This window comes from Lacinutrix cladophorae, from assembly GCF_053604645.1.
In genome coordinates, this window is record NZ_JBSHNR010000073.1 from 1 (window position 1) to 57,671 (window position 57,671).

56 protein-coding genes and 1 tRNA gene (1 of these 57 running past the window's edge) are annotated in these 57,671 nt (G+C 31.0%); 33 read left to right on the forward strand and 24 right to left on the reverse strand.

All coding sequences use genetic code 11. From position 1 onward, the window contains the following. From ACVC3Y_RS02080 to ACVC3Y_RS02090, 3 genes are all read left to right on the forward strand, one after another. Positions 1–1,812, forward strand: a 1,812-nt coding sequence (locus tag ACVC3Y_RS02080) for a T9SS type B sorting domain-containing protein (RefSeq protein WP_452225983.1), incomplete at its 5' end; no start/stop codon positions are given. Positions 1,813–1,874: 62 nt separating this feature from the next. After that, a complete protein-coding gene (locus ACVC3Y_RS02085; RefSeq protein ID WP_303426257.1) occupies positions 1,875–2,810 on the forward strand; it encodes a PorP/SprF family type IX secretion system membrane protein in 936 nt (311 codons plus the stop codon). A 10-nt stretch (positions 2,811–2,820) separates the two neighbouring features. After that, positions 2,821–4,764, forward strand: coding sequence for an OmpA family protein (locus ACVC3Y_RS02090; protein WP_303426258.1), 1,944 nt, complete (start codon positions 2,821–2,823; stop codon positions 4,762–4,764). 112 nt (positions 4,765–4,876) lie between these two features. Here ACVC3Y_RS02090 and ACVC3Y_RS02095 read toward each other — a convergent pair. Continuing rightward, a tRNA-Arg gene (locus ACVC3Y_RS02095) sits at positions 4,877–4,950 on the reverse strand. 240 nt (positions 4,951–5,190) lie between these two features. Next, positions 5,191–5,343: an SsrA-binding protein gene (locus ACVC3Y_RS02100; protein ID WP_452225984.1), complete on the reverse strand. Its 153-nt coding sequence runs from the start codon at positions 5,341–5,343 to the stop codon at positions 5,191–5,193. Between the two features lie 606 nt (positions 5,344–5,949). Between ACVC3Y_RS02100 and ACVC3Y_RS02105 the strand changes: the two genes are divergently transcribed. Then, positions 5,950–7,929 (forward strand): endonuclease, encoded by a 1,980-nt coding sequence (locus ACVC3Y_RS02105; RefSeq protein WP_303426260.1) that lies wholly within the window; start codon positions 5,950–5,952, stop codon positions 7,927–7,929. A gap of 61 nt (positions 7,930–7,990) precedes the next feature. Here the strand turns inward: ACVC3Y_RS02105 and ACVC3Y_RS02110 are convergent, their stop codons facing one another. Both ACVC3Y_RS02110 and ACVC3Y_RS02115 read right to left on the reverse strand, forming a co-directional pair. Next, positions 7,991–9,646: a M56 family metallopeptidase gene (locus ACVC3Y_RS02110; protein ID WP_452225985.1), complete on the reverse strand. Its 1,656-nt coding sequence runs from the start codon at positions 9,644–9,646 to the stop codon at positions 7,991–7,993. 2 nt (positions 9,647–9,648) lie between these two features. Further along, the gene (locus ACVC3Y_RS02115) at positions 9,649–10,008 is read right to left on the reverse strand and encodes a BlaI/MecI/CopY family transcriptional regulator (RefSeq protein ID WP_303426263.1); all 360 of its coding nucleotides are present in this window, start codon (positions 10,006–10,008) and stop codon (positions 9,649–9,651) included. Between the two features lie 165 nt (positions 10,009–10,173). Here ACVC3Y_RS02115 and ACVC3Y_RS02120 point away from each other — a divergent pair, with 165 nt between their 5' ends. After that, the gene (locus ACVC3Y_RS02120; protein ID WP_303426264.1) at positions 10,174–11,115 is read left to right on the forward strand and encodes a calcium/sodium antiporter; all 942 of its coding nucleotides are present in this window, start codon (positions 10,174–10,176) and stop codon (positions 11,113–11,115) included. A gap of 59 nt (positions 11,116–11,174) precedes the next feature. Here ACVC3Y_RS02120 and ACVC3Y_RS02125 read toward each other — a convergent pair whose 3' ends face one another. Beyond that, the gene (locus tag ACVC3Y_RS02125) at positions 11,175–12,200 is read right to left on the reverse strand and encodes a glutamine synthetase beta-grasp domain-containing protein (protein WP_303426266.1); all 1,026 of its coding nucleotides are present in this window, start codon (positions 12,198–12,200) and stop codon (positions 11,175–11,177) included. A gap of 179 nt (positions 12,201–12,379) precedes the next feature. On the opposite strand from ACVC3Y_RS02125, the gene ACVC3Y_RS02130 reads away from it, so the two are divergent. The 5 genes from ACVC3Y_RS02130 (at position 12,380) to ACVC3Y_RS02150 (ending at position 18,775) form a co-directional block, all read left to right on the forward strand. Continuing rightward, positions 12,380–14,566 carry a glutamine synthetase III family protein gene (locus ACVC3Y_RS02130; protein ID WP_452225986.1) on the forward strand — a complete coding sequence of 729 codons (2,187 nt, stop codon included), beginning with the start codon at positions 12,380–12,382 and terminating at the stop codon, positions 14,564–14,566. 461 nt (positions 14,567–15,027) lie between these two features. Continuing rightward, positions 15,028–15,699: a Curli production assembly/transport component CsgG gene (locus ACVC3Y_RS02135; RefSeq protein WP_452225987.1), complete on the forward strand. Its 672-nt coding sequence runs from the start codon at positions 15,028–15,030 to the stop codon at positions 15,697–15,699. Between the two features lie 41 nt (positions 15,700–15,740). After that, complete coding sequence (locus tag ACVC3Y_RS02140) at positions 15,741–16,919, forward strand: AIR synthase related protein (RefSeq protein ID WP_303426272.1); 1,179 nt, start codon at positions 15,741–15,743, stop codon at positions 16,917–16,919. A 359-nt stretch (positions 16,920–17,278) separates the two neighbouring features. Next, positions 17,279–17,686, forward strand: coding sequence for a hypothetical protein (locus ACVC3Y_RS02145; RefSeq protein ID WP_452225988.1), 408 nt, complete (start codon positions 17,279–17,281; stop codon positions 17,684–17,686). Positions 17,687–17,809: 123 nt separating this feature from the next. Beyond that, the gene (locus ACVC3Y_RS02150) at positions 17,810–18,775 is read left to right on the forward strand and encodes a DUF3078 domain-containing protein (RefSeq protein WP_452225989.1); all 966 of its coding nucleotides are present in this window, start codon (positions 17,810–17,812) and stop codon (positions 18,773–18,775) included. Here the strand turns inward: ACVC3Y_RS02150 and ACVC3Y_RS02155 are convergent. Continuing rightward, positions 18,772–19,059, reverse strand: coding sequence for a hypothetical protein (locus ACVC3Y_RS02155; RefSeq protein ID WP_452225990.1), 288 nt, complete (start codon positions 19,057–19,059; stop codon positions 18,772–18,774). The genes ACVC3Y_RS02150 and ACVC3Y_RS02155 overlap by 4 nt on opposite strands. A 116-nt stretch (positions 19,060–19,175) precedes the next feature. Between ACVC3Y_RS02155 and prfA the strand changes: the two genes are divergently transcribed. The 3 genes from prfA (at position 19,176) to ACVC3Y_RS02170 (ending at position 22,029) form a co-directional block, all read left to right on the forward strand. Continuing rightward, entirely contained in the window at positions 19,176–20,252 is a 1,077-nt protein-coding gene (prfA, locus tag ACVC3Y_RS02160) for a peptide chain release factor 1 (RefSeq protein ID WP_303426275.1), read from the forward strand. A 128-nt stretch (positions 20,253–20,380) separates the two neighbouring features. After that, positions 20,381–21,199 (forward strand): orotidine-5'-phosphate decarboxylase, encoded by an 819-nt coding sequence (gene pyrF / locus ACVC3Y_RS02165; protein ID WP_452225991.1) that lies wholly within the window; start codon positions 20,381–20,383, stop codon positions 21,197–21,199. 44 nt (positions 21,200–21,243) lie between these two features. Continuing rightward, positions 21,244–22,029, forward strand: a complete 786-nt coding sequence (locus tag ACVC3Y_RS02170) for an ABC transporter substrate-binding protein (protein ID WP_452225992.1) — start codon at positions 21,244–21,246, stop codon at positions 22,027–22,029. Here ACVC3Y_RS02170 and ACVC3Y_RS02175 read toward each other — a convergent pair. The 4 genes from ACVC3Y_RS02175 to purU all read right to left on the reverse strand — a co-directional run bounded on the left by ACVC3Y_RS02175 (position 22,001) and on the right by purU (position 24,365). Further along, positions 22,001–22,147: a hypothetical protein gene (locus tag ACVC3Y_RS02175; RefSeq protein ID WP_303426278.1), complete on the reverse strand. Its 147-nt coding sequence runs from the start codon at positions 22,145–22,147 to the stop codon at positions 22,001–22,003. The two genes, ACVC3Y_RS02170 and ACVC3Y_RS02175, sit on opposite strands and share 29 nt — an antisense overlap. 90 nt (positions 22,148–22,237) lie before the next feature. Continuing rightward, a complete protein-coding gene (locus ACVC3Y_RS02180) occupies positions 22,238–22,435 on the reverse strand; it encodes a Lacal_2735 family protein (protein ID WP_303426279.1) in 198 nt (65 codons plus the stop codon). A gap of 236 nt (positions 22,436–22,671) precedes the next feature. After that, complete coding sequence (locus ACVC3Y_RS02185; RefSeq protein WP_303426281.1) at positions 22,672–23,376, reverse strand: DUF4197 domain-containing protein; 705 nt, start codon at positions 23,374–23,376, stop codon at positions 22,672–22,674. A 134-nt stretch (positions 23,377–23,510) separates the two neighbouring features. Continuing rightward, complete coding sequence (gene purU, locus ACVC3Y_RS02190) at positions 23,511–24,365, reverse strand: formyltetrahydrofolate deformylase (protein WP_303426282.1); 855 nt, start codon at positions 24,363–24,365, stop codon at positions 23,511–23,513. Positions 24,366–24,564: 199 nt separating this feature from the next. Between purU and ACVC3Y_RS02195 the strand changes: the two genes are divergently transcribed. Beyond that, a complete protein-coding gene (locus ACVC3Y_RS02195) occupies positions 24,565–27,978 on the forward strand; it encodes a methylmalonyl-CoA mutase family protein (RefSeq protein WP_452225993.1) in 3,414 nt (1,137 codons plus the stop codon). Between the two features lie 447 nt (positions 27,979–28,425). Here the strand turns inward: ACVC3Y_RS02195 and ACVC3Y_RS02200 are convergent, their stop codons facing one another. The 5 genes from ACVC3Y_RS02200 to ACVC3Y_RS02220 form a co-directional block, all read right to left on the reverse strand. Continuing rightward, positions 28,426–29,166, reverse strand: coding sequence for a T9SS type A sorting domain-containing protein (locus ACVC3Y_RS02200; protein ID WP_452225994.1), 741 nt, complete (start codon positions 29,164–29,166; stop codon positions 28,426–28,428). Positions 29,167–29,232: 66 nt separating this feature from the next. Further along, the gene (locus ACVC3Y_RS02205; RefSeq protein WP_452225995.1) at positions 29,233–30,921 is read right to left on the reverse strand and encodes a T9SS type A sorting domain-containing protein; all 1,689 of its coding nucleotides are present in this window, start codon (positions 30,919–30,921) and stop codon (positions 29,233–29,235) included. A gap of 123 nt (positions 30,922–31,044) precedes the next feature. Next, positions 31,045–32,094: a T9SS type A sorting domain-containing protein gene (locus ACVC3Y_RS02210; RefSeq protein WP_452225996.1), complete on the reverse strand. Its 1,050-nt coding sequence runs from the start codon at positions 32,092–32,094 to the stop codon at positions 31,045–31,047. 318 nt (positions 32,095–32,412) lie between these two features. After that, positions 32,413–33,069 (reverse strand): response regulator, encoded by a 657-nt coding sequence (locus ACVC3Y_RS02215; protein ID WP_452225997.1) that lies wholly within the window; start codon positions 33,067–33,069, stop codon positions 32,413–32,415. Further along, positions 33,053–34,513: a sensor histidine kinase gene (locus tag ACVC3Y_RS02220; RefSeq protein WP_452225998.1), complete on the reverse strand. Its 1,461-nt coding sequence runs from the start codon at positions 34,511–34,513 to the stop codon at positions 33,053–33,055. Before ACVC3Y_RS02220 ends, ACVC3Y_RS02215 begins: the two co-directional genes overlap by 17 nt. 576 nt (positions 34,514–35,089) lie before the next feature. Here ACVC3Y_RS02220 and ACVC3Y_RS02225 point away from each other — a divergent pair. The 5 genes from ACVC3Y_RS02225 to ACVC3Y_RS02245 all read left to right on the forward strand — a co-directional run bounded on the left by ACVC3Y_RS02225 (position 35,090) and on the right by ACVC3Y_RS02245 (position 38,095). Next, a complete protein-coding gene (locus tag ACVC3Y_RS02225) occupies positions 35,090–35,563 on the forward strand; it encodes an OsmC family protein (RefSeq protein WP_452225999.1) in 474 nt (157 codons plus the stop codon). Positions 35,564–35,654: 91 nt separating this feature from the next. Further along, positions 35,655–36,158, forward strand: coding sequence for a type II RES/Xre toxin-antitoxin system antitoxin (gene parS, locus ACVC3Y_RS02230; RefSeq protein ID WP_303426285.1), 504 nt, complete (start codon positions 35,655–35,657; stop codon positions 36,156–36,158). 10 nt (positions 36,159–36,168) lie between these two features. Continuing rightward, a complete protein-coding gene (locus ACVC3Y_RS02235) occupies positions 36,169–36,633 on the forward strand; it encodes an RES family NAD+ phosphorylase (protein WP_303426287.1) in 465 nt (154 codons plus the stop codon). A gap of 245 nt (positions 36,634–36,878) precedes the next feature. Then, complete coding sequence (locus ACVC3Y_RS02240) at positions 36,879–37,418, forward strand: sigma-70 family RNA polymerase sigma factor (protein WP_303426289.1); 540 nt, start codon at positions 36,879–36,881, stop codon at positions 37,416–37,418. Between the two features lie 62 nt (positions 37,419–37,480). Continuing rightward, positions 37,481–38,095: a DEAD/DEAH box helicase gene (locus tag ACVC3Y_RS02245; RefSeq protein ID WP_303426291.1), complete on the forward strand. Its 615-nt coding sequence runs from the start codon at positions 37,481–37,483 to the stop codon at positions 38,093–38,095. On the opposite strand, the gene ACVC3Y_RS02250 is transcribed toward ACVC3Y_RS02245, so the two are convergent. After that, positions 38,096–38,491, reverse strand: a complete 396-nt coding sequence (locus ACVC3Y_RS02250; protein WP_303426293.1) for a hypothetical protein — start codon at positions 38,489–38,491, stop codon at positions 38,096–38,098. A 117-nt stretch (positions 38,492–38,608) separates the two neighbouring features. Here ACVC3Y_RS02250 and ACVC3Y_RS02255 point away from each other — a divergent pair, with 117 nt between their 5' ends. Then, on the forward strand, positions 38,609–39,049 hold the full coding sequence (locus ACVC3Y_RS02255; RefSeq protein WP_303426294.1) for an Lrp/AsnC family transcriptional regulator: 441 nt from the start codon (positions 38,609–38,611) through the stop codon (positions 39,047–39,049). Positions 39,050–39,239: 190 nt separating this feature from the next. Here ACVC3Y_RS02255 and ACVC3Y_RS02260 read toward each other — a convergent pair whose 3' ends face one another. After that, entirely contained in the window at positions 39,240–40,469 is a 1,230-nt protein-coding gene (locus tag ACVC3Y_RS02260) for an MDR family MFS transporter (protein ID WP_452226000.1), read from the reverse strand. Between the two features lie 277 nt (positions 40,470–40,746). Between ACVC3Y_RS02260 and ACVC3Y_RS02265 the strand changes: the two genes are divergently transcribed. Continuing rightward, a complete protein-coding gene (locus ACVC3Y_RS02265) occupies positions 40,747–41,346 on the forward strand; it encodes a DUF1684 domain-containing protein (protein WP_452226001.1) in 600 nt (199 codons plus the stop codon). Between the two features lie 40 nt (positions 41,347–41,386). On the opposite strand, the gene crcB is transcribed toward ACVC3Y_RS02265, so the two are convergent. After that, positions 41,387–41,752 (reverse strand): fluoride efflux transporter CrcB, encoded by a 366-nt coding sequence (crcB, locus tag ACVC3Y_RS02270; protein WP_303426300.1) that lies wholly within the window; start codon positions 41,750–41,752, stop codon positions 41,387–41,389. 69 nt (positions 41,753–41,821) lie between these two features. Then, positions 41,822–42,859 carry an SRPBCC family protein gene (locus ACVC3Y_RS02275; protein WP_452226002.1) on the reverse strand — a complete coding sequence of 346 codons (1,038 nt, stop codon included), beginning with the start codon at positions 42,857–42,859 and terminating at the stop codon, positions 41,822–41,824. Between the two features lie 495 nt (positions 42,860–43,354). Between ACVC3Y_RS02275 and ACVC3Y_RS02280 the strand changes: the two genes are divergently transcribed. Next, a complete protein-coding gene (locus ACVC3Y_RS02280) occupies positions 43,355–43,741 on the forward strand; it encodes a nucleoside triphosphate pyrophosphohydrolase family protein (protein WP_303426305.1) in 387 nt (128 codons plus the stop codon). 49 nt (positions 43,742–43,790) lie between these two features. Here the strand turns inward: ACVC3Y_RS02280 and ACVC3Y_RS02285 are convergent, their stop codons facing one another. Further along, positions 43,791–44,834, reverse strand: a complete 1,044-nt coding sequence (locus ACVC3Y_RS02285; RefSeq protein WP_303426306.1) for a branched-chain amino acid aminotransferase — start codon at positions 44,832–44,834, stop codon at positions 43,791–43,793. Between the two features lie 141 nt (positions 44,835–44,975). On the opposite strand from ACVC3Y_RS02285, the gene ACVC3Y_RS02290 reads away from it, so the two are divergent. Genes ACVC3Y_RS02290 through mnmD form a run of 3 tightly spaced genes read left to right on the forward strand, consistent with a single transcriptional unit; the run spans position 44,976 to position 46,606 of the window. Beyond that, positions 44,976–45,491: a DUF4920 domain-containing protein gene (locus ACVC3Y_RS02290; RefSeq protein ID WP_303426307.1), complete on the forward strand. Its 516-nt coding sequence runs from the start codon at positions 44,976–44,978 to the stop codon at positions 45,489–45,491. Beyond that, positions 45,492–45,923, forward strand: coding sequence for a hypothetical protein (locus ACVC3Y_RS02295; RefSeq protein WP_452226003.1), 432 nt, complete (start codon positions 45,492–45,494; stop codon positions 45,921–45,923). Positions 45,924–45,931: 8 nt separating this feature from the next. Beyond that, positions 45,932–46,606: a tRNA (5-methylaminomethyl-2-thiouridine)(34)-methyltransferase MnmD gene (mnmD, locus tag ACVC3Y_RS02300; protein ID WP_303426310.1), complete on the forward strand. Its 675-nt coding sequence runs from the start codon at positions 45,932–45,934 to the stop codon at positions 46,604–46,606. Here the strand turns inward: mnmD and ACVC3Y_RS02305 are convergent, their stop codons facing one another. After that, the gene (locus ACVC3Y_RS02305; RefSeq protein WP_303426311.1) at positions 46,607–47,041 is read right to left on the reverse strand and encodes a hypothetical protein; all 435 of its coding nucleotides are present in this window, start codon (positions 47,039–47,041) and stop codon (positions 46,607–46,609) included. Positions 47,042–47,270: 229 nt separating this feature from the next. Then, a complete protein-coding gene (locus tag ACVC3Y_RS02310) occupies positions 47,271–47,939 on the reverse strand; it encodes a YceI family protein (protein ID WP_303426313.1) in 669 nt (222 codons plus the stop codon). A gap of 158 nt (positions 47,940–48,097) precedes the next feature. Between ACVC3Y_RS02310 and ACVC3Y_RS02315 the strand changes: the two genes are divergently transcribed. The 6 genes from ACVC3Y_RS02315 (at position 48,098) to ACVC3Y_RS02340 (ending at position 54,348) form a co-directional block, all read left to right on the forward strand. After that, entirely contained in the window at positions 48,098–48,622 is a 525-nt protein-coding gene (locus ACVC3Y_RS02315) for a nucleotide exchange factor GrpE (protein WP_303426314.1), read from the forward strand. 7 nt (positions 48,623–48,629) lie between these two features. Further along, on the forward strand, positions 48,630–49,754 hold the full coding sequence (gene dnaJ / locus ACVC3Y_RS02320) for a molecular chaperone DnaJ (protein ID WP_303426315.1): 1,125 nt from the start codon (positions 48,630–48,632) through the stop codon (positions 49,752–49,754). 350 nt (positions 49,755–50,104) lie between these two features. Further along, a complete protein-coding gene (locus ACVC3Y_RS02325; RefSeq protein ID WP_303426316.1) occupies positions 50,105–51,031 on the forward strand; it encodes an ABC transporter ATP-binding protein in 927 nt (308 codons plus the stop codon). Between the two features lie 4 nt (positions 51,032–51,035). Continuing rightward, a complete protein-coding gene (locus ACVC3Y_RS02330) occupies positions 51,036–52,346 on the forward strand; it encodes an ABC transporter permease (protein ID WP_303426317.1) in 1,311 nt (436 codons plus the stop codon). 1 nt (position 52,347) lies between these two features. After that, positions 52,348–53,172 carry a mechanosensitive ion channel family protein gene (locus ACVC3Y_RS02335; protein WP_303426318.1) on the forward strand — a complete coding sequence of 275 codons (825 nt, stop codon included), beginning with the start codon at positions 52,348–52,350 and terminating at the stop codon, positions 53,170–53,172. Positions 53,173–53,184: 12 nt separating this feature from the next. After that, the gene (locus tag ACVC3Y_RS02340; protein ID WP_452226004.1) at positions 53,185–54,348 is read left to right on the forward strand and encodes a sigma-54-dependent transcriptional regulator; all 1,164 of its coding nucleotides are present in this window, start codon (positions 53,185–53,187) and stop codon (positions 54,346–54,348) included. A 64-nt stretch (positions 54,349–54,412) separates the two neighbouring features. Here ACVC3Y_RS02340 and ACVC3Y_RS02345 read toward each other — a convergent pair whose 3' ends face one another. Both ACVC3Y_RS02345 and ACVC3Y_RS02350 read right to left on the reverse strand, forming a co-directional pair. Continuing rightward, positions 54,413–54,928 (reverse strand): flavodoxin family protein, encoded by a 516-nt coding sequence (locus ACVC3Y_RS02345; RefSeq protein WP_303426322.1) that lies wholly within the window; start codon positions 54,926–54,928, stop codon positions 54,413–54,415. A 127-nt stretch (positions 54,929–55,055) separates the two neighbouring features. After that, the gene (locus ACVC3Y_RS02350) at positions 55,056–56,270 is read right to left on the reverse strand and encodes a hypothetical protein (RefSeq protein WP_452226005.1); all 1,215 of its coding nucleotides are present in this window, start codon (positions 56,268–56,270) and stop codon (positions 55,056–55,058) included. Positions 56,271–56,423: 153 nt separating this feature from the next. On the opposite strand from ACVC3Y_RS02350, the gene ACVC3Y_RS02355 reads away from it, so the two are divergent. Both ACVC3Y_RS02355 and ACVC3Y_RS02360 read left to right on the forward strand, forming a co-directional pair. Next, on the forward strand, positions 56,424–57,302 hold the full coding sequence (locus ACVC3Y_RS02355; protein ID WP_303426325.1) for a PPK2 family polyphosphate kinase: 879 nt from the start codon (positions 56,424–56,426) through the stop codon (positions 57,300–57,302). 11 nt (positions 57,303–57,313) lie between these two features. After that, a protein-coding gene (locus ACVC3Y_RS02360; protein ID WP_452226006.1) for a DUF2200 domain-containing protein crosses the window boundary here: on the forward strand, positions 57,314–57,671 show its 5' portion. The gene runs 8 nt beyond the window's last position; only the first 358 of its 366 coding nucleotides appear in the window; its start codon is at positions 57,314–57,316; the stop codon falls past the right edge of the window.

Genomic DNA, 57,671 nt, shown 5'->3' on the forward strand with positions numbered 1-57,671 from the left:
GAAGATCTTAACGGCGATGGAGTACAAGATCCAGGAGAAGAAGGAATAGAAGGAGTAGAAGTTGTAATTACCGATGTTAACGGAGACGAAACAACAGTAACAACAGGAACGGATGGCTCATGGACAGCAACAGACATTCCAGTAGGAGATGCAGAAATAGATGTTGATGAAACAACATTACCAGCAGATATTACAGATACTTTAACAACAGGAACTTCAGATCCAGAAACAGTAACCGTATTAGAAGGAGTTGAAACAGCAACAACCGATGATGGTTATGCACCAGTAGTTGGAGATTTAAGTGGAGTTGTATTTGAAGATCTTAACGGCGATGGAATACAAGATCCAGGAGAAGAAGGAATAGAAGGAGTAGAAGTTGTAATTACTGATGTTAACGGAGACGAAACAACAGTAACAACAGGAACGGATGGCTCATGGACAGCAACAGACATTCCAGTAGGAGATGCAGAAGTAGATGTTGATGAAACTACATTACCAGCAGATGTAAGTGGTACTTTAACAACAGGAACTTCAGATCCAGAAACAGTAACCGTATTAGAAGGAGTTGAAACAGCAACAACCGATGATGGTTATGCACCAGTAGTTGTTGATCCTTGCCCTTCACCAATAGATACTGATGGTGATGGACTTACAGATTGTGAGGAAACTACAGGAATCGATGATCCTAATACACCATTAGATCCAAATGATTTCGGAGATGGTATTTCAGATCCAACAGATCCATGTGATCCAATCGGAATTGACAGTACAGATACGGATGGTGACGGACTTACAGATTGTGAGGAAACTACAGGAATCGATGATCCAAATACACCATTAGATCCAAATGACTTTGGAGATGGTATTTCAGATCCAACAGATCCATGTGATCCTACAGGTTTATGTGATACCGATGGAGATGGAGTATTAGACGCTACTGAAATCTTAAATGGTACAGATCCAACAGATCCTTGTTCTTATAATGTTGAAGATGTTACAGAACCAATTATAGCAGCAATAGATTGTGATGGTGATGGAGTTATTGATGCTGACGAGATTATAGATGGTACAGATCCAACTAATAGCTGTGATTTCATAATTGATAGCATGACACAAGAACCATCTGCAGCTTGGGCAGCAGGTGATTGTGATAATGATAATGTACTAAATGGAGAAGAGTTAGGTTATGGAGATACTGATGGAGATGGCATGCCAAACTTTAATGATACGGATGATGATAATGATGGTGTATTAACTATTAATGAAGATTATACCGATACAGATGTGTCTGATGGAGAAGTTGATCCGACAGGAGATAATGATCCAACAAACGATGATACTGATGATGATGGTACACCTGATTACTTAGATACGGATGATGATGATGATGCGATCCTAACTAGTGATGAATATCCTGGAGATGGTTTTGGCTTCGATGCATTTGATAGTGATGGTGATGGTTTGCCTGATTACTTAGAAGTAGATAATGGGGTATTAACAGAATCCGATGATGATATTGAAATATTCAATGCTGTAACCCCTAACGGAGATTACGATAATGATGTATTTACAATTGAAAACATTGAGCTATTCCCTGAGAACCAAGTAAGAATCTATAATAGATGGGGAGTATTAGTATATGATGCTTTAGGATATGGACAAAATGGAGAGTATTTTAGCGGTAGATCTAACGGTAGAGTTACTATTAGTGAAGATGAATTATTACCAGCAGGAACTTACTTCTATATTGTAACCTATGTTAAAAATGGGGAAACTAAAGAAAAAGCAGGTTATTTATACATCCATAGATAGAATTAAAAAGGAGGTAGATTAATGTCTACCTCCATTTAAAAAATAAAACATAACAAATTAGAATGAAAAATAAAATCTTACTACTAGTTATTAGTATTAGCACTATTTTTTGCTTTGAAAATTTTGCGCAGCAAGAAGCACAATATACTCAGTACATGTATAATACAATGAGTATAAACCCTGCATATGCTGGATCAAGAGAAGTCTTAAGTATAGTTGGTTTATACCGAACACAATGGGTTGGCTTAGAAGGAGCTCCAAATACACAAACATTAAGTGTTCATTCTCCAATTGGAAGTAGTGAAAAACTAGGTTTAGGATTATCTATTGTTAATGACAATATTGGTCCAACACATGAAACTAATTTTGATATTGATTTATCTTACACCTTGCATACTTCAGATAAAGGAAGATTCTCCTTTGGTTTAAAAGCAGGAGGTCATTTAATGAATATTAATTATGATGAATTAAATCGATACAATGAAGGAGATGCTGTATTGCCAACGGGTTCTATAAGTGAATTTTCCCCAAATGTAGGTGTTGGTTTATATTATCGTCATGCTGATAAATGGTATTTAGGTGTTTCTGCTCCTAACTTATTAGAAACAGAACATTTAGATGAAATAAGCTTATCTACAGCAAAAGAAAGGATTCACTATTACTTAATTGGTGGTTATGTTTTCGATTTAACAGAGAATTTAAAATTCAAACCAGCATTTTTAGGTAAAGCTGTAGAAGGTGCTCCATTACAAGTAGATTTAACCGCAAATTTTTTAATTAACGACAAACTTACTCTAGGAGCTGCATATAGATGGAGTGCTGCAGTTAGTGCTTTGGCTGGTTTTCAAATTACTGAAGGATTAATGATTGGTTTAGCATATGACAGAGAAACTACTGAGCTTGGTAAAACCAAATTTAATGATGGTTCTTATGAAATCATGCTAAGATTTGAATTGTTTAAAAAAGATAGTAAAATTATTTCTCCTAGATTCTTCTAAATAAAAGATTATGAAATTATATAAACTTACATTAATTGCATTTTTTGGTCTCTTTGTATCTTTCGGATATGCCCAAAAAGGAAAAATAAAAAAAGCAAATAAAGATTACGACCAATTCAGCTATGTAAAGACAAGTGAAGTTTTACTAGAAGTAGCAGAAGCAGGTCACAAATCTGTCGATTTATTTCAAAAATTAGGTAACTCATTCTATTTTAATAACAAAATGGAAGAAGCTGCTAAATGGTATGGAGAATTAATGGATTTAAACGAACCTATAGATGCTGAATATTACTTTAGATATGCACAAGCATTAAAATATGGTGAAAACTATGAAGAGTCCGATAAATGGATGCAAAAGTTTAATGATTCTAGATCTAATGATTCTAGAGGAAGAGCTTTTGCTTCTACAGTAGATTATCTTGCTAAAATTGAAAAAGCTAGTAAAGATTTTGAAGTAACCAATATGGACTTTAATTCTGAAGTTTCTGATTTTGGAACTACACAATATAAAAACAAACTAATATTTGCTTCTTCAAGAGGGGATGGTAATATTTATAAATGGAATGATCAACCATTCTTAGATTTATACGCTGTAGAAAAACAAGAAGATGGTTCTTATATTAATGTAGAAAGCTATGATGAAACTGTAAATACTCCTTATCATGAATCTACACCTTCATTTACTCCAGACGATCAAATAATGTTTTTTACACGTAATAATTATACGAATAAAAAACTAAAAAAAGATAGTGAAGATGTTACTAGATTAAAACTATATAGAGCTAGATTACAGGAAGATGAAACATGGGGAGATGTTGAGTCAATTCATTTTAATAGCAATCAGTATAGCGTTGCACATCCAACAGTTAATGTATATGGTACAAAACTATATTTTGCTTCCGATATGCCAGACACACAAGGTGAATCAGACTTATATGTTGTAGATATTAATACAGACGGTACTTTAGGTACACCAAAAAATTTAGGATCTAGAATTAATACAGAAGGACAAGAAACATTTCCTTTTATAAATGAAAAAGGAGATTTATTCTTTTCCTCTAACGGCTATCCTGGTTTAGGAGGATTAGACGTATACGTGATTAGAGATTTTGAAAATAAATACGAAAGCGCTTCTACATTAGTAGTAGAAAATATAGCGAAACCAATTAACAGTCCGCAAGATGATTTTGCATACTATGAAAACTTAGGAACTAATGAGGGATTCTTTTCTTCAAATAGACTAAACGGAAAAGGCGATGATGATATCTATAGTTTTGCAGCTATTGAAAATAAATGCGAACAAATAGTGGAAGGTATTGTTAAAGATAAAAATACAAGAGAATTATTACCAGAGTCTACAGTTATCTTATTTGATAAAGACGGTAAAGAAAAAGAAAGGTTAGTTGTTGGAGAAGACGCTACTTTTGCTTTTAACCTAGCATGTGAAGAAGAATATTTAGTTCGTGCTCAGAAACAAGATTATGCTTCCGATGAAGTACGTTTTACAACACCTAGTACTAAACAAGAATTAGAGTTAGAGCTTAACTTATCTAAAGAAGTTAGAGAAATTAAGGTAGGAACAGATTTAGCTAAAGTATTAGATATTCCAATTATTTATTTCGACTTTGATAAATCTAATATTAGACCAGATGCTGCTTTAGAATTACAAAAAGTAATTGCTGTTATGAAGCAATATCCTAATATGAAAATAGATGTACGTTCTCATACAGATTCTAGAGCTCCTTATGCGTATAACGAAGCCTTATCTAAAAGAAGAAACAAATCTACTATAGCACATATCATTAACGTTGGTTTAATCGATGCTAATCGATTAACAGGTAAAGGATATGGAGAAAGAGTTTTAACGAATAGATGTTCTGATGGTGTACCATGTACAGAAGAAGAACACCAACTTAACAGACGTAGTGAATTTATTGTAGTTTCGATGGACTAATAATAAAAAAATAGTAATAAAAAACCACCAATAAATTGGTGGTTTTTTTATTTAAAATCCATTTTTAATTAAAAAAAAAGCAAGCTTAATTTAAGCTTGCTTTTTTTTGTAGTGACCTCGACAGGATTCAAACCTGTAACCTCTTGAGCCGTAATCAAGTGCGCTATTCAGTTGCGCCACGAGGCCATTTTTGTGGGTGCAAATATATTTCTTTTTAATAGAATCACAAAGCAAAGAGGAAATTTATTTTAAATTTTATTAAAGAGAAAAACTTCTAATTCATAACATGTGTTTTAAAGCATTTATGAAGATAAGGTATTATTATTGTGTTACATTTTATTTCATAGCCTAAAAGCATAAGAAAATAGCTCTAAGAGATGAAATACAAGGTAGAAACTAATGTAAGATGCAGTATATGTATAACGCTTAATCCAAAGCATTTTTAGTCACATAAACTTTCCAACCAAAAATTGCCATTTGTGTTTTTGTAGCTTTACTTAAATCTAAACCTTGTTTTGTGTAACTAGGCAATACTATTTTATTCGCTTTAGCTAACAATTTAAATATTTTCTTTTTCATGACTTAAAAGCAATGTATTAAGTTGTAAACTTATTGCTTTACATGCACTTTGCCAAATATTGATTATAAAGAGTAAAACTCATTCTAGACTAAGTTTTACTTTTGTTACATACTATAAATTAGTAAGTATTAGTTCAATTAATGTTTTAGCAAGAGTTAGCATAGTTTTTAGTTTTTAAAGATTAATAAGCGTTTTGTTTTTGTAATGTTTTTTCAATATATATTTTTTCGAAACTATAGTCCAAATGTTTCTAATAAAAAGAATGGTTTTGAATATTATATTATAATAAAAATAACGCATTGTATATTAAATTGTAACCTTGCTCCCTTGGTTTATGTTTTGTTTTGTAACTGTTAACGGGTTTTATGTTTTATAGTGTTATTTTTTAAGGAGGTTTTTAGCCTTGTTTTAAATATTGTAGGCAATTTTTTGTTAAAAAAGAATGTTTTAATTCGTTATCCTCTTTTTTTTAGTTTTAAAAACTTTAAAAAACAGGAGTTTTTATTTTATAGATTTTTTTCTATAAGTGTTAAAGTTATGTATTTCTAGAGGTTAAAACTCTCTTAAACTTAAATGGATATGTACTTTTACTAAAAATTTCCCTAATGAAAACAAATTATACTTTATTACTATTTTTATTGATATATCAATTTTCTTTTAGTCAAATTGTAATTAATGAAGTTGATTGCGATACACCAAGTACAGATGATAAGGAGTTCATTGAACTTAAATCTGACACACCAAACTTTCCATTAGATGGTTATGTCTTAGTTTTGTTTAATGGTAATGGCGATGATAGTTACTTTACTTTAGATCTAGATGGATACCAAACAGATCCAAACGGTTTACTTTTAATTGGTAGTGATTCTGTAACACCTTTTCCGCAAGTATTAATCTCATTAAATACCATTCAAAATGGAGCTGATGCTGTTGCTATATATTTAGGAAATGCTTCTGATTTTCCTGAAGAAACACCAGCTACACAAACTAATTTAATCGATGCTTTGGTTTATGATACTTCCGATTCGGATGATACAGAACTAATGGCAGCCTTAGGTGTTACAGAGCAAATAAATGAAGGTTCTGGTAATAATACCAATTCGATTCAACTTTTACAAGATGGTTCATATATCTCTACAACACCTACGCCAAGAGCGATTAATGATGGAGTTGGAGAAGCTGTTGTTGCTATTAACATGTCTACAGATCAAATAATATATAATGAAGGAGATGTTTTTGATATTGTTTTTTCAACCGAAGAAAACGTAACAGAAGATGTAACCTTTAGTTTTACTTTAGATAATTACGGATTTAATACTACCGATTTTACAGGAAATACAACTGTAACAATAGCTAACGGTTCAAATTCTGTAACAACTACAATAACCATAATTAACGATACCTTAGATGAAGGTGATGAAGAACCTATAGTGAAGTTCGTTCCTTTAGATTGGCCTTATATAGCTAATAATAATTTTTTAAAATTAAGAGCTGTGGATGATGATTATACCATGGCTAATTTTGGTACACCTTCCAATCAATTTAATCCATTTTTAGGAAATGTAACAAGTACGCAACCAGAAGGGTATTATGACAGTTTACATGGTTTACAAGACGAAGAATTACGTCAAGCGCTTCAAGATATTATTGCAGAAGAAGGTGTGGTAAGAGCACAAACCTATGCAGATGTAATTGATATTTTAAAAGAAGCAGATCAAAACCCAGAGCATAGTAACGAAGTTTGGTTATTATACACAGAGCAAGGTAGATCGAAGTTAGAAAATCATACAGGAGGTAGCAGTACAGGTAAATGGAATAGAGAGCATACGTACCCTAGATCTCGTGGTACTTTTTATGATATCGATGCAGATGATATAGCAGATGGAAAAGAAGTTTTTTGGAACACTACTGCAGATTCACTTCGTCATGGATATTCTGATGCACATGCTTTAAGAGCTGCAGATGGACCAGAGAATAGCTCACGAAATAATAAAAATTATGGAGATCCTGCTTTTGGAGGGTATGATGGTCCAAATAATACAGCTGCTAGTTTTTATGGCGATGTTGCAAGAAGTGTGTTCTTTATGGCTGTTCGTTACAACGGATTAGCTCTTGTAAATGGTTATCCTGAAGATATAGATGAAAATGACGGAACTCTTGGTGATCTAGCAACCTTGTTAGAATGGCATAGAAATGATCCTCCAGACGATTATGAAATGAACAGAAACAATGTAGTATATACTTGGCAGATGAATAGAAACCCTTTTATAGATCAACCAGATTTAGTAGAATATATTTGGGGAAATCAAGTAGATCTAGATGTAACTTGGGATCAAGGATTGAGTATTTCGGAAACCAATGCGCTTCAAGTACAAGTGTATCCTAATCCAGCGAGAAATGTTGTTTATATTAACGGACTTTTAAATAAAGCTACTGTAGAAGTTTTCTCTGTGGAAGGACGAAAAGTAGAAACCTATAACATCCATGGTAATTCGGTTTTAAATACTAACCTTTCTAGTGGAATGTATTTGTTTAAAATTACTTCTGAAGATAAAACCACAATAAAGAAAATAGTGATTCAATAGAATTTAATCGCATAAAAAAAATCGCAAACATAATGTTTGCGATTTTTTTTTTTTTTTTTAATTATTTCTTGGTCTTTACTTGTATAACGCCATCCTTCGCCTTACCTCCATAAATTCTTGTATGCTTTTCTCCTTTTAATACATTTATGGTTTCAATATTATTTGGATCTAAAGCTTCTAATTCTTCACTAGTAGATTCTTTGTCGTCAATAAAAATTAATGGACTATTTTCACTATCGGTTGAAATAACAAGTTTATTGTCTTTCGTTTTTGTTTTAACAACTTTTATGTCATTTGCTCCACCTTCTTCAACAACCCAAGTTTGTTTTTCTTTGGAGTTTTTAATTTCTTCTTTAACAACGTTTCCATCTTTATCTTTGGTAATAAAATAAACTTTTTCATTATTTTCGGATGCATCCGAATTTAAATCAATAACATTCGTATTTCTTTTTATAATTACTTTGGTGTCTTTAGGATTTCCTTTATCGTCTTCCGTTAAAACAACCAAATTACTACCAGAACCAGATTTTACAACTTTAGTGTTTTCATCTTCAATAATATAAATTTCGTTTTTTTCTATGGTACCAATCGAAATACTTTCCTCATCACTATTATAAGTTATTTTAATTGGTTTTATAGCATTGCTAGAATTAGAACTAAAGTTTGTTTTCGTGTTTTTAGATTTTGCTTCAATTTTAATTGTAATAATTTCATTTTGTTCATTGCGTTCAATGCTTTTAAAATCAAGATGTACACCTTTATTTTTAAAATCACTTTTTATTTTTTCTAATGCAGCATCTGTGAAATCTTTATTTATAATAAGGACTTCAATATCCCCAACAGTTTGTATGATGGTTGAATAGCTTTGATTTACATACATTTCTTTTGTACTAAAACTCATTAAAAATACCGTTAATAATGGTAGAACTAAGGTGTACTTTAAAACGTTTAGTTTATTGGATTTTGATTTGTGTAACATAACGATTCGTTTTTTGATTAAGGAGGTGTAAAAATTATTTGTAAGTATTAATTGCATATTGGAAACGGTTGTTTTAAGTAAAACATATTCGTAACTTTTTTTACAGGAGGAAATACTTTGTGCATTTTTATCGGCAATAAATTCTAAATTTTGTTGTATTTCTTTTTTGTAAAACCAAATGAGCGGATTAAACCAAAAAACAATACTTGCTAACTGTGCTAATAAGATATCTATAGAGTGTAGTTGACTTGCATGCACTTTTTCATGATTTATAATATGTGCTAATTCAACAGTATTAAATTGTTTTGGATTGTATACTATATAACTGAAAAACGAAAAAGGCAAAACCGAATTTTCCGTTTCCAGGTATGTTAAACCATCCTTTTTATAAGATTTGTTTTTAAGAAGCAATCGAATTAGTGAAACGAATTCAAGTATTAGCTTTATTAAAAAGAAACTAACTCCTAGTAAATAAATACTTGATATTAAAATAAAATTATAATCCCACTTTGTTGTTGTTGCAGAAGTTGTATTTGTGGAAAAATCCGAAATGTTAATTACGGTATTTGGGTTTTCTATATAAATTGGAATTATTAAAAGCGGTAAAAAAAATGCAGCTAGTAAGCCTATAAATAAAAACAGTCTGTTACTTTCAAAAAAAGTTTCCCGTTGTAAAAATAGTTTATAACAAAAATAAAATATCGCTATAATAGCGGATGCTTTAAGTAAATATTCCATCCTTATTTTTTTTGTTCAATTATAGATATAATTTCTTTTAATTCGGCAATGCTAATTTTTTCTTCTTTAGCAAAAAAAGAAACGACACTTTTATAAGAACTGTTAAAATAGTTCTCTATTGCGGTGTTCATAAATTTCTTTTTATATGCTTCTTTACTTATAATAGGGAAGTATTGATGCGTTTTTCCAAAGGCATTATAACTAACATATTTTTTTTCTTCTAGATGCCTAATAATTGTAGAAAGCGTGTTATAATGTGGTTTTTCGTCTTTAATCTCTGCTAATACGTCTTTTACAAAAGCTTTTTCAAGTTTCCATAAAATGTGCATGATCTCTTCTTCCTTATTTGTTAGTTTTTGCATACTGCTAATTTTATACAAAGTAAAGCTATAACTATTATTGTAGTTATACAACTAATAATGTAGTTATTTAACTAAATTTTAAGTTTTGCTTTTTCATTTAGAAGAAATACTATCTTCGCATTTTAAATTCTTCAAAGCTTTTGCTAAGGAGTCAAAAATATAAATATGAGTATTGCTTTTTTAATTTTAGGTTTTGTTTTATTAGTAATAGGAGGAGAGTTTTTAGTTAGGGCTTCAGTAGCTTTATCTTTTAAACTAAACATATCTAAAATCGTTATAGGTATGACAGTGGTTTCCTTTGCTACTTCAGCACCAGAGTTACTTGTAAGCTTAAATGCGGCATTATCTGGTTCGCCAGCAATTGCAATAAATAATGTTGTAGGTTCTAATATTGCTAATATTGGCTTGGTTTTAGGTATAACTGCTATAGTTGGTGCAATTGGTGTTGATAAATCGTTTTATAAAGTGAATTGGCCTGTAATGATGCTGTTTTCTATAGCTTTATACTATTTTCTTTGGAATGATAGTCAACTTACAGCAATCGAGGGAGGCGTATTGTTTGCAGGATTACTTGTGTTTATCATCTTTTTAATAAAAAGTCAGAAAAATGAAGAGGTTTCCGATGAAGTTGATGATGCTTTAGCAACGGTTTCTAATTTTAAAATGACTATTTGGTTACTTATAGGAGCTCTAGCTTTATATTTTGGTAGTGAGTGGCTAGTAAAAGGAGCTACAGAAATAGCGACACAGCTTGGTGTGAGTGAAGCTGTAATTGGTGTAACTATGATTGCTATAGGAACAAGTGTTCCGGAACTTGCAGCTTCTATAATTGCTGCTGCAAAACAAGAAAAAGCTATTTCTTTAGGGAATTTATTAGGTTCTAATATCTTTAATATTGGTTCTGTGCTTGGTTTAACTTCTATAATTAAAACGATTCCTGTAACAGAGCCTTTAATATTATCTCGGGATATCTTTTGGATGTTAATTTTTGCTTCTAGTGTTTTAGTACTAGCATTACTACCAAAGCGACATGAGATAAATAAAATAAAAGGATTTACACTAGTTGTACTTTATGGTATTTTTATTTTCTTAGTATTTAGAGGATAAAAAAAAGGTTATCAATTAAGATAACCTTTTTAGTGGATAATTAAATAATGTAAACGGTATTAGCTAATATTTGCAGATTTAACTGTTTTAATAATTCTACCAGCAATTTTATATGGATCTCCATTAGAAGCAGGTCTTCTGTCTTCTAACCAACCTTTCCATCCTTTTTCTACGGTAATAATTGGAATACGAATAGATGCTCCTCTATCAGAAACTCCCCAAGAGAAATCTGTAATAGCAGCTGTTTCATGTAAACCAGTTAAACGTTGATCGTTAAACTCTCCATAAACAGCAATATGTTCTTTTACAACTGGACGGAAAGCTTCACAGATTTTTCCGTAAATTTCTTCAGATCCACATGTTCTTAAAACTTCATTTGAGAAATTTGCATGCATACCAGATCCATTCCAGTCCATATCCTTACCTAATGGTTTTGGATGATAGTCAATGTAAAAACCATATTTTTCAGTCAAACGGTCTAGTAAATATCTAGCAATCCATATTTCATCTCCTGCTTTCTTAGCTCCTTTAGCAAACAATTGGAATTCCCATTGTCCTGAAGCAACCTCTTGGTTTATACCTTCAAAGTTTAATCCAGCATCAATACATAAATCGGCATGTTCTTCAACTAAATCTCTACCATGTGTGTTTTTTCCACCTACAGAACAGTAATACATTCCTTGAGGTGCTGGATAACCACCAATAGGGAATCCTAATGGTAACTGTGTTTTGGTATCCATAATAAAATATTCTTGTTCAAAACCAAACCAAAAATCATTATCGTCGTCATCAATAGTAGCTCTTCCATTAGATACATGAGGAGTTCCATCTGCATTTAATACTTCAGTCATTACTAGGTATCCATTAATTCTGTCTGGATCTGGGTAAATTGCTACAGGTTTTAATAAACAGTCCGAAGCACCTCCAGAAGCTTGTCTAGTCGACGATCCATCAAAAGACCACATGCCTAATTCTTCAATAGTACCTTTAAAGTTTTCGTGCTCTTCTACTTTAGTTTTACTTCTCATGTTTTGTGTAGGGAAGTAACCATCTAGCCAAATGTATTCTAATTTAATTTTTGCCATAATAAAATTTTTGTTTTATCTAATATAATATTACAAATATTGCTTTTTTTTTTATTTAGTCAAAAAAAATGGGGGGTTTAAGTTGAAATAATGTTAATTATTATTATTAACCCTATTTTTTAGTAGGTAGTAATGTAAATATTAAAGATTTCGTATTTTTGAATAAAAATATTAATAATATGTCAACATTAAGATTTCACGCACTAAAAGAAACTTATAATAGAATACCAGTACTTATTGAAGAAAAAGAAAGACGTTCTTCTATTTTTGGAGCGAATGTTTTTAATGAAGATACCATGCTTCAATATTTAACAAAAGAAGCTTTTAATAGTGTTCAAGATGCTATTAAAAATGGTTCTAAAATAGATCGAGTAATTGCAGATCATATTTCAACAGGAATGAAAGAATGGGCGATTTCTAAAGGAGTTACACATTATACGCACTGGTTTCAACCGTTAACTGGAGCAACAGCAGAAAAACACGATGCATTTTTTGAACCAATTGGAAACACAAGGGCTATTGAAAAGTTTGAAGGTGGGCAACTAGTTCAACAAGAACCGGATGCTTCCAGTTTTCCAAACGGAGGAATACGAAACACTTTTGAAGCTCGTGGTTATACCGCTTGGGATCCAACCTCTCCAGCATTTATTTATGGAACAACTCTTTGTGTGCCAACCGTATTTGTGTCTTATACAGGCGAAGCTTTAGATTATAAAACACCATTATTACGTGCTTTACAGGCTGTAGATCAAGCGGCAGTAGCTGTTTGTAAATATTTTGATAAAAATGTAAAAAAAGTAAATGCTTCTTTAGGTTGGGAGCAAGAGTATTTTTTAATAGATCTTGCTTTGGCTAATTCACGTCCAGATATAGTGTTAACTGGTCGTACTTTATTAGGGCATTCTCCAGCAAAAGGACAACAATTAGACGATCATTATTTTGGTACCATACCGAATAGAGCAATGGCTTATATGCGTGATTTAGAAACCGAATGCATGTTGCTTGGTATTCCTGTTAAAACGAGGCATAACGAGGTTGCTCCTAATCAATTTGAATTAGCTCCTGTTTATGAAGAGGCTAACCTTGCAGTAGACCATAATTCGTTACTTATGGATGTTATGGATAAAATTGCAGCTCGCCATAATTTTAAAGTCCTTTTTCATGAAAAACCATTTGCAGGAGTAAACGGTTCTGGAAAGCATAATAACTGGAGCTTAACTACAGATACTGGTGTAAATCTTTTAAGCCCAGGTAAAACACCAATGAGTAATCTACAGTTTTTAACCTTTTTTATTAATACAATAAAGGCGGTTTATGATAATGAAGAATTACTTCGTGCAGCAATTGCATCTGCAAGCAACGATCATCGATTAGGAGCTAACGAAGCTCCACCAGCTATTATTTCTGTGTTTATAGGTGAGCAGTTAACAAAAACCTTAAGTGAGCTCGAAAACGTAACGAATGGTAAATTGTCTCCAGAAGAAAAAACAGACTTAAAACTAAATGTAGTAGGTAAAATACCAGATGTATTGCTAGATAATACTGACAGAAATAGAACTTCACCTTTCGCATTTACAGGAAATAAATTTGAATTTAGAGCAGTTGGTTCTACTGCAAATTGCGCAAACCCAATGACAGTTTTAAATGCAATAGTTGCAAAGCAATTAATAGAATTTAAAGGAGAAGTGGATGTATTAATCGATAAGAAAAACTTAAAAAAAGATGAAGCTGTTTTTAACATATTAAGAGAGTATATTAAGAAGTCTAAAAATATTTTATTTGAAGGAAATGGTTATGGTGAAGCTTGGGAAAAAGAAGCTAAAAAACGAGGGTTAAGTAATAATAAAACAACTCCCGAAGCTTTAAAAGCTAAAGTATCTAAAAAAGCAATCCATTTGTTTGGAGACCTAGGTATCATGAATAAAGTAGAAGTAGAAGCGCGTTACGAAATAGAAGTAGAGCAATATACCATGCGCTTACAAATAGAAAGTCGTGTGCTTGGTGATATCGCTAGAAATCATATTGTACCAACTGCAGTAAAATACCAAAATGTTTTAATAGAAAATGTTAGAGGTCTTAAAGAAATCTATGGCACAAGTTTTAAAAAGTTAGCTAAAGAGCAAATGCTTTTAATTGAAGACATTTCTAGTCACTTAGAGTCTTTAAATTCTAATGTAACTAATATGACTAATGCACGTAAAACTGCTAATAATATAGAGGATATCGAAAAAAAAGCAGCGGCATATTGCTTTAAAGTAAAGCCAATTTTTAGTGATATTAGGTATCATTGTGATAAATTAGAATTACTAGTAGACGATGAGCTTTGGCCATTAACAAAATACAGAGAATTATTATTTACAAATTAAGAAAAATCGTACGTTTTATTAGGCTACTTCACTAGAAGTAGCTTTTTTTTTACTGCTAAATCTTCTTGATTGTAGTTTGTCTATATTAATTTGCATATCAACGAATTAATAAAAAAATAATGATTTGCCATCTCCTTTTTTATTATTTTAGCACTGCTATTAATCAATAATCAATTTAAAATGAAGAGGCTTTTCTTAAGTGTCCTTATGCTCATGGTTGCGACATTCATATTCTCGCAAGCTAGTAAAGAAAAAGAGGATCAAGATTTCAAAAAAGATTTAGTACAGAATCAACAAAAGGTTCAACATAATATTAACTAGTTTTAGTTAGTAAATAACGCTACAAGTTATTTTGTGTTAATTTAAGTTTTTAAGTATTTTAAAATAAAGACAAATGGACTTTCTTCATTTGTCTTTATTATTTTTATGATATGCATCTTTTACCCCAAAAAACAATTACAATGATTTCTAATTACAAACAGCTTTTTATTATTTTCTTTCTGTGTTTATTTGTTTTACAATCAAGTGCGCAAAATAAAAATGAAGAGGATAAAGAAACTATAAATAAATCACATGACTTCTTTTATAAGTATCGCGGTGATAATGTTTTTACAGCTGCTCTAGGTACTGCAGTTATTAATGGAGATTTTCCAGATCCTTTATTCGAATTTTATGGACAAGTAGGTTTTAAAAGGTATATAAATCCTTATGTTAACGCGAATTTTACGTATAATAAATTTAATCTTGCGCATAAAAATATTAGTAATACTGGTTATATGTCTTTTGATCTTAATGTAGAAAGTACCATTATGCCAGATCGTTTTTTTACTCCTTTTGTTTTTGCTGGTGCAGGTATTAATGCTTCAAACTATTTTAACGAAACTGGAATGAAAATTCAAGGAGGTTTTGGTATAGAATACATAATTATGGAAGATTTTGGAGTTAAATTATTTACAGATTATAATCATACTTTTTCTGATGACCTAGATGGAAAAGTTTATGGAAAAGCGAATGATACTTTTTGGCGAATAGCTTTTGGCCTTAATTATTACTTTGGTAATTCAAATAAAAAGCAGCAAATACCTGAGGATGCACCAACAATTATTAATTCCAATCCAATAATTCATAAATAACTAAAATACTATTCTTATTTTTGTTGCTCAAAATATATTTCATGAGCCAAGATGTAAGTAAAAGATATGCGCAAAGAGGAGTTTCTGCTTCTAAAGAAGATGTGCATAACGCTATAAAAAATATAGATAAAGGATTGTTCCCAAAGGCATTCTGTAAAATTGTTCCAGATTATTTAACTAATGATGATGATTATTGTTTAATCATGCATGCAGATGGAGCAGGAACAAAGTCTTCGCTTGCATACATGTATTGGAAAGAAACAGGAGATATATCTGTTTGGAAAGGCATTGCTCAAGATGCTCTTATCATGAATATTGACGATTTACTTTGCGTTGGCGCTACAGATAATATCATGCTTTCTTCGACCATAGGTAGGAATAAAAACTTAATACCTGGAGAGGTTATTTCTGCAATTATTAACGGAACTGAAGAGTTAATACAAGATTTAAAAACCTTTGGTGTTACTATTCACTCAACAGGAGGGGAAACAGCAGATGTTGGAGATTTAGTAAGAACCATCATTGTAGACTCTACGGTAACTGCAAGAATGAAGCGTGAAGATGTTATAGACAATGCTAATATAAAACCAGGAGATGTAATTGTTGGCCTTGAAAGTTTTGGTCAAGCTACTTACGAGAAAGAGTATAATGGAGGAATGGGAAGTAATGGTTTAACTTCTGCAAGACATGATGTGTTTTCAAAATATCTGGCTGAAAAATATCCAGAAAGTTTTGACGCTTCTGTTCCAGAAGATTTAGTGTACTCTGGAAATACCAAACTAACAGATGCTGTAGCAGATGCACCTATAGATGCAGGAAAACTAGTATTGTCTCCTACAAGAACATACGCGCCAATTATAAGTGCAATCTTAGCTAAATACAATAGTGATACACTTCACGGAATGGTACACTGTTCTGGAGGAGCTCAAACTAAAATTCTACACTTTATAGATAACCTTCATATTGTAAAAGATAATATGTTCGTTGTTCCACCTTTATTTAAACTTATTCAAGAACAATCTAAAACAGATTGGAAAGAAATGTACCAAGTATTTAACTGTGGACATCGAATGGAATTATACGTAACTCCTGAAATAGCTGAAGATATAATCGCTATTTCTAAATCTTTTAATGTAAATGCTAAAGTAATTGGTAGTGTGGAGGCCTCAGAAAATAAAAAATTAACAATTAAAAGTGAATATGGTGTTTTTGAGTACTAGACTTTCTTGTTAAGTTTTCATTCAGCATATTAAAAAATAACTTTATTCATTAAAACGAATAACTAATGAGTTTTGAGAAAAAAATCCTACTTATTATATCTCTACTATTATTCGTAATTAATATATATGTGATTTCAGAATATACCATTCTAGAAAACAGAATATTAAGATTGGTAAGTGTTTTTCTTTATTTTTTACTTTTCATTTATTTTAAAGGGTATAGAAACAAGGCTATATTATATGTTTTTATATGTTTTTTATTTTCAGGTTGTTTCTTGCTTTTCTATGAAAATCCAATCTATAATAAATTAACGTCTTTATTTTCAATTACAGGGTATTTAATCCTATTGGTTTTTGGATTGAAAAAGATTCAATTAAAAAAAGTAAATAAACTGCTTATTGCTTTTTTTGTGATTATAATCTCTTTAAATTTCTTTTTTCTAGATCAATTAATTCGTTTTATTACATATAAATTACATGATGATTTGCAGCAAATCATACTCTATTTTTATGGTATAATACTTGTTTTATCCTGTGTGTTTGCTGGACATTATAATTTTACTACCAACACCACAAAAGCAATGTATTTTATGTACTTTGTTTTTGGTTTTGCACTATCCGATTTTTTTGCGGCATTAGCTTACTATTTTAATATCAACTTATTATATGTGCCAGCAACATCCTTTTACTTTTTTGCTTTCTTTTTTATTATAAGGTATGCTATCCATGATTATAAAGAAGAAGAACAGGTGTTAGTAAATCCGTAATTATAGAAACTAATCTTGGGTATTTCGATTATTTATGCACAGTTTGTTTTCTTGTTAAAATTTGTTAAAAACATTAAATATTTTCTTTAAGTATTTAAATTCGTGTGCTATTAAATTTTACAAATGAAAAAAATTTTAATTCTATTACTCGTTCTTTCTGTACAGTTCACTTTTGCACAATCCCCTGTTAAAGTTGTTGATACCACTACAAAAAAGAGTTTTCCTAAATGGAAAAATAAAAATATAGCTACTTTAGATGTAAGTGAAGTAGCTTTTGTAAACTGGAATTCTGGAGGAAGTAATTCTATTTCCGCATTATTAGGATTTGCAAGTGAAGCAAACTATAAATTCAAACACTTTTTTTGGAACAACAATATTAATATTCGATATGGTATTAATAAGCAACAAAGTCAAGAGCTAAGAAAAACCGAAGATTTAATAGAGGTTAACTCTAATATTGGTTATCGAAAAGATAGTTTAACCAATTGGTTTTTTACTTCAAAGTTTAATTTTAAAACGCAATTTACAAACGGTTATACCTATCCAAATACCACAAATGCAATTTCTAAATTCATGGCTCCAGGCTATTTATTTTATGGCGTTGGAATTGAATATGGAAAAAACATAGAAAAACTATCTGTGTACTTTTCTCCTGCAACTACTAAATCTACTTTTGTTTTAGATCAAGAATTAGCAAATTCAGGAGCTTTTGGCGTAACTCCAGCGGTGTTAGACGATGAAGATAATGTAATAAAGAAAGGAGAACGAGTACGAAATGAATTCGGTATACTCATTACCAATGCCTACGAAACAGAAATTGCTAAAAACATTTATATGAAGCATTTAGTTAGTTTATATACAGATTATTTAAATGATTTTGGTAACATAGATGCAGATTGGCAAGTAAACTTAGACTTTAAAGTAAACAACTATATTAGAGCAAATTTAGGTTCACATTTAAAATATGATAACGATGTGAAAAATTTAATGGCTATTAACGAAGAAACAGAAGAGGAAGAATATGTAGAAGAAGGGGCTAAAGTACAATGGAAACAAATTCTTGGTATTGGTGTTGTAGTAGATTTTTAAACAAACCCTTTTATTATAAAGATAAATATACTAGCTACTAAACAGTCTATTAAAAATAAAAAACTAAGAAGTTTTAGGTTAGACACACCGACCATTTTATAAAAGCCAATTCTTTTTCTAACACTAAAATCATTGAGTAGTAAACCAAATAAAATAACAACAAATAACTTTGTTAGAATAGTAAGTAAAAAACTTTGACTAACTATTAAAACAATAATATTTATAGAAAAAGACCACAAAAATAGTGGCTTATAATACGCAAGTATTCCTTTTAGTAGTTTCATTAGTAATATTAAAACGCAAAAGAGACCTAATTATTTTCATAATAATATTGCTTGTATATACACTATAGAAAATCCATAAATTATCGTATTTTTGACACACAATTTTTAGAAGATACATGTTAGAGAAATTACAAATAGTAAAACAGCGTTTTGATGAGGTTAGTGATTTAATCATTCAGCCAGATATTATTACAGATCAAAAACGTTATGTAGAATTAAATAAAGAGTACAAAGACTTACGCTTGTTAATGGATAAACGTGAGCAATATATAGAGTATACAAATAATTTAGCTGAAGCGGAAGAAATTATTTCAGACGGTAGTGATGCCGAAATGGTAGAAATGGCCAAAATGCAATATGAAGAAGCTAAAGAGGCTATACCTAAGTTAGACGATGAAATTCGTGTATTATTAATTCCTAAAGATCCTCAAGATTCTAAAAATGCAGTAGTAGAATTACGTGCAGGAACTGGAGGAGATGAAGCGAGTATTTTTGCAGGAGACTTATTTAGAATGTATTCTAAGTATTGCGAAAGTAAAGGTTGGAAAGTAGATACTGTCGATTATAGTGAAGGGACTAATGGCGGATTTAAAGAAATTCAGTTTGAAGTAACCGGAGACGATGTTTATGGAACGTTAAAATTTGAAGCTGGTGTGCATCGTGTACAACGAGTACCACAAACCGAAACACAAGGACGTGTTCACACAAGTGCTGCAACGGTAATGGTATTTCCTGAAGCCGAAGAATTTGATGTAGAAATAAATCCAAAAGATGTACGTATCGATTTTTTCTGTTCTTCAGGTCCAGGTGGTCAGTCTGTAAATACTACTTATTCTGCAGTACGTTTAACACATATCCCAACAGGATTAGTAGCACAATGTCAAGACCAAAAATCCCAACATAAAAATAAAGAAAAAGCATTTAAAGTATTGCGTTCTAGGTTGTATGATATGGAATTGGCAAAAAAGATGGAAGAAGATGCAGCGTTACGTGGTACCATGGTAACCTCTGGAGATAGAAGTGCAAAAATTAGAACCTATAATTATTCGCAAGGTCGTGTAACAGACCATAGAATCGGATTAACATTATACGATTTATCTAATATTGTAAATGGTGATATTCAAAAAATTATAGACGAGTTACAACTAGCAGATAATACAGAAAAGTTAAAAGCTAGCGACGAACATTTATAGATTCAAGCCTCTTTTTGAGGCTTTTTTTATATCAAATACTATTAATTTATTTTTTACGTAATCCATACGAAATCCTAAAATATAAAATAAGAATCTGCATTTAGTACAGAAAAGTCAAAGCATTATCCATGACAACAGAACAACTTACTGCTCAAATTCAAAAGAAAAAATCCTTTCTTTGCATAGGATTAGATGTCGATTTAAATAAAATTCCGGAACATTTATTAGAAACCGAAGATCCAATTTTTGCTTTCAACAAAGAGATAATAGATGCAACGCAGCACCTTTGTGTTGCATATAAACCAAATACTGCTTTTTATGAAGCTTATGGTTTAAAAGGATGGAAAGCTCTAGAAAAAACGATTCATTATCTAAATGAAAAGCATCCAGAAATTTTCACTATTGCTGATGCAAAACGTGGCGATATAGGTAATACAAGTACCATGTATGCAAAAGCTTTTTTTGAAGATTTAGCTTTTGATAGCGTAACAGTAGCTCCATATATGGGAAAAGATTCGGTAGAGCCTTTCTTAGCTTTTGAAAATAAACACACTATTATGTTGGCTTTAACTTCCAATGCAGGTGCTTTCGATTTTCAAACCAAACAAGTAGAAGGAAAAGAATTATACAAACACGTTTTAGAAACTTCTAAAACTTGGAAAAATTCTGAAAATCTCATGTATGTTGTTGGTGCAACTAAAGCAGAATATTTTTCGGAAATAAGAAAAATTATTCCAGATAGCTTTTTGCTAGTTCCAGGAGTTGGAGCGCAAGGAGGAAACCTTCAGGAGGTTTGTAAATACGGAATGACTGCACAAGTTGGTTTATTAATTAATTCATCTAGAGGAATTATTTACGCTTCCAAAGAAATAGATTTTGCACATGCAGCTGCTAAAAAAGCAAAAGAACTACAAGGGCAAATGGAAGTTATTTTGAATAATAAATAAAAGTAGAATGTCATTGCATGATTGAATGACGAAGCAATCTCATTATGAAATTCAAAGACCAAATAGGAAGAGAATTAAAATTTAATTCGGTTCCTAAGCGAATAATCTCATTAGTTCCATCGCAGACCGAATTATTATATGATTTAGGTTTAAAAACTTCAATAATTGGAATAACTAAATTTTGTGTGCATCCTATTCATTTAATAAAAACAAAAACTATTGTAGGTGGTACAAAACAAATTAATCTTGAAAAGATTAAAGCCTTGCAACCAGATATTATTTTGTGTAATAAAGAAGAAAATACAAAAGAAATTGTAGCGGCTTGTAATAAGATTTGCTCGGTACATGTTTCTAACATTGAATCAATTTTAGATTGTATTACAATGATTAACCAATATGGAGAAATTTTTAAGAAGGAAAAAGAAGCTTTAGTAATTTCAGAAAAAATTAAAACAAACCTAAAAGACTTCCAAAGCTTTATTAAAGAAAAAAATACTTTAAAAGCAGCTTATTTTATCTGGAAAAATCCATTCATGGTTGCGGGAAAAAATACATTCATCCATTATTTATTGGCGTTAAATAAGTTTGAAAATGTATATGCAGATTTAGGAAGATACCCAGAAATCAATCTCAAACAACAAGAAAATGTTGATGTTGTTTTTTTATCTAGTGAACCGTACCCTTTTAAAGAAAAACATATAGAAGAATTACAAGCATATTATACTAATGCCAAAATACTATTAGTAGATGGCGAAATGTTTTCATGGTATGGTTCTAGACTAATTAAGTCTTTTTCGTACTTTAAGTTGCTACATCAAAATCTTGTGTAGATTTTTGATTGGTTACAGATTCTACTAATTGTTTCGCTTTGTTTTCTATAGCTTTTATGCTAAAAACTTTATTTTCGTTTGGCGTTTTTTTACCAACCTTACAATAATGTGTACTCATAACTAATTCTTTACTTGTTCTTTATATATAAAGTACGAGTAAATCGCTAAATTGGATGTTAGTTAAAGGTTAAAGAATGTATAATTATTGTTAAATAGTAGGTTGCGAGTGTTCTCTGGATAAATATTTAAGCTTATTTAATTTGCTTAAAAGCTGGATTGCTTTGTATTCCGAAATATCACTTAAAGCATGATCGGTTTGCCTAAAATTATAAGCTTGTTCGATAAGAAACTTATATTTTTTATTAAGCTTGATCTGGTTTTGCTTTATTAATTCTATTTGGTTCATTAGGTTAGTTTTAGGGCATTAGATAATCCGTAATTAAATATACATTATTTATTTAAAAATGTAAAAAAAAGCTTAAAAAAATAACAAAAAAACCGATTTAAGGGTTTAAATCGGTTTTATTCTAATAACTAACTAACTCAAAAACATGGAGTTCTATTCTTGATAGTACAAATGTATGTTTGTTTTATTGTAAAAAGGTTATGCTAATATTAGCTTTTTGTTAAGTTCGTTTTTTATTAATCCTGAAGTGCAAAAACTTTACGTAATAAATCGGTAGATCTTGAAGATACTTTACTACGTATTTCTTCTTCTTCTACAGCAATCATTTTATATACGCCATTTAAGGCTTCACCTGTAACATAATCTGTTAAATCCGGATTTACATTACTTGTAAAAGGAATGGCGTTATACTTGTTAATAAGGTTAGCCCAAATTTGATCTGCTCCAACTTTGTCAAAAGAAGCTTTAATTACTGGATTAAATTTAGCGTATAATGCCGTTTGTGTTTTGCCAGTTAAATATTGTGTAGCTGCATCATTGTCTCCTAGAAGTATGTTTTTAGCATCTGTAAACGTAATGTCTTTAACTGCATTTACAAAAATTGGTGTTGCTTCTCCAACGGCATCTTCTGCAGCTCGATTTAATACTTTTAAACCTTCATCGGCTAAACTACTTAGCCCTATGTCACGAAGTGCTTTATCTACTTTTTGCAACTCTTCTGGTAGTAAGATTTTCACCAAATCGTTTTTATAAAAACCATCGGTTTGCGTTAATTTGGTTACTTGTTTGTCAATACCAAGATCTAAAGCTTCTCTTAATCCAGAGCCTATTTCAGATTCTGAAAGCGTGCTTACTTCTTCAGGTAATTGATCTATTACTTGTTGTAATTCTGCACAGGCAGTAAAGTTTAAAATAATAGCGAATACAAATATTTTTTTCATAATTTCTGTTTTTTTTTTAATGTAAAGATACGTATTCTTTAGATGCGTTTTTAGAACAAAAATTGCGTATTATTTCTAATTTTTTTTCGATTAGCAAGAAAATCCTTATTATTAAAGGGTTAGTCAAATAATAGTTAGGAGAAAATAACGGTTTTATTGTTAAAGACCATTACCTTTCTTTTAATGTGAAGTTTTATAGCATTGGCTAATACAATTTTTTCTAAATCACGTCCTTTGGCTATTAAGTCTTCAATAGCATGTGTGTGGGAAACACGTTCAACATCTTGTTCTATAATTGGTCCAGCATCTAATTCTTCGGTAACATAGTGACTCGTTGCTCCAATTATTTTAACGCCTCTTTTATATGCGGAATGATAGGGTTTTGCTCCTACAAAGGCTGGTAAAAATGAATGATGAATATTTATTACTTTATTAGGATATTGATTAATTACTTTGCTTGAAACAATTTGCATATAACGAGCAAGAACTATAAAATGAATACCGAATTTTTCACACAGTCTTAATTGTTCATCTTCTGCTTTTGCTTTAGTGTCTTTAGTGACAGGAATGTGATAAAACGGAATTTTAAAACTATCAGCAATTGGCTTTAAAGTTGCATGATTACTTACAATAAAAGGGATGTCAACATCTAGTTCTCCAGAATTATAACGTCCTAAAATGTCATACAAACAATGGTCGTATTTAGATACAAATAAGGCCATTTTTGGTTTGTCTTCGGCAGCATAAATACGCCATTTCATATTAAACTGTTCTGCTAAGTTTATTTTGAAATTTTGTTTAAAGTCTTCTATTTCAAATTTTTCCGTTTCAAATTCACTCTCTAAACGCATAAAAAAGATATCTTGTTCTCTATCTACATGTTGATCGATGTAAACAATATTTCCTTTATTGTTTGCTATGAAATTAGTGACAGTTGCAATAATTCCGGATTGGTCATTGCAGTTTATTAGTATGGTTAATTTTTTCATATTTATTTTCCGCGAAAGCCAGAATTGTTTATGTTCTCGTTATTTGTTAACGAAAATTTATTGGCTAATATTTATACTAAATTAGTCTAAAAAGTCGAAGTTATTTTTTCGTTTTTAACTTTTAGATTATTACAAATAATTGAGTGATATTTTTGAATATTCCGTAAATTGCAAGCCTAAATCAGATTATATTTTAAGAATGATACAAGCAAAACCATACAAGCCAAAACATAAAGTTAGAATTGTAACTGCAGCAGCCTTATTTGATGGTCACGATGCATCTATTAACATTATGCGTCGTATTATTCAATCTACGGGAGTTGAGGTAATTCATTTAGGCCATGATAGGAGTGTAGATGAGGTGGTGAATACTGCAATTCAAGAAGATGCAAATGCTATTTGTTTAACTTCATATCAAGGTGGTCATAACGAGTATTTTAAATACATGTACGATCTTTTAAAAGAAAGAGGGGCACAACACATTCAGATTTTTGGTGGTGGTGGAGGTGTAATTCTTCCTTCTGAAATTAAAGAATTAATGGATTATGGTATTGCACGAATTTACTCGCCAGATGATGGTCGAGCTATGGGATTACAAGGTATGATTAATGATTTGGTTGAAAAATCTGATTTTGCAATTGGGGATACTTTAAATGGAGAAATAGATATTTTGCCAACTAAAAATCCAAAAGCAATTGCTAGAGTAATTTCTTCTGCCGAAAATTTTCCAGAAGTAGCTAAAGTGACTTTAGATAAAATTCATATCAAAAATAAAAATTCTAACACCCCAGTTTTGGGTATTACAGGAACTGGTGGAGCTGGAAAATCATCGTTAGTAGATGAACTGGTTCGTCGTTTTTTAATCGATTTCCCAGACAAAACAATAGGTCTAGTTTCTGTAGATCCTTCTAAACGAAAAACTGGAGGTGCACTTTTAGGAGACAGAATTCGAATGAATGCGATTAATTCGCCAAGAGTTTACATGCGTAGCTTGGCTACACGTCAATCTAATTTGGCATTATCAAAATATGTAAACGAAGCAGTTCAGGTTTTAAAGGCAGCCGAATATGATTTAATTATTTTAGAAACTTCAGGTATTGGACAATCGGATACCGAAATCATAGAGCATTCGGATGTTTCTCTATACGTAATGACTCCAGAGTTTGGTGCAGCAACACAATTAGAAAAAATTGATATGTTGGATTTTGCAGATTTAGTTGCCATAAATAAATTTGACAAACGAGGTGCATTAGATGCCTTGCGTGATGTGAAAAAACAATTCATGCGCAACAATAATCTTTGGGATATTCCGCAAGAAGATTTGCCAGTTTATGGTACAATAGCTTCTCAGTTTAACGACCCAGGAATGAATACGCTATACAAAGCAATCATGGATAAGCTAGTAGAGAAAGCGGATTCTGTTTTAAAATCTACTTTCCACATTTCAGACCAAATGAGTGAAAAGATATTCGTAATTCCTCCTTCAAGAACGCGTTATCTTTCTGAAATTGCTGAAAATAACCGTGCTTACGATAAAACAGCTAATACACAAGTAGAAGTTGCTCAAAAACTTTACGGAATTTATAAAACATTAGAATCTGTTTTAAATACAACACCACAATTAGATAAAGCAGGAATTGCTTCAGATTCTTTTACAACAACCGAAGAGAACAAGGATTTTATAAGACTATTAGTTTCCGAATTCGACAGAGTAAAACTAAACTTAGACCCTTATAATTGGGAAGTGATTACTGGTTGGGATGAAAAAGTAAACAAATATAAAAACCCTATTTATAGCTTTAAAGTAAGAGATAAAGAGATTAAAATTGAGACACATTCGGAATCGCTTTCGCATTTACAAATACCAAGAATCGCACTTCCAAAGTACCAAGCTTGGGGCGATTTATTAAAATGGTGTTTACAAGAAAATGTGCCAGGAGAATTCCCATATACTTCCGGATTATATCCGTTTAAACGTACAGGAGAAGATCCAGCAAGAATGTTTGCTGGTGAAGGAGGTCCAGAACGTACCAACAGACGTTTTCATTATGTAAGTGCAGGGTTGCCAGCAAAACGTTTGTCGACCGCTTTTGATAGTGTAACACTTTATGGAAACGATCCAGATTTACGTCCGGATATCTACGGAAAAATTGGTAATGCAGGCGTTTCTATTTGTTGTTTAGACGATGCTAAAAAACTGTATTCTGGTTTCGACTTGGCAAATGTTATGACGTCAGTAAGTATGACAATTAATGGTCCTGCACCTATGTTGCTTGGCTTTTTTATGAATGCAGCTATAGACCAACAATGCGAATTTTACATTAAAGAAAATGGTTTACAAAAAGAAGTAGAGACAAAAATTGCAAAAATCTATAAAGGCAAAGAACGTCCTTCTTATAATGGCGAATTACCAGAAGGGAACAATGGTTTAGGTTTAATGCTTCTTGGTGTTACTGGAGATCAAGTGTTGCCAGCAGACATTTATGCAGAAATTAAAAAGAATACCATTGCACAAGTTAGAGGAACGGTGCAAGCAGATATTTTAAAAGAAGATCAAGCACAAAATACTTGTATTTTTTCAACAGAATTTGCTTTGCGTTTAATGGGAGATGTGCAAGAATATTTTATCGAGAATAATGTACGTAACTTCTATTCGGTTTCTATTTCGGGATACCATATTGCAGAAGCAGGAGCCAATCCAATTACGCAATTAGCGCTTACTTTATCTAATGGTTTCACGTACGTGGAATACTATTTAAGTCGTGGCATGGATATCAATAAATTTGGACCGAACTTATCGTTCTTTTTCTCTAACGGAATTGATCCAGAATACGCAGTAATTGGTCGTGTAGCAAGAAAAATTTGGGCAAAAGCCATGAAGCATAAGTATGGAGCAAATGCCAGAGCGCAAATGTTGAAGTATCATATTCAAACCTCTGGGCGAAGCTTACATGCACAAGAAATTGACTTTAATGATATACGTACAACGTTGCAAGCTTTGTATGCTATTTACGATAACTGTAACTCATTACATACTAATGCTTATGACGAAGCCATTACCACGCCAACGGAAGAATCGGTTAGACGTGCAATGGCCATTCAACTCATTATCAATAAAGAGTTAGGATTAAATAAAAACGAAAATCCAATTCAAGGATCTTTCATTATTGAAGAATTAACCGATTTAGTAGAAGAAGCGGTATTAACCGAGTTTGACAGAATTACAGAAAGAGGAGGTGTTCTTGGTGCTATGGAAACCATGTACCAACGTTCTAAAATTCAAGAAGAAAGTTTGTATTATGAAACCTTAAAACATAACGGAAAATTCCCAATTATAGGAGTGAATACGTTCTTGAGTTCTAAAGGATCTCCAACGGTTATTCCTGCGGAAGTGATTCGTGCCACAGAAGAAGAGAAGCAATTTCAGATAAAAACGCTAGAGCATTTACATCAAGCAAACGATACTAAAGCTTTATTGAAAGATTTACAAGACAAAGCTATTAGTAACGAAAATATTTTTGAAGCTTTAATGGATGTTTGTAAAGTATGTAGTTTAGGTCAAATTACTTCGGCGTTGTTTGAAGTAGGAGGGCAGTATAGACGAAATATGTAAGCAGAGAGCCACTTTTCGTTTTTCACGAAAAGTGAGCGAATCGCTTATCCCAAACTCGTTTTTGGGATCTCAGAGAGCCACATTTCATTTTTCTGAAAAGTGTGCGAATCGCTTATCCCAAACTTATTTTGGGATCTCAGAGAGCCCATTTATCTTATTCTATAAAATGGTGCGAATCGCTTATCCCAAAATTGTTTTGGAATCTTAGAATTAAAAAACCCAAGCGCTTAGGCTTGGGTTTTTTATTTAGTTGTAATTTTACTTTATAATTAGAAAATGTAGTGTTTTTAAATTAAGACTTTCTAGATATAACGTTTACGTATAACCGTCAGTTACGGGTTAATATGCGTTAATTTTCGATTTGGCACAGACTTTAGCAATTCCGAGTGGATTCGGACCTAGTCGAATCCGCCGTAATTGCGATTATACATTGTTAGCAAACGTTTTTTACTCTTTTAAAAACTTAATAATCGATTTCTTTCTAAGTTTTAAGAAATATAATCCAGTCGTAAAATCTCTAATGTCAATTTTGTCACTCTCAGAAATAGTACCGTTTTTAATTTTCTCACCTAATATATTATAAATTGTATATTCCTCATTTTCTTTTAAACCGGATATTTGAATAAAATCAGTTGAAGGATTAGGAAATAATCTTACATTAGTGATAGAGCTTAATTCAATGTCTGTCGATAATGTTTGGGGAAGCCCAAAAGTAAATGCTACAGCATCAGTATTACCAGATATATAAGTTAAACTTAGTGTTGTGATGGGATTAGTAAATTCAATAATTCCATTAGCCCAAAAAGTTGAGTTTAGTTGATTTCCAGTAGGATTTGTTAAATTTCCATCGCTTGATAAAATTGTAAAAGGCTGATCGAATTCAAATAAAGTGTTTCTAAACCATCTACAATATAGCCTTAAATTTGATATTGGTTGATTAAAAGTAACAGTCCAATTGTCGTTACCTGGAACATCAAATGTTTCCGTAGTCCCAGAAATAGGTGCTGCTGAAAATCCTGATCCATCAAGATTTGTCTCAAATATCGAAGTTGTAGTGTTTGTAAATGTAAAAGGAACTCCAGATAAACTACCTGCATTGATACCTTCATAAGTAGCTGCTATTTGGGATTTCACTGTATAAATACTAAATAAGAACAGTAATAATGTAAAAAGATAATTTTGTTTCATTTGTTAAAAATTTAATTGTTAATACTCGTTTTTTAATGTTTGCTAACTAACTATTACTCCAATTGTTTATTCTTTCAAGAATTTAATAGTCTCCCCTTTTTCAAACTTTAAAAAGTATAAACCAATATTTAAGTTTTGAATATCCATTTTAGTATTGTTTGTAACACTTCCTTTTTTTACTTCTTGACCTAAAGTGTTATATATTGTATAGTTTTCTTCAGTATGTAAACCATTTATAGTAATAACGTTTTTTGCTGGGTTAGGATATAAAGAGATGTTAGCTAAATCAAAATCTATTGTGGACAAGGTTGGATTAGAAGTGCTTCTTGTCCAAAGATTCATTTCCGTATCATTAGCCGATACACTAAATCCATCTCCTTGTAAACTTCCTTCTGGGTTTGTATTTGGAAACCAATGTAAATTATTGGAAGCACCTGATGAATGCCAAATTATCATATTCAAGCTTGCTGCAGACACATTATTATTAAAATTAATTGCACCACCTGTACCAGACCAAAGTGCAACATCACCAGGTGTTCTAGATAATATTTCATAGTTAGAAAATCTAGTTAACATGGTTTGATTGGTAGTTGTTCTATTAATGGCAACTCCAGATGAAGAATTTAATTTTAATTCAGTAGGTGATAATGCTGCAACAATAGCTTGAGACAAAATATCATCGCTTTGTAAGGTCATAGAAGACACTTGCGTGTAACCTGATGTATCATTTACTTCAGACAAATCTGCAGAAGCTACTAAAACAAACCCTTCACTATCAACATAACTGCTAAATAGATTACCATTAACATTAAAATTGTAAATACCTTCAGAAAACCCTACCATTTGTGATGCAGAATAAGCATCGAAAAGAGATGTAAAAGTTTGTGTTAACCCTGTTACCCCTAATATAACCTCTGTGGTTGTATAACTAACACTCCATTCGTAACCAGCAGGTAAATTTAAGGTATCAAAAGTACCTGAAATACTACTAGCAGTTACAATGGTAAAACTGTCTCCAACACTAGGTGTAAAACCATTTAAAAGGATTACGTCTAGTGTGCCTCCTAGAGTTACGTTGCCATTACTAAATACTTTGTCATAACTTGTGGTGCTCTCTAATTCTGTGATTAATGTGGCAGTAGCTTCATGCGTATAATCGTTACTAAACGTATAAGTTCCAGGAGAATTACCAGGACTTAAAATACCTGCATTACTAAAGTTACTAGTATGCTCTGTATTCACTCCTGTTAGCGTACCATTGTTGGTAAATGTTGATAAATCTACATACAATACACCCGTATTTCTATAGGTACCATCATTATTAATAGTAGCTTCTTCAGCCAATCCATAAAAACAAGTAATATCGCCATAATTATTTATTGTACTTCCGTAATAATTAAAATTTGTTACATTAATGATACCAGATGTTGTATTTGTAAAATTTGCATATGTAGCTAAAGCACCATCATTAATACCTCCTTGTAAAATTGAACCATGATTAGTGAAATCATAAACCTGGAATACGCTATTTATTTCAATAGAGCCATAATTTGTAATTAAATTATTAGCTATCACAATATCGTTAATAATAACAGTGTCTCCAGCGTTTATGTTTGTACCAGGATAAGAAGGCGACCAATTGCCAGTATCCTCCCAATAAGCTCCGGCGGCTCCTGTAAAAGTATACGTAGTTTGTGCATGTATGGATACTGTAAAAAGTAATAATAGTAAAAGGTTTAAAGTAGTTTTTTTCATAAGATAATTGGTTTTTGCTAACGGTGTTTTAGAGTTATGCGTGGTTTTTTGGGTTGTTTAATATATAAGTCTGCTGCCACTAGAGGAATGAATTACTCTAATGACAGCAGACGTTTTTTAAGCTTATTCTTTTATAAATTTTAATGTATTTCCTTTTTCAAACTTTAAAAAGTATAAACCAATATTTAAGTTTTGAATATTAATTTTCGTGTTATTGGTTACAGCTCCTTTTTTTACTTCTTGACCTAAAGTGTTATAAATGGTGTAGTTTTCTTCAGTTTGTAAACCATTTATAGCAATAACGTTTTTTGCTGGGTTAGGATAAGCGATTATTTTATTAGTTAGCAAAACATTTTCAACTGATAAAGTTAGTGATGTAAATTTTATAATTTTACCTGTACTAAACTCATTAATAAATAATGAGTTTTCAGCTCTTTCTATCCCAAAATTTCCAGACAAACCAGTTACCACATCTGTTAATGTAGGACTAGAAGAAGTTATATCAGTTTTAGAAACTTTCCCCCCATTTGCTTCACTTATATATAAGTCATTTCCAATAATAGCTAATCCTGTTGGTGTATTTAAACCAGTTATCACATCTGTTACTGTTGGGTTAGCCGTTGTAATGTCAATTTTTGAAATCTTGTTATCATTAAAATCTGCTATTAACAGATCATTACCATTAATAATTATATCATAAGGACTAGTTAGACCAGTTACTACATCTGAAACTGTAGGATTAGCAGAAGTAATATCAATTTTGGAAATTTTCCCCCCATTTGCTTCACTTATATATAAATCATTTCCACTAAGCGCTAATCCCGTTGGTAAATTTAAACCAGTTATAACATCGACTACTGTTGGGTTGGTTGTGGAAATATTAATTTTTGAAATCTTACCACCGTTTGACTGTGAGAAATATAAAAAATTATTAGACAAGACGAATTCTGTTGGAGCATTTAAACCAGTTACAACTTCTATTGCTACTGGGTTAGAGGATGTAATGTCTACTTTTGAAATTTTACCAGCGCTTGTTTCAGCAATGTATAAATCATTACCATTTAAAATCAAGCCTCTAGGACCAGATAAATTCGTTATGAAATCTGAAGTTTGAGCATTTAAATTAATGAATGTTAAAAATAAAATTGATGTAAAAATGTAAATTTGTTTCATTTAATAAATAATTTAAGGGTTAATTTTTGCTTTTTAATTTTTGTAAAGATGTTTGTGTAGGTGTTTAGGTAGTAAGCTCAAAAAAGGGCTGCCTAGAATCCGTATTTATAAATAGCGTAACTGTTTTACTTATTTATAAAAAGGAAATATGTGTTAAAAAGAATTGTACTAGAGTAAAATGTAGGTTTCATGATAGGATGCAGTTACTAATGTTTTGGGTTACTAATTTTAAACAATAATAGATGCTTACCTTCGGTAATAAAAAAAAATGTTATGAAACTCCTTTTTTTTGTTATGAAACGTGTTTTAAACTTGTAATTACCAATATGTTTTTGAGATTTTAAAGGTTTTATTGTCTAAAAACACTCTTTTAGAATCTCTTTTGGTAATACATTTTGGATTAATAGCTTCGCTTTTATTAATGCGTTTAAAATTACTTTCTGGTGCTTGTGTTTGTAGTTGTGCAAATGTTGTTCTTAATAACATTGGTTTAGATTGGGTAAAATGCAATGTAATGTAAACGCCTTCTGATGTTGCAAATAAAAATTGATCCATATCTATATGATATTCTTTTTTGCCTATAGTTAATACAATATTATTTGAAGAGGTATTTGCTAGCGCTAATTTTATAGCAGTAATAACATTGGTTTCTTGTACAGGTTTAGAAATATAGGCACTTGGTGTTGTTTGTATCACTTTTGTTACTGTAGCTTCATCTGTAGAGGCTGTTAAGTAAATAAAAGGAATTTTATAGTTTTTATTTATTTGTTTCGCAATGTCTATCCCGCTTTTGCTATTGTTTAATGTAATGTCTATAAGTGCTAAGTCTACAGTTTGATTTTCTAATACTTGTAAGGCCTCATCATAGTTTTTAACCACAGCAATACAGTTAAAATGCTTTTGAACCATTTTTTGTATGGAATAAGCAATGAGCATTTCGTCTTCTACAATAAGGATATTAACTTGTTTTTGCATAAGGTATGGTAATAAAAAAAGTACTTTGTTTTCTGGTATAAGTTCCTGAAATTTGGTTGAGCATACCTTTTATAATGTAAATACCCATAGCTTCTGGGTGGGCATTATCTGGAAAATAAGTACCATTATCGTTATAAATGACTTCTATATTTTGGTCTTTTAAAACGAAATGTAATTGGAGTTCAAGGTCTTTGTTTTTAGATGGTTTAGCATGTTTTATAGAATTTGTAATGAGTTCATTTAATACCAAACCGAAAGGCAATGCGATATCTACTTTTAATTCAATATTGGTGGATTCTAATTTATAATTAAATTTTTTAGTTGTAATAGATCGCTTCGTTTCAAAAATATTTGTTGCGTATTCTTCTACATCTACAAATGATGTTTTTGTAGTTTCCATGTCATAAGAAAAGAGTTGGTGCCCAATAGCTATTGTATTTACTCGGTCATGCAGTTGTTTAATAAGTTCTTCAGAAGACTTATTGTTTTCTTGTCCTTGGATTTCTATCAAACTCAAAATAACGGCTAAATTATTTTTTACTCTATGGTTAATTTCATGGATTAAGAATGTTTTGTCTTTTACCGTTTTTTCTAATGCAATAGCGTCTTTTTCAATGATTAATTTTTGTTTGTCTATTTGTTTTTTTCTTCTGTTTTCTTGAATTAAGAATGCAAATAATACAATGGCTATAATGAGTATTAGCAACAGATTTTGTTGTAAAGTTTTATTTTCTGTAACAATTTCTTCTTTATGAATTTTTTCTTTTTCAAGTTCAAATTCTAAATTTTGCTCATTTATTTTTATCGTTTTCAGGTTTAAATTGTGCGCTTTTTCAAATGCTACAGCATTTTTGTAGTAATAGAAAGCAGAATCTAGTTTTTTTTGCGCTTCAAAAACATCACTTTTTTTAAAATAACTTGCTGCTTTAATTTCCAGATACTTGGTGTTTTTAATATGGTTATATGCAGAGTCAATATATTTATGTGCTAGTGCTTCATTGTCTAGTTCTTCATATATTTTACTAATGTTTAGATATAAATAGGTGACGCTTATCTTGTTGTTAATATCCTTTCCTACAGCAATTGCTTGATTATGTAGTTGAATAGATTTAGTATAGTTTTTTTTATTAGAATAGTAGAAAGCCAAAAGGGTACCTGCTTCAGAACTTTTACTTGTGTCGTTTTGCTCATCGGCAAATTGTTTTGCTTTTAAGGCAAATTGAAACGATTTATTTCTTTTTTTTTGAACTCGATGCCAAGAGGAAACTCTTATAAGCCAGGTAGCATAATATTTATTTTTGATGCGCTCACTTTTATCGATATATTTTTTTGCCAATGTAAGATTTTCAAAAGCGCTTGGAAAGTCTTCTATAATTTCAAAAATAAGTGCTCGTTCTATAAATAAATTGGTGAGATGGTACTCTGTTAAATGATTTTGTGACAAAATTTTATTAGAAAGCGCTAATCCTTCATCTACCAAGTTGGCATCTACAAGAACTTTAACTTTTAATACTTTTAAATTGTCTATTTGTTCTTCACTATAATTTTTAGGTTTATTGGCTAAAACAAAATTTATTTCGTCTAGAACCTTAGCGTGTTCGTGATAAAAAATGAGGTTTTCTATTCTATTATGAAACGCATCATAAGTACTAGTTTGACTATAACAGTATGCGTAATTGACTACAGATAGAATTAAAAAAAAACTCTCAAGTTGGTTTATTGGTTTTAATAGTTGTTAGTTATCTTTAATTTAAAGATAGGATAACTAGAACGATTTGGTTTTTATTTACAGTATTAAACTTTAATGCTTCATATGCATGAAAATTTTTTCAAAGTTACTATTTAAATTGAATGTTAGCTTTGAAGAAAATAAGTTTCACATCAAAAAAGAATGGTTTTGTATCATTTTGAAGTACTATATTGATAATAGGAAAATTATTAAGGACACATGGCATTCGAAATTAAAATATTTTTTTGAAGTTTAGAGTCTTTATTACAAACAGTAAATATAACAACAAAAATGTCTATCAATCATACCTTTAAAGCTACTGTAAATTGGGCAATAAACGAAGGAGGGAGCACACAAAACCCAAGAACTTTTAGTCGAAACCTTAACGTTGCTATTGCTAATAAAATGATGCCGTTACAAATGTCTGCAGCTAAAGCCTTTAGAGGAGACGATACATTATATAACCCGGAAGATTTATTATTATCCGCTTTAGCATCTTGTCACATGATGTCTTATTTATACGTGTGTGCTCAAGAAGAAATAGAAGTCTTAAGTTACATAGATGATGCAGAAGGAGATTTGGTAGTGGAAAGTTCAGGAAGCGGAAGTTTTAAAATGGTGAGATTAAAGCCAATAGTAACTATTAAGAATGCGAATCAAAAAAGGCTAGCACTCGATTTACATGAAAAAGCAAATAGCTTATGCTTTATTGCTAACTCTTGTAATTTTCCGATCTCTCATGACGCCACAATTAGGGTTTTCTAACTAGTTTTTGTTTTTATTAGTTGTGTTAAAAACTGTAAAAACGACTTAATAGACGACAAAAATACGTATATTTGTGTAAAATGTCGTGATTATGGAGAATTTTAAACTTGAAAATGCAATAAAAAATTTGGCAAATGAGCCAGAAGCTTTTTATAATTTACAAAATAAATACGATAGAATTATTAGTGTTCTTGGTGGTAGCTTGCAAGTTGGGCAAACCATATCTAATGATTTTGATCTCATAGAAATCACCCGAAAAGGTTTACCAAAATCGGTGGTAAATACTATTAGTAATTTGCTTGGTATTTCGATGGAGAAAATGAGTGCTTTAATTCATGTTTCCCATCGTACTATACAGCGAAAAAGCGATGTAGAATTATTAAATGTATATCCTACAGAGCAAATTTTAGAAATTGCCGAAGTTATTTCTAGAGGTATTGAAGTGCTTGGTACACTAGAAGCCTTTACTTCTTGGTTGCACAGCGAAATACGTGTTTTAAATTATCAAAAACCAATAAATTTTCTAGATACAAGTTTTGGTACAAGTTTAATTAAAGATACGCTTGGTCGTATTGAATTTGGTGTTTATTCTTAAAACAATTCTTTTGAAAATTTACAGAATAGCAAAAAAACAATATTTAAAAGATTTATCGGGAGAAGGAGCTCGTTTATATGGAGGACGATGGAATAAGAAAGGATATAATATGGTCTATTTTTCCGAAAGTCTATCCCTTGCTGTTTTAGAAATATTGGTGCATATAGATTTTAAGTTTTTAACCAATGATTTTGGGTTTTTAGAAGCTCAAGTTCCAGATAGTTTAATTTCACCAAAACTAAAGGAGTCTAAATTAGACACCAATTGGCGGCATAATCCACCTTCAAATTATTCTATGCAATTTGGAACAGATTGGTTAAAAACGAATGCGAATTTAGCAATGCAAGTACCTTCCGCTATTTTACCAATGACAAATAATATTTTGGTAAACCCAACGCATTCCCTAATTAAAGAAGTGAAAATTATTAAAACAGGGGTTTTAGATGTGGATTCTAGAGTTTTTCAAAAAAAATAATCTACATAATATGCATCTTTCTTAATACTTTCTCGTCTATTATAGGAACATAAAACTCTTATATTATGAAAAATAAAGAATGCACGTGTAACTGTGATGGTTGCGCAAAAGGAAATTGTCAAAATTGTACTTGCGATTCTTGTACATGTACTAGTTGTAACTGTTAAGCAATACTTAAAGACAGTAATAACAACGCTAATCTTAGTAACTTTGTACTAAGATTAGCGTTATTTTAATAAATGGTTATGGATACTCAAGACATTTGGAAATTACATGCAGACGACATTAAATATTTTATTCTTAGTAAAGTAAAAGATGTCGCTGTTGCTGAAGATTTACTCCAGGAAACTTTCATTAAAGTACACACCAAACTAAATACGTTAAAAGACGAAGGAAAATTGAAGTCTTGGTTGTTCGCTATAGCAAGGTATACTGTTTTAGACTATTTTGGAAGTAAAAAATTGGTGTATGAAACCACAGACGAAGATTTTGTTTTTGAAGAACAAAAACTAGAACATACCGAAGCCGATTGCTTACACGGAATAATTAAAAGCTTGCCTAAAAAGTATAGAGATCCATTGTTTTTAAGCGACATAAAAGGTGTCAAACAACAAGAAATTGCTGAGCAATTGCACTTGCCATTACCTACCATAAAATCTCAAATACAACGTGGACGTAAAATGATTGCGCAAGGTTTTGTAGACTGTTGTGATTTTGTAATAAATGAAGAAGGTTATTTGGTAGGTGAAATCAAAGACAAAGCAGACTGCAAAATGTGTCATTAATATGTACCTTTGTGCAGAATTAAGATGATTCATTTTGTTTTACAACTTCAAATTTACGTAACATGTCCTTTAAAAAATTAAACCCAGTACTAAAAGAAGCTTTAGAAACATTAAATTATGAGGCGCCTTTACCTTTTCAGAAAGAAATATTACCAAAAATAAAAGGAGGAGCAAATGTATATGGATTAGCACCAAAAGGGGCTGGAAAGACTACTATTTTAATCATTGCCATCATTCATAAATTAAAAGCAGCTGCTTTTGAAGATTCGCCTAGAGCATTGATTATTGTAAAAGACAAACAAGCAGCGTTAGATCTAAAAGAAACGTTTGAAAAATTTACCAAGTATATGGATTTAAGAATCTATGCCGCTTACGATGAGCAAACTTTAGACCAACAACGTGAGGAAATTTATTATGGAGTCGATGTTTTAATAGCAACACCAAAACGTTTAAATAAATTATATTTTATGAATAGTTTGCATTTAGGACAACTTAAATTATTAGCTTTAGAAGATGCAGAGTTTTTAATACGAAATAATTATCATAACGATGTTTTGCGAGTAACAGAGAGCTTACAGAAATGTCAATATGTGCTTTTAGCAGAAAAAATGCATCCTAAGTTTGAACGTCTTCAAGATACTATTATGTATAATTCGCAAACAATTGAAGCTAAATAATTACAAAGTTAGCATCCAACTATTTTGTAATTTTTTAAAGGTTTTAAGTTCTTTTCTTAAAATAGGAATATAATCCTTGCCGTTACTATTACATTTTTCTAAACGTCTACAGTGACTATATAATCTGTTCGTTAATTTTCTAACAGAAGCAATATGTTTGTGTTTTTTATCCGAATAGCGTTCCATTTCTGCATTAATAATTTCTGGCGCTAAAGAAACCGAATGCTGAACAATATCTCCAGAAAAATAAATATTTGCATCTTCTGAACCATCTTCTTGTAAGTATGCTAGATCTTGATTTAGATAGGTAGAAATACTTCTAGATAAAATAAAAATATGCAAAGCTTGCTTATATATAGGTAGGTCTGAAAGATGTGATGGGATGTGGGCTAACATGATATTTTTCGATTTCCATCAAATTTAGTTACAAGATAGCAGTAAATACTTTCGATTTTAAAGAAAAAATGTATATTTACTTTAAAAATTAAATTATTTTAATATTAAACTTTAATAATGAGCTTAGATAATCTTAACTGGAAGATATTGAAGTGTTTGCAAGAGAATTCGCGACAATCTAATGCTGCTATTGGTAGACAGGTTGGTATTACTTCTCCTGCAGTTTCAGAGCGAATAAAGAAGATGGAAGATTTAGGGATTATTCAAAATCACATCACATTAATTTCTCCTTTCGAGGTTGGTTACCAACTAAAAGCACTTATAACTTTGCATGCTTTTATGGGGAAACTAAAACCTTTTTTAGAAAAAGTAAAAACTTTTGATGAGGTGATTAATTGCTATAGAATTACCGGAAATGAAAACATTGTTATGGAGGTTGTTTTAAGAAACCAAAAACATCTAGAAACATTTATAGACCAACTTATTGTATATGGAGAAAGTAAAACACAAATAGTACTATCACATGTTGTTAAAAATAATGTAATAAAGAGGTTTTGATTGAAGTATAAAATTTTAATAATCAATAAATTAGTAATTTAAATTCTCACATACTTTTAGTTATTTATAGGTTTAAGTATTAGCACTTTTTAAAATATTAGATTTTTCATAAATTATATAGAATAATAACAGGTTCTCAATTTAGTTTTCTTTTTAGATGAATTACAACTTAATACTAAAAGGGCTAAAATTATAACATATCATTTTGTACCGATTTTGTTATGTTTTTTTTCATATATATATTTAAACCAAATAATAATAATGCACACAGAACTCCCAGTAAGGTCATAATAGACCATGTATTATTAAATCCAAATCCATCGGCAAACTGCATTCCTGCATTATGTCCAAAGATATGAGCAAAAGAAAACGCTATAGAATATAAAGCCATATACTCTCCTTGATTCCCTTTTTTTGCACGTTGCATGGCAAATGCATTAGAAAACGGAAAAGCAATCATTTCACCAATTGTCATTAAAAACATACCAATAATTAAAATTCCAGACCAAGTGGTTAGGTTTAAAACTATAAAGCTTAAAGCAGTTAATGCAGCACCAAAAAACATTAAACTAGATTTAGAGTATTTAGAATTTTCTAACCATTTTATTAAAGGCATTTCTAATAGAAAAATAAAAAATCCGTTAGCCCCAAGAAGTAACCCAATTTGTAATTCTGTTAAAGTATGTGTTTCTCTATAGTATATTGGCATGGTAGAAAAGTATTGCAGAAAAACAAAGCCAAACAAGAACATCGCAACTAGAAAAATCAAGAAAGCTTTATCATTATATGCAGAGTCAGGGTTTTCAACAATAATATTGTCTAATATTTTAGCCTTTTTAGGGTTTAATACAAGAATTAGCACCAAAGTGGCAAGTATACATGTGATGCCATCTACCCAAAATAAACCACTATAACTCATTGTTGTAATAATTAAACCACCAACAGCTGGTCCTGCAGAAAAACCTAAGTTTATAGCAAGACGAATTAGCGTTACGCTTCTGGTCTTATTTTCGGGTTTACTGTAGGCGCTTAATGCAACAAACATTGCTGGTCGAAACATATCTGCAACTAACATCACTAAAAAAATACCAATACATAACGATGTGAAAGTGTTTAAAAATTGTAATGCTACAAATAGTATTCCTGTAAATAATAGGCTTCTAACCATTACTTTGTAATAGCCAATTTTGTCTGTTAATTTTCCTCCTAACCAAGATCCAACAACAGAGCCTAAGCCAAAGGCAGACATGATCCAGCCAACATCTTTAAGTGTAAAGTTTAAATCTTCTGTTAGATATAGCGAAAGAAAAGGTATCACCATAGTTCCTGCTCTATTAATTAAAGTTATTAGTGCAAGCCACCATACTTCAGTAGAGAGCCCTTTAAATGTGTTTATATAGTTATGGAATAGTGTTTTCATGTTGGTTGGTTTAATGGATTCTTGGTTTATTTCATTTGCAAAAGGGTTACTTCGTTTATAGACCTAAAATAAAAAAGTCCAACTACGAAGTTGGACTTTTAATATTGTATTAATTGATATTTACATCATCATAACATATAAGTAGCCCAACTTGTAACTCTACAAGAGGTATATTGCTTATAATTTTTAATGACTAAATTCATTTTATTTATATTTTATGATTCAAAGCTAAACAAAATAATTAGAAATTGTATTTTTAAGCCGAAAAAATTTCAACATGAAGTATTTACTCTATCTATTTTTATTTACATCTGTACTAAGTTGTGCGCAACAAAAACAACCTTTATTAGGGGAGACAGATTGGCAACGAGAGCAAAATGCAGATTTTAAAGATGCTTCTAAATCGCCTTTAAAAGCTAAAGATAGAAAGACTTTTAGAACCCTGGATTTTTTTAAGTTTGATTCTACTTTTGTAGTTTCTGCTACTTTAAAAAGAACACCAGATTCTAAGTGGTTTAAGATGAAAACAACTACAAATCGTGTTTCTAAAGAACGAGTGTTTGGTGTTTTATCGTTTCCATTAAATGGAAAAACATATCAGTTAAAAGTATATCAAGGTCAAGACTTAATGCAAAAAGAAGGTTTTGAAGATTATTTGTTTTTACCTTTTTTAGATACTACTAATGGAGATACTACTTATGGAGGTGGACGTTATATTGATTTGCGTATACCGAAAGACGATTATTTAGTAATTGATTTTAATAAAGCTTATAATCCATATTGTGCATACAACGAAAAGTATTCCTGTCCAATTGTTCCAAGAGACAATTATGTAGATGAAAGTATAGAAGCAGGGGTGAAGGTTTTTGTCAAGTAGTTTATTTATGTAATAGATATGTGGCGTTTTTATTTCAGTATTATTTTGTTAAAAACATTCCTAAAAATACCGCTAGAAATCCTAATATAAAACTAGCAATAGTATACACTGCAAAACTGGTGAAGTCACCAGTTTTTAAAAACATATGATTTTCATAAGCAAAGGTAGAGAAGGTTGTAAATCCACCACAAAATCCTGTAGCTAAGAGTAGGGTTTGGTTAGAAGATAAACTGTTATTTTTAAGCGCATAACCAAGGATTAAACCAATTAGTAAACTTCCTAAAATGTTGGCTATAAATGTTCCGTAAGGGATTCCGTTTTGGCTGTTGTTTAAATATTTCCCAATAATATAACGTAATACACTACCAAAACCTCCTCCAACAAATACAAGTAATAAATTCTTCATAAGAACAAAAGTAAATAAAAAACCTTGCAGATTTTAGTTGCAAGGTTTTAATGGTTTAAATATTACTAATTATTTAATAGGATAGTAAATATCTGTTTCAATTTCTTCTGGTTTAACAGTGGTTGGATCATTTACATAAAGTTCCCATACAGATTCACCATTCATCTCTAATTTTTTGTCCTGCATGTATTTTCCAATAGCCATATGTGCTTCATAATCGCCTGAGCCATAATTACCATATTTAGCAATTTTAACTGCATTTCCCTCCGGTATATTAAAAGCTGTCATTCCTTGTGCAGGAGGGATTTCTTTTTTTAATAATAAACCAATGTAAAATTCTGCTTCTTTTGTTGTTTCATCCCATTTGGTGTAGTAAGTTCCGGGAACATAATCGTTATGTGTTAATTTGTTAGCTGCATATAATCCAGCTTTAGGCATGAATTCCATAAACAATTTTGTCATTTCTTCTTGTGGCATATCTGTAGAAGTATTTTGTTTGTATCCAATAAATTTTTGAGCAGGTAGCTCAACTTCAACAACATCACCTAGTTTAAAATCTACTTTAGGTAATTTTTCGTATGCTTCGGTTACAATACGGTCTAATTTGTTAAGTCCTTTATCGAACATGATACCAAGATTTTTTTCCATTCCACCTTGCGCTGCAGCAAAAGCTTTAAAGAGAAAATTCATTTTATCATGTTTCATTCCCCAAGTTACTTCTGTGCCTTCTTCTACTTCTTTAAATTTCCAATACACATCATTTGGTTCCATACCGCCAAAAGATATTTCTTGATCTATAGATTGGTTTGGTGTTACAGCAATGGTTTCCATATAACCAGGGCCTTCTGCACCTTCCCAAGAATAATTACCACCAATTCCTGAAGTGTTTTCAGGGTACGTAATTGTCATGGTAGGATCTTCTTCTTTCCATGGTCCCCAATTTTCCCAATTTTTAAAATCGTTAATCTGATTAAAAACCATACTAGCAGGAGCTTTAATTAATTTAGTTCGTTTTACATCATAGCTGTTTGGTTGTACAGCAATATAAATTGAAAAACCAATAATTAAAATAAGTAAAACGAAAAGAATGTATTTAAATGCTTTCATTGTTTGTTTATTTGAGATATTATCAAATATAATGAAATATTTTTCAGTATTGAAAACGATTGATTTGCAGGTCTTTATTAAAACTAAATTTGAATATTTCGAAATTTATAAAAAAAATGTAACAGTAAGCATTATGTGGTAAACCTTTGTTTAAGAGTGTTTTTACAACTTTGCTCATAAAATTTTTATTGAAAATGAATATTTTAGAAAACAAAAATAATGTTTGCTGAATTATTTAAAGAAGTGTTTTATAGAAACTATAAAAAGAATAAAACAAATAAAAGCAACTAAAACCCAGATACTTCCTTTATAATGTTGCTTGTGCAGTTTAATGTCTTTTCTGTAGGTATATGTTATCGCTATAATAAATGCGATTGCAAATAAAATTCCGAAAACGATTTGACCATTACTAAACATATATCTATTTTTATGCAAAATTAAGAAACAAAACCATAAGATTTCCGTTTTTACGGAAATGAAAAAATAAAATAGGATATGAAAAATAAAATAGAAGCTGTAAAGGCATTTCATACTGCTTTTAAAATAGGACACAGAGAAGCTCCAAAAGCAGACTTAGGTATAGATAAAAACACCCTTCGTTTTAATTTAATGAAAGAGGAAAATGAAGAATATCTAGAAGCTGCCAATAGTAATGATTTAGTGGAGGTTGCAGATGCTCTTGGTGATATGTTGTATATACTTTGCGGAACTATTATAGAACACGGAATGCAACATAAAATAGAAGAAGTTTTTAACGAAATTCAACGCAGTAATATGAGTAAACTTGGCGAAGATGGGCAACCTATTTACCGCGAAGATGGCAAAGTGCTTAAAGGGCCAAATTATTTTAAACCGAATATCGCCGAAATATTAGATAAGTAAACAAAAAAGAGAAGCAATTGCTTCTCTTTTTTGTTTAAATCATTTAGTATTATACTTTATAGCGCCATCCGTGTTTATCTTCTGATACGTTGTATTGTATATCATTTAGTTGTTTTTTAAACATGGTATAATATGTGTTTTCTGGTTCCACAATATCAAAAGCTTCATCCGCATGCTTAAAAGCTGAAATTGGACTTACAACTGCAGCAGTACCACTACCAAATATTTCCTTTAGACTTCCGTTTCTTGCAGCCTCTTTTATTTCTTTAACTGTAACAGGTCTAATTTCTATTTCAATATTATTGTCTTTAGCAATTTGTAGGATACTTTTTCTTGTAATACCATCTAAAATTCTGTCACTAGTTGGAGCAGTTATTAGTTTGTCGTTTACCCTAAAAAAGATATTCATAGTTCCTGCTTCTTCAAGATATTCATGCGTATTTGCATCTGTCCAAATTACTTGTTGATATCCTTCTTCTTGTACTAAATTGGTTGGATAAAATTGTGCAGCATAATTACCAGCAGCTTTTGCAAAACCAACTCCACCATCAGCAGAACGGCTATATTTTTCAGCAATAACAACTTTTACAGTACCTTTATAGTAGGCTTTAACAGGAGAACAAATAATCATGAATTTGTACTCATTAGCTGGAGATGCAGAGATTGCAGGTTCCGATGCAATAACAAAAGGTCTAATATAAAGTGCATTGCCTTCCCCTTTTTTAACCCATTCCTTATCTAATTTTAGTAAAGTTTCTAGTCCTTCAAAAAAGTATTCTTTAGGAAATTCAGGCATTGCTAACCTTTTAGCAGAAATATTTATTCTATTAAAATTGTCTTCTGGTCTAAATAACCAAACAGCATCATTTTCATCTTTAAAAGCTTTCATTCCTTCAAAAACAGCTTGTCCATAATGAAAAACTCTAGCAGAAGGATCTATAGTAAGCGGTTGATAAGGGGTTATTTTAGGTGTTTGCCACTTTCCATCTTTAAAATCGCAAGTAAACATATGGTCTGTAAATTCACGACCAAAGTCAATATTTTCAAAATCTACATTATCTATTCTAGACTTCTCTACTTTTAGTATATCCATTTTTTTTACAATTTTTTCTTGATATTAATAGCTAATATAAGGAAACAAATTTACAGAATAATAGTGGTATAAAAAAGATTAATTATTTTAAAAAACACTATCTTTAGGGCTTTAAAAAACTAATGTGTAAAATATAAACAAATGAAAAAAATAGCACTAATAATGATGTTCTTAACGGTTTTTGTAGCATGTAAAGAAGAAACAAAAAAAGAAACTGTTGTTGTAGAGGAAACAAAAAAAGAAACTGCTTATAAATCTTTTGGTAAAGAAATTATTGCAGACGATGCTATAACAGCAAAATCTATGGCAGAACATTATAAGTCTATGAAAGTTGGAGATAGTATTAACTCTAAAATGATAGCGAAAGTAGGCGATGTTTGTCAGGCAAAAGGTTGCTGGATGAAATTAGACCTAGAGAATGGGGAGCAGGTGATGGTTAAATTTAAAGACTATGGTTTTTTTATGCCAAAAAATATTGCAGGACAAGAAGTTATTATAAACGGAAAAGCATATGTTAACGAAGTGCCAGTTGAAGAGTTGCGTCATTATGCAGAAGATGCTGGGAAATCTGCAGAAGAAATTGCTTTAATTACAGAATCTAAAAAAACGTATTCTTTTGAAGCAGATGGTGTTTTACTTGTTGAAGAAGCGTTATAAATGAAAAAGCTAATTTGGTTGGTTTGTTTCACTTTTTTGGTAAGTTGTAATACAAAAGAAAAACAAGTCGAGAAAAAAGAAAAAAAAGTTTATGATATGTATGAGCCATCCGAAATGGCTATACTCATGAACAAAATGTATGCGCATAATTTAAAGATTAAAAAAGAAATTATTGCAGGTGAAATACCAACAGAGTTCCCATTAGATTTTTTAGAAATTCATACTGCAGAACTTTCCGATTTTAAATCTAGAAGTGAGAGATTTCAAGCTTTCTCTTCCCTCTTTGTTACTGCAGAAAAGGAAGTTTTTAATTCCCAATCTAATCTTCCAATAAAAGACAGGTTTAATAATGCTGTTGGGTTATGTATTTCTTGTCATCAAACAGAGTGTACAGGGCCAATTCCAAGAATTAAAAAGCTATTAATTAAATAGTTCTTTTATTGAAACGTAAAATAATAATTACAGAAGACGGCTCTACAAGTATTCATATTCCTGAATGGAATGAACAATATCATTCCAAACATGGAGCCATACAAGAAGCACAGCATGTTTATATTAAAAACGGATTGCACCATTTTGTTGCTAAAAACAATTCGGAAAATATAGCCCTTCTTGAAATTGGTTTTGGTACAGGTTTAAATGCTTTTATGACTTTACTGGAGGCCGAAAAATGGAACCTTAATATAGCCTATATAGGAGTAGAGGCTTTTCCTGTTACTACAGAAGAATTTATACAACTTAATTACGCTGAAGAATTAAAAGCGTCAAATAAAGAGCATCTATTCAAAAAATTACATGAAATTATTTGGGAAGTACAAGAACAGATAACTACTAATTTTAAACTAACAAAAGCTAAAAAAGATTTTTCAGAAATAAACGAAAATGAGGTTTTTAATCTTATTTATTTTGATGCTTTTGGCGCAGAAGTACAGCCGGAATTATGGACAGAAGAAATTTTTAAAAGCATGTTTGATGCACTTAAAAGCAATGGCGTATTAGTTACCTATGCAGCAAAAGGAAGCGTTAAAAGAGCGTTAAGAAGTGTAGGTTTTACTTTGGAGCGTTTGGCAGGCCCTCCTGGAAAAAGACATATGTTAAGAGCAACTAAATTATAATTAATGGGTACCAACTAAACTGTTGCTTTTTTTGCATTGCGAATAGTAGTGATCATACATTGCGGTTATTGTTTTGTAAAAAGAAATTTTATTTTTATAATTAACTATATACTTACAGCTTCCTTCTAATTCTACCAATTTTTGAAAAGCTAAAATTAATGTAGCCTTATCTTCTTTAAGCATGTCTAAGGCAGTTAATATATTCCAATAGTGAATAACACTATAGTTTTCTACATTACTATTTAAAGACTTTTTGGTTTCTGTAATTACATATTCAGCAAAACTAAAGTGATCATTTGTTACATGCTTTTTCTGTACCGGATTATATGTGAAAAAGTCGGTTTCAAAATTTTCAAAACTTAATGGGGTCGATTCTTGGCTAAAACTCGAAGCTACACAAGTAAGTGCAACTAAAAATGTAAAAATAAATTTCATTGTTCTTTTTTAAGATTTAAGGCTTTCTCAAAATAATAGATTGTGAAAATATACCTTCTATTTGTTAAATGTAAAATAATGCATTAATAAGTTTTAATTATTCGATAAACTACTAATTTAATCGATTTTTTAAATCTAAATTACTGGTAATTACTATTTTATATGATTTAACGCAAAAATAAAGCCATACTTTTAAGTATGGCTTTATTTTATTAAACAGATGTTTTATCTAAGCTTTTTTAGCCTTAATAGTGATTTTTAATTCCATTTCGTCATTAATAAACTTGTCTCCAAGATTGTCAAAAACAGATTTAGAACCATAGTTAATTCCCCATTTTGTTCTATCAATAGTAAAAGCATCACTAGAAATAGTCATTATATCACCTTCACTTGTAATAGTAACAGGAAATGTAACATTGTGTTTGTTTCCTTTTAATGCTAAGTTACCAGAAAGCATTGTTTTTCCTGCTTCAGCAGCTTGCGTACCAGTAATTTCAAATGCTCCAGTAGGAAATTTGTTTACATCAAAAAAGTCACCTTCTTTTCCCTCTACAGTCCCCATTAAATGTGCATCAAGATTCTTTTTTTGATCTCCTTCAACATCTGTAGAGTTTATGGACTTCATGTTAATTAAAAAAGTACCGCTTTGTAAAACGCCATTATCGACATGAAATACACCACTTTCAACATTCACAGTTCCATTATGTGTACCTGTAGGTTTAAAACCTTTCCATTCAATAGTAGACTCAGAGACATTTGCTACATATTTTGCAGTAGTACTTTCACTAACAGCAGCAGCTTCTGCTTCACTTGTACTAGCTTCTTTTGCTTTTTTACAACCAATAACTGCAGTACATAAAGCAATAACAGTAAAAATATTTAATACTTGTTTTTTCATAATTATAGTTTTTTTAGTGTTAAAGTTCAAAAATACAAATTGTTAATTTAGTTAAATAACAAAAAGGATAAAAAAAGTCAATGACATTTTGACATTTTAATAATAATGGCAGTACTTTTGCCATCTGTTAAAAGTATTTATAAAAACTAGGTACAAAAATGAGCAAGAAAAATAAAGAAGAAGTTATAGACGAGCAAGTAGAGCAATCAACAGAAGAAACGCAAGAGTTAACTGTTGAAGAGCAACTACAAATAGAATTAAAACAAGAAAAAGATAAATTTTTACGCCTTTTTGCGGAGTTCGAAAATTATAAAAAACGTACATCTAAAGAACGAATCGAATTGTTTAAAACGGCAAGTCAAGATGTAATGGTGTCACTTTTACCTGTTTTAGATGATTTTGAACGTGCTTTAAGTCATATTGAAGACGACAAAGAAGCAGAAGAGTTACGTAAAGGAGTACATTTAATTTATCAGAAATTACTATCTACACTAGAACAAAAAGGTCTAGCAGCAATAGAAGTAATAAAAGGAGATGTTTTTAATGCAGACGACCATGAAGCAATTACACAAATTCCTGCACCTTCAGAAGATTTAAAAGGAAAAGTGATTGATGTAGTTGAAAAAGGATATAAATTAGGAGATAAAGTAATCCGTTTTCCAAAAGTTGTAATCGGACAATAATACAAGAATGGCAAAGAGAGATTATTACGAAATATTAGGAGTAAGTAAAAGCGCAACAGCTGCAGAAATTAAAAAAGCCTACAGAAAAATGGCTTTAAAATTTCATCCAGACAAAAATCCAGATGATAAAGATGCAGAAGGAAAGTTTAAAGAAGCAGCAGAAGCTTATGAAATTTTAAGTAACGCAGATAAAAAAGCACGTTATGACCAATTTGGACATCAAGCATTCGATGGCTCCGGTGGTTTTGGAGGTGGCGGAGGTGGTATGAATATGGATGACATATTTAGCCAGTTTGGTGATATCTTCGGTGGCTTTGGCGGAGGTGGCGGTTTCTCTGGTGGCTTTGGCGGAGGTGGTCAACGTAGAGTTAAAGGTAGTAACCTTAGAATTCGTGTTAAACTTACTCTAGAAGAAATTGCCAATGGAGTTGAAAAGAAAATTAAAGTAAAACGTAAGGTTCAAGCTCCAGGTACAACGTACAGAACCTGTTCAACCTGTAATGGTTCTGGTCAAGTAACTAGAGTTACTAATACTATTTTAGGAAGAATGCAAACGGCTGCCACCTGTACAACTTGCGGTGGAGCAGGACAAACAATCGATAAAAAACCAGCAGAAGCAGATGCGCATGGTTTAATTATAAAAGAGGAAACGGTTTCTATTAAAATTCCTGCAGGTGTTGTAGATGGAATGCAATTAAAAGTATCTGGAAAAGGAAACGAAGCACCAGGAAATGGAATTTCTGGAGATATGCTAGTTGCTATAGAAGAGCAAGATCATGAAACACTACAACGCGAAGGCGATAATTTACATTACGATATGTATGTAAGTCTTCCAGACGCTGTTCTTGGTACCTCAAAAGAAATAGACACGGTTACAGGTAAAGTGCGAATTAAAGTAGAAGCAGGTGTACAATCTGGTAAAATTTTACGCTTACGCGGAAAAGGTATACCAAGTATTAATGGTTATGGTAAAGGAGATTTATTAGTGCATGTAAATGTTTGGACACCAAAAACGTTAAACAAACAACAAAAAGAATTTTTTGAATCGATGCGAGAAGATGAGCATTTCTCACCAAAACCTGAAAGCTCAGATAAATCTTTTTTCGAAAAAGTTAAAGATATGTTTTCTTAATAAAACACAGCTAAAAATCAAGAATCCACTTTTTTAAGTGGATTTTTTTAACAAATCTGTTTCAATTAACATTTATTTAGCAAAAAATAGTATATTTGAATTATCGCTAGTTAATTTTAGCGATAATTTTTCTTTTTCATAGCAATTTTTTCCCATCCTTTCACTTTAAGTAAAAGGGTGGGTTTTGTTTTTTAGCACTTCTTATTTCTTTAAATAATGAAAACAAGGATGTAAATAGTTTAAACTCTTTTGTATATCTTTAATTTAAAACAAATGCATGCTATTTCTCTTGTAACATTTTCTATCTTTACAAGCCTTAGATATTAATAAAAAGTTACTAAATATTAAATATGAAAAACCTCTTAGAAGCACACGCAGTTTCTAAAAATTTTGGAGATTTTACAGCGTTAAATAACGTTTCTATTTCTGTTCCTAAAGGAAGTGTTTTTGGTTTGTTAGGTCCAAACGGAGCAGGAAAAACAACCTTAATACGTGTAATAAACCAAATTACAATGCCAGATTCTGGACATGTTATTTTAGATGGCGAACCTCTACAATCCCATCATGTGCAAAATATTGGTTATTTGCCTGAAGAACGTGGCTTGTATAAGTCTATGAAAGTTGGCGAACAAGCATTGTATTTAGCACAATTAAAAGGATTAAGTAAAGCAGAAGCCAAAATACGATTAAAATATTGGTTCGAACGTTTAGAAATTGGAGACTGGTGGAACAAGAAAATTCAAGAGCTTTCTAAAGGAATGGCTCAAAAAATACAGTTTGTTGTCACTGTCTTGCATGAACCAAAATTGTTGATTTTTGATGAGCCTTTTTCTGGTTTCGATCCAATTAATGCCAATCTAATTAAAGACGAAATTTTACGCCTTAAAGAGAATGGAGCAACGGTAATATTTTCTACACATAGAATGGAATCTGTGGAAGAACTGTGTGACCATATTGCATTAATTCATCAATCTAATAAAATATTAGATGGTAAATTAACAGATATAAAAAGACAATATAAAACCAACACCTATGAAGTAGGTATAAATGCTCCCGATAAAATAACACTTGCCGAAACTATCTCGAAAAAATTTAATGCTTCGCTTACAGATTTTAGATCTTTAAATGACGAATTAAAACTAAATATAAAGCTTGCCGAAAACGAATCGGCTAATGATTTATTGAGCTATTTAACAAGTATAGGTCAAGTTTCTCATTTTGTAGAACTAATCCCTAGTGCAAACGATATTTTTATTCAAGCAGTTAAGAATAACTAATTTTATGAACCATTTACCACTTATAATAAAACGCGAATATTTAACAAAAGTTAAAAACAAATCGTTTATTATCATGACTATTTTAAGTCCTATTATTATGATAGCACTTATTGCAGTTGTAGCTTATTTATCGCAATTAAATAATAATAAAATACGTACTATTTCTGTTTTAGATGAATCTGAATTGGTAACTGATATTTTTCAAAATCAAGAATATACAAAGTATAATATGCTTAACAATGTATCTTTAGACGATGCAAAAACTATTGTTGAAGCAGCAGAAACCTATGGTTTGTTGTACATACCAAAACAAGATAGCGTTACTGCATTGGTAAAACATATTAAATTTTATTCTAAAGAATCTCCTTCATTATCTGTTATCTCTGGTTTAGAAAGTAAATTAGAAAATAGATTAAGAGATCTTAAATTACAAGAGCAAGGTATCGATTTAGAAAAGTTAACTGCATCTAAGATCCATGTAAATATTGAACAAGAAAGTTTTATTGGCGAAAAGACATCTAAAATAGATAGCTATTTTAAATTAGGTTTTGGTTTGGCTGCTGGGTATCTATTATTCATGTTTATTATTATTTATGGGAATATGATTATGCGAAGTATTATTGAAGAAAAGACAAGTAGAATTATAGAAGTTATTATTTCTTCAGTAAAACCAATACAATTAATGCTTGGTAAAATTATTGGCACTTCTTTAGCAGGAATAACACAATTTGTTATCTGGATTATTATTGGAAGTGTTTTAATGACAGTAGTTTCTGCTATTTTGGGTATAGACTTAATGCAGCAAACACCGCAGAATGACATGATGCAACAGGCAATGGAAAACCCAGAAGTAGCTGTAGAAATGCAAAATGCAATGTCTGCGTTTTGGAATTTACCAATAGCCAATCTTATTATTGCATTTATCCTATTTTTTGTAGCCGGGTATTTATTATATAGCTCGCTATATGCCGCAATTGGTGCTGCAGTAGATAATGAAACGGATACACAACAATTTATGTTTCCTATTATCATGCCATTAGTTTTAGCCGTATATATAGGTATATTTACAGTAATAGAAGATCCTCATGGTACGGTTTCTACCATCTTTTCTTTTATACCATTTACTTCTCCGGTGGTAATGCTAATGCGTATTCCTTTTGGAGTGCCTGTTTGGCAACAAGTACTTTCTTTTTTTATATTAGTTGCTACCTTCATGTTAACCGTTTGGTTTGCAGCCAAAATATATAGGGTAGGTATTTTAATGTATGGTAAAAAGCCAAGTTATAAAGAGATTATAAAATGGATTAAGTATTAAAATGAAAGAAATAAAAACCATATTAAATAAATCAATTAATATATCTAAAGATGTAGAAATTAGTGTGCAAAACATCTTGGTTTTACTTTTAGTTTTAGTATTTGCTACTGTTTTTTTAAGACTTCTTAGAAGGTTAATAAGTCGCAAACTACCAAGCGATGATAAACTGAAGTTTAGAGCTGTTTTTTCTTATGCAACTTGGTTTAGCTATGTGATTATAGTTTTAATTACCTTACATACTGTTGGTGTAAACGTAACCGGTATTTTTGCAGCTTCAGCAGCATTATTAATAGGTATTGGTTTAGCATTACAAACACTTTTTCAGGATATTATTTCTGGTGTGTTTATTTTAATTGATCAATCCGTACATGTTGGAGATATAATTGAATTAGATGGAAAAGTAGGTCGTGTTGAAGAAATTAAACTACGAACAACAAGAGCAGTAACCATAGATAATAAAGTACTAGTAATTCCAAACCATTTATATCTAACTAATAGTTTATACAATTGGACGCAAAATGGAACAACAACAAGAGAGAGTGTAGAAGTAGGTGTAGCTTATGGAAGTGATGTGCAATTAGTAAAAAAAATACTTTTGCAAGCAGCCAACGATAATAAGTCTGTTTTAAAATTTCCTGCTCCTACCGTATTATTTACTAATTTTGGGGATAGTTCTCTAGATTTTAAATTAGTATTTACTTTAAATGATAGTTTTCAAGCATCTATTCCAAAAAGTGAAATACGTTTTGAAATAGATAAATTGTTTAGAGAAAACAATATTTCTATACCTTTTCCACAAAGAGATATTCATATTATTCAGAAATAAAAAAAATATAAGATGCCGAAAATATTAGTAATTGAAGATGAAGCAGCAATACGAAGAGTGTTAGTTAAAATACTTTCCGAAGAAAACGACACCTATGCCGTGGAAGAAGCTGAAGATGGTTTAGTTGGAATTGAAAAAATAAAAAAAGAAGACTACGATTTGGTACTTTGCGATATTAAGATGCCAAAAATGGATGGTGTTGAGGTTTTAGAAGCCGTTAAAAAAATAAAGCCAGAAACACCAATGGTAATGATTTCTGGACATGGCGATCTAGATACAGCAGTTAATACAATGCGTCTTGGTGCTTTTGATTATATATCTAAACCGCCAGATTTAAATCGTTTATTAAATACCGTTCGTATTGCTTTAGATAGAAAAGAGCTTGTTGTAGAAAACAAAAGACTGAAAAAGAAAGTAAGCAAGAACTATGAAATGATTGGTAAAAGCGACGCTATTTCTCATATCAAAGAAATAATAGAAAAAGTAGCACAAACCGATGCTCGTGTTTTAATTACTGGGCCTAACGGAACAGGAAAAGAATTAGTAGCACATTGGTTACACCAAAAAAGTGATCGCTCTAAAGGGGCAATGATAGAAGTGAATTGTGCTGCAATACCAAGTGAACTAATAGAAAGTGAACTTTTTGGCCACGTTAAAGGTGCTTTTACAAGCGCAAATAAAGATAGGGCTGGTAAATTTGAAGCAGCTAATGGAGGTACCATTTTTTTAGACGAAATTGGAGATATGAGTCTTTCTGCGCAAGCAAAAGTACTTCGTGCATTACAGGAAAGTAGAATACAACGTGTTGGTAGTGACAAGGACATTAAAGTAAATGTTAGAGTAGTAGCAGCAACCAATAAAAACCTTAAAAAGGAAATTGAAGAAGGAAACTTTAGAGAAGATTTATACCATAGACTAGCTGTAATTCTTATTAAAGTTCCAGCACTAAATGATAGACGTGATGATATTCCATTGTTAATAGAATATTTTTCTAAGAAAATTGCAGACGAGCAAGGTACTGCTCAAAAAAGCTTTTCAGCTAAAGCTATAAAATTATTACAAGAGTATGATTGGACTGGTAACATTAGAGAACTACGTAATGTTGTAGAACGTTTAATTATTCTTGGCGAAAAGGAAGTAAGCGAAAAAGATGTAAAACTGTTTACTAGTAAGTAATATTTCTTCTTAAACAATTTTTTTAAGAATTCAAGACTATCTAAAAAGCATAAAATACAGCTTTTTAGATAGTCTTTTTTAATGTTGCCAAAAAGGTGTCTAAGATATTATTTACTTCTTCCGGGATTTTTTCTTGCTCTACCCAAGTATGTATATCTCCTAAATATTGCATGCCTAAATATTTAGCAGATTCTACAAAAGGCATATTAAAACCTTTAACTAAATCATTGCCATTACTTGTGCTTATCATGGCCATTTTTTTTCCTCGTAGTTGTCTTCCTAAATCTTTTTCTGTTCTAATAACATCTGAAATGCGATCAAAAAAAGCTTTCATAATTCCACTCATGGTGTACCAATATACTGGAGTTGCAAAAATTATAGTAGAATAGTTTGTAATAACATCAGTTATTAAAGGCATAAAATCATCAGCAGCATTTTTATACTCATAATCATAATGACCAATGTTTTTTGTATTTAAATCAATAATATCAAAGTTTGATTTTAATGCGAAACTATTCACTATTTTTTGTGTATCGCCAAAGCTTCTAGAGCTTCCTTGAAGTATTACCGTTTTATTCATGAATAAATTAATTTGTTTAGCTAAATAATAATATTCTTCTAACTAAAACTTTAATTTCTAATAGAAACAATTAATGGTATAACAGAAAATATTGATGTGCTTTCGAATAATTCAAAAAGTGTGACTTTTATATTTTAAAACTAACACTAATTCCAGTTTGTATATCTGGACTATTATTTACAGTAAGATCTTGTTGTAAATAAATAGTGGTTGTAATCTTTCTGGTAAAGGAATATAGTAAAGTCCAATAATTATTGTTTTTATATAAGTTGGTGGTGCCAATTCCCCATGCTTGCTCTGCATCTGGATGGCGAACAGGAATAATATAGTCTAGTTCTTCTTTTTTATTTAAACTAGTTTGAATATAAAAGTCTAAACCAATAGCATGCGTTGTTCCTTTTTTGGATACAAAGTTATATTCTAAAGCACTCTCTAAAAATGCGATGTATTTATTGGTGCCAAATTGCACATTCTCTTTTTTTAAGTCGATTGCATTTTTTCTTAACGTACCAAAACTGGCACCTATATGTGCATAGTTTTTATTTTTAAAAGCAATTTTTTTAACTGCATTTATAGATCCGCCTAAGTCAAAAGAAGTATTATATTTAGACAGGTTTGTTCCAAGGTGCGCACCAAGATTCATAAAAAAACTTTTATTTTTATTTATTAGCCATTCCGGATAATAATAGTATGTAGTTTCTATTCCGCTCAAAAAAACATCATTTTTTTCTAATTCTGCAGTGTTGCCATTCCTGTCAGTATATTTAATTCCTGCTTCATTTAATTTAAAAGCCTTTCTGTCAAAAGGATCTTCTCCACCTGCAATTTTGCTGTGAAAATCTTCAATAAACTTATCACTTGTAAAAAAAGAAAGCGGATATTCTCCATTCGTTAACATGGCAACGCGTAAAGCAACTACTAATTCTTTATTGTTACTTAAATGAAAAGCAATATTGGCCTTTATACTTTTAAGAACACCATCTATTTGCAATTGAAAAGTTTCTGCGTCTAAGTCTTCTACATCAAAATGATATTGTGCCAAATCCCAATCGTATTTTCTGGCTTCATTTCTTGTCGCTTCATCATTTGGTATATAGGTGGTTACAGGAGCTCCCCAAACATTGGCGCTTTCCAAGCTAATATTAACCATGTTATTTTTGGTGGCATGCATTTTAAAATTACCTTGAAGCCTAGAAAAAAAGATACCAAATGGATGTGAAGATAAAATACTGGGTTTTGTAATTCCGTTTTTAATAGTAGTTTCTATCCTATCAGTTTGTTGCGAAAAAGTAATAAGCGGAAATAGAATAACTAGAGATAAACTCAAGTAAAGTGTTTTCATAAAGATTAATTAGCGTATGGATAAAACTACAACATTAATAATAACCATACCAATTAAAGGGTAAACATATTATATGCGGCTATTTCGTTTTAGAATTTCTATTAATAAAAAATATTAATATCTTTAAACATAATTTATAAAGAGCCCATAAAATTGAAAGCAATTAAAATAAACGACTTTAAAATACAATCACAAATAGAAATTTCGAAACTTACAACAACTTATAATTTAGAAGTAGATGAAGACGATGTAAAAGACGAATTAAAAAAGGTAAGACGAAAACTTGGCGAATTACAGGATACCCTTTATGCGCATGGTAAATACGCCGTTTTGGTTTGCTTACAAGGTATGGATACGGCAGGGAAAGATAGTTTGATTCGTGAAGTATTTAAAGACTTTAATGCTAGAGGAGTTGTAGTACATAGTTTTAAAGTGCCAACAGAATTAGAGTTAAAACACGATTTTATCTGGAGACATTATATAGCACTTCCTGCTCGTGGTAAATTTGGCGTATTTAATAGAACGCATTATGAAAACGTATTAGTTACGAGAGTGCATCCTGGTTATATTATGGGCGAAAATTTACCACACGTAAATTCGGTAGATGATGTAAATGACGCTTTCTGGGATGCCCGTTTTGAGCAAATTAATAATTTTGAAAAGCACATTGCAGAAACTGGTACGGTTATTTTTAAATTCTTTTTAAATCTATCTAAAGGCGAGCAGAAAGATAGATTACTTCGTCGTTTGGATAAGAAATCTAAAAACTGGAAATTTTCTCCAGGTGATTTAAAAGAACGTAAATTATGGGATAAATATCAGGAATGCTATGAAGATGCAATCAACAGAACATCTAAACCTCATGCGCCTTGGTTTAATATTCCTGCAGACGATAAACCAACAGCAAGACTTATAGTGGCTAAAATAATGTACGACACATTAAAGGAGTATACCGATATTAAAGAGCCAGAATTGGATGATGATGTGAAGGCAAATATTGCTTTATATAAAGAACAACTTAGTAAAGAGTAATACTTTAGAAAATGAAAGATACAAGTAATCACGATACGCGCATTGCAAAAATGACCTTTGCTTCTGTATATCCGCATTACATTACCAAAGTAGAAAAAAAAGGAAGAACCAAAGGAGAATTACATCAAGTAATTCAATGGCTAACGGGTTATAATGAACAAAAGTTAGAAGCATTAATAACTGAAAAAGTAACTTTTGAAATGTTCTTTAAAAACGCATCCTTAAACCCAAATACACCATTAATTAAAGGTGTGATTTGTGGTTACAGAATAGAAGATATTGAAAATCTGCTAACCAAAGAAGTACGCTATTTAGATAAATTGGTAGAGGAATTAGCAAGAGGGCGAAATATGGATAAGATATTGCGAG

Bases quoted from the DNA above. Each gene is read 5' to 3' on its own strand.
- prfA (WP_303426275.1), top strand. From the start codon at position 19,176: ATGTTAGAGAAATTACAAATAGTAAAACAGCGTTTTGATGAGGTTAGT.
- purU (WP_303426282.1), bottom strand. From the start codon at position 24,365: ATGAAAAAATTAACCATACTAATAAACTGCAATGACCAATCCGGAATT.
- ACVC3Y_RS02140 (WP_303426272.1), top strand. From the start codon at position 15,741: ATGAGCCAAGATGTAAGTAAAAGATATGCGCAAAGAGGAGTTTCTGCT.
- ACVC3Y_RS02180 (WP_303426279.1), bottom strand. From the start codon at position 22,435: ATGAACCAAATAGAATTAATAAAGCAAAACCAGATCAAGCTTAATAAA.
- ACVC3Y_RS02280 (WP_303426305.1), top strand. From the start codon at position 43,355: ATGAAAAATAAAATAGAAGCTGTAAAGGCATTTCATACTGCTTTTAAA.
- ACVC3Y_RS02115 (WP_303426263.1), bottom strand. From the start codon at position 10,008: ATGCAAAAACTAACAAATAAGGAAGAAGAGATCATGCACATTTTATGG.
- ACVC3Y_RS02210 (WP_452225996.1), bottom strand. From the start codon at position 32,094: ATGAAACAAATTTACATTTTTACATCAATTTTATTTTTAACATTCATT.
- ACVC3Y_RS02340 (WP_452226004.1), top strand. From the start codon at position 53,185: ATGCCGAAAATATTAGTAATTGAAGATGAAGCAGCAATACGAAGAGTG.
- pyrF (WP_452225991.1), top strand. From the start codon at position 20,381: ATGACAACAGAACAACTTACTGCTCAAATTCAAAAGAAAAAATCCTTT.
- ACVC3Y_RS02310 (WP_303426313.1), bottom strand. From the start codon at position 47,939: ATGAAAAAACAAGTATTAAATATTTTTACTGTTATTGCTTTATGTACT.
- ACVC3Y_RS02295 (WP_452226003.1), top strand. From the start codon at position 45,492: ATGAAAAAGCTAATTTGGTTGGTTTGTTTCACTTTTTTGGTAAGTTGT.
- ACVC3Y_RS02090 (WP_303426258.1), top strand. From the start codon at position 2,821: ATGAAATTATATAAACTTACATTAATTGCATTTTTTGGTCTCTTTGTA.
- ACVC3Y_RS02175 (WP_303426278.1), bottom strand. From the start codon at position 22,147: ATGAGTACACATTATTGTAAGGTTGGTAAAAAAACGCCAAACGAAAAT.
- ACVC3Y_RS02125 (WP_303426266.1), bottom strand. From the start codon at position 12,200: ATGGCAAAAATTAAATTAGAATACATTTGGCTAGATGGTTACTTCCCT.
- ACVC3Y_RS02105 (WP_303426260.1), top strand. From the start codon at position 5,950: ATGAAAACAAATTATACTTTATTACTATTTTTATTGATATATCAATTT.
- ACVC3Y_RS02305 (WP_303426311.1), bottom strand. From the start codon at position 47,041: ATGAAATTTATTTTTACATTTTTAGTTGCACTTACTTGTGTAGCTTCG.
- ACVC3Y_RS02130 (WP_452225986.1), top strand. From the start codon at position 12,380: ATGTCAACATTAAGATTTCACGCACTAAAAGAAACTTATAATAGAATA.
- ACVC3Y_RS02255 (WP_303426294.1), top strand. From the start codon at position 38,609: ATGAGCTTAGATAATCTTAACTGGAAGATATTGAAGTGTTTGCAAGAG.
- ACVC3Y_RS02345 (WP_303426322.1), bottom strand. From the start codon at position 54,928: ATGAATAAAACGGTAATACTTCAAGGAAGCTCTAGAAGCTTTGGCGAT.
- ACVC3Y_RS02265 (WP_452226001.1), top strand. From the start codon at position 40,747: ATGAAGTATTTACTCTATCTATTTTTATTTACATCTGTACTAAGTTGT.
- ACVC3Y_RS02335 (WP_303426318.1), top strand. From the start codon at position 52,348: ATGAAAGAAATAAAAACCATATTAAATAAATCAATTAATATATCTAAA.
- ACVC3Y_RS02120 (WP_303426264.1), top strand. From the start codon at position 10,174: ATGAGTATTGCTTTTTTAATTTTAGGTTTTGTTTTATTAGTAATAGGA.
- ACVC3Y_RS02085 (WP_303426257.1), top strand. From the start codon at position 1,875: ATGAAAAATAAAATCTTACTACTAGTTATTAGTATTAGCACTATTTTT.
- crcB (WP_303426300.1), bottom strand. From the start codon at position 41,752: ATGAAGAATTTATTACTTGTATTTGTTGGAGGAGGTTTTGGTAGTGTA.
- ACVC3Y_RS02330 (WP_303426317.1), top strand. From the start codon at position 51,036: ATGAACCATTTACCACTTATAATAAAACGCGAATATTTAACAAAAGTT.
- ACVC3Y_RS02205 (WP_452225995.1), bottom strand. From the start codon at position 30,921: ATGAAAAAAACTACTTTAAACCTTTTACTATTATTACTTTTTACAGTA.
- ACVC3Y_RS02110 (WP_452225985.1), bottom strand. From the start codon at position 9,646: ATGGAATATTTACTTAAAGCATCCGCTATTATAGCGATATTTTATTTT.
- ACVC3Y_RS02135 (WP_452225987.1), top strand. From the start codon at position 15,028: ATGATTTCTAATTACAAACAGCTTTTTATTATTTTCTTTCTGTGTTTA.
- ACVC3Y_RS02240 (WP_303426289.1), top strand. From the start codon at position 36,879: ATGGATACTCAAGACATTTGGAAATTACATGCAGACGACATTAAATAT.
- ACVC3Y_RS02170 (WP_452225992.1), top strand. From the start codon at position 21,244: ATGAAATTCAAAGACCAAATAGGAAGAGAATTAAAATTTAATTCGGTT.
- parS (WP_303426285.1), top strand. From the start codon at position 35,655: ATGGAGAATTTTAAACTTGAAAATGCAATAAAAAATTTGGCAAATGAG.
- ACVC3Y_RS02150 (WP_452225989.1), top strand. From the start codon at position 17,810: ATGAAAAAAATTTTAATTCTATTACTCGTTCTTTCTGTACAGTTCACT.
- ACVC3Y_RS02260 (WP_452226000.1), bottom strand. From the start codon at position 40,469: ATGAAAACACTATTCCATAACTATATAAACACATTTAAAGGGCTCTCT.
- dnaJ (WP_303426315.1), top strand. From the start codon at position 48,630: ATGGCAAAGAGAGATTATTACGAAATATTAGGAGTAAGTAAAAGCGCA.
- ACVC3Y_RS02315 (WP_303426314.1), top strand. From the start codon at position 48,098: ATGAGCAAGAAAAATAAAGAAGAAGTTATAGACGAGCAAGTAGAGCAA.
- ACVC3Y_RS02350 (WP_452226005.1), bottom strand. From the start codon at position 56,270: ATGAAAACACTTTACTTGAGTTTATCTCTAGTTATTCTATTTCCGCTT.
- ACVC3Y_RS02195 (WP_452225993.1), top strand. From the start codon at position 24,565: ATGATACAAGCAAAACCATACAAGCCAAAACATAAAGTTAGAATTGTA.
- ACVC3Y_RS02275 (WP_452226002.1), bottom strand. From the start codon at position 42,859: ATGAAAGCATTTAAATACATTCTTTTCGTTTTACTTATTTTAATTATT.
- ACVC3Y_RS02100 (WP_452225984.1), bottom strand. From the start codon at position 5,343: ATGAAAAAGAAAATATTTAAATTGTTAGCTAAAGCGAATAAAATAGTA.
- ACVC3Y_RS02215 (WP_452225997.1), bottom strand. From the start codon at position 33,069: ATGCAAAAACAAGTTAATATCCTTATTGTAGAAGACGAAATGCTCATT.
- ACVC3Y_RS02225 (WP_452225999.1), top strand. From the start codon at position 35,090: ATGTCTATCAATCATACCTTTAAAGCTACTGTAAATTGGGCAATAAAC.
- ACVC3Y_RS02245 (WP_303426291.1), top strand. From the start codon at position 37,481: ATGTCCTTTAAAAAATTAAACCCAGTACTAAAAGAAGCTTTAGAAACA.
- ACVC3Y_RS02290 (WP_303426307.1), top strand. From the start codon at position 44,976: ATGAAAAAAATAGCACTAATAATGATGTTCTTAACGGTTTTTGTAGCA.
- ACVC3Y_RS02185 (WP_303426281.1), bottom strand. From the start codon at position 23,376: ATGAAAAAAATATTTGTATTCGCTATTATTTTAAACTTTACTGCCTGT.
- ACVC3Y_RS02250 (WP_303426293.1), bottom strand. From the start codon at position 38,491: ATGTTAGCCCACATCCCATCACATCTTTCAGACCTACCTATATATAAG.
- ACVC3Y_RS02325 (WP_303426316.1), top strand. From the start codon at position 50,105: ATGAAAAACCTCTTAGAAGCACACGCAGTTTCTAAAAATTTTGGAGAT.
- ACVC3Y_RS02200 (WP_452225994.1), bottom strand. From the start codon at position 29,166: ATGAAACAAAATTATCTTTTTACATTATTACTGTTCTTATTTAGTATT.
- ACVC3Y_RS02155 (WP_452225990.1), bottom strand. From the start codon at position 19,059: ATGAAACTACTAAAAGGAATACTTGCGTATTATAAGCCACTATTTTTG.
- ACVC3Y_RS02285 (WP_303426306.1), bottom strand. From the start codon at position 44,834: ATGGATATACTAAAAGTAGAGAAGTCTAGAATAGATAATGTAGATTTT.